The following is a 55,863-nucleotide window of genomic DNA, read 5'->3' on the forward strand; positions in this document are numbered from 1 at the left end:
CGTGATCCCTACGTAGGAATCGCTTGCGACGAATCGGACGTCAAGCAGGTCGATCAAGGAGGCGACAGTCGCGACCACTTAACCGCCCTCTCGCAGCTCGGATTTCCGAGTGGCGTGCGCGACGCCCGTTGCGCGTGTACAAGTCACAACACGCCTCCGAGATGTCCGCCCGCTTGCCCTGCAACCTTTTCACGGACCCCGAATCTACTGCAGAAAATTACGGTATACCGGCGCGGACGAGATAATCCAGCCCTTCCGAACTCGCGTCACCCGGAACTGATCGCCTGCAGCGGCCGATAGCGCAGTTCGCGATGGCAGCAACATGTTTGAGCGTCAAAGGTGGTACCCAGCCTGTCGCCGCCAAGCGTACGCGGGCCTCCATGCGCATCCAGAGATCGAGTGAATACTTTCACGAGGTTGGCGCGTTGCCCATAAGATATATATATATATATATATGGCTAGATGCTGGGCATGACGGGGTGACCGCGGTATCAGTAGATTCCAACTCAGGCTAGTACAGCGCGACAACGAACTCTCAGAGGCGAGCGGCCACCTTAAGCGATGACGCCTTCCATCTTGAGCTCGCCGAACGTGACATCGTCAACCCCGATCTCGCGCAGGATGGCGTCGGTGTGTTCGGCGAATTGCGGCGCCCGCTTCGACGGAACAGTCGCAACGTCGAACTGAACCGGATTCGCCACCAGCTTGCGCCGAACACCCTGCGCGTCAACGACTTCGATGATCCCACCGTTGGCGACCAGGTCCTCGTCGTTGGCGAGGTCCCAGCTGTCCTGCCACACCGTCCACGCGCCACTACATCCGTTGAGCCGTCGCTCGCATTCGTCGAGGGGATACCGGCCGATCAACTCCGCGACGATCCGACATGCGGAGTGGATATTCTCGGCGATACCGTCGATTGTCGCAAAGCGCTTGTCCGCGGCGGCTTCCGGGCTGCCCATGCACATGCAGAACTCCGACCAATAGGACAACGGGTCGAGCATTGTCAACTGAATGAACCGGCCGTCGCGCGTGCGGTAGCTCGCGACCAGCGGATTGCCTGCCATGGGCGTGTCGAGTTCCACCTTTGGCAGGTGCCCGCCGCTCATCAGCGCCATGTTGACATCGAACTGCGTCGCCCATGCCCCGACGCCCAGCAGTGACACATCGATCACCGACGGTTGTCCGGACATGCGACGCCGGTAGAGCGCGGCGGCCACGCCGCCCGCGATAGCCAGCCCGCCGATGTTGTCGCCATACGCACCGCACGGCATATAGGTCGGCCGATCGGCGAGGCACGGCGTCGCCCCGTCTGCACTTCCTCCCCTCGCCCAAAATGCGGTGGAGTCATAACCCGGCCGGTCCCTGCCAGGACCACGACCGCCGAATCCACTACCCACCACGTAGATGATGTCGGGATTGATGCTCCGAACATCATCGACATCGATACGCAACTTGGACCGGACAACAGGCAGGTGGTTGGTGAGGACGACGTCGCTGCGCCGGAGCAGCGCCTCCAAGATTGGCCGCGCCAACGGGGATGTCAGACCCAGCCCGATACTCCGCTTACCTCGATTGGGTGCCTCGATGTGGGGTGAGAACTGGCTCGATTGCTCTGACGACTCGCCGTGCGACGCCATGAAAAGCTGACGCTGGGCATCGCCCGTCAGCGGATTCTCCACCTTGATGACGTCAGCACCCCAGTCGGCGAGTATGGCACCTGCCGACGGCACGAAGGTGAACTGCGCTATTTCCAGGACTCGTACGCCCGTCAGGGGTTTATCCATATCGACACCCTCTTGATCTCGATCAACTGGTCGCAGATGTGTAGCGACGTCATGTCGTCTGCTGCGAAGTCAAAGCCCGAGGTCACGCCCGATCAGGTCCTTCATGATCTCGGTCGTCCCCCCGAGGATGGTCTGGATGCGTACGTCCGCGTAGTCGTTGGTCACCCGGTACTCCCTCATGTAGCCGTAGCCGCCGTGAAGCTGCACGCAGCCGTCGACGACCTTCTTCGCAACTTCCGTGCACCACCACTTGGCCTTTGCCGCCTCGACCGCCGATAGGTCGCCCTCGACGACGGCGGCCAAGCATCGGTCGATGTACTGCTCGGAGACTTCGAGTTCGGTATCCATCTCGGCCAGCAAGAATCTGTTGTGCTGGAAGCTGCCGATGGACTGACCGAACGCTTTGCGATCCTTCGCATATTGCAGCGTCTGACGCCAGGTCTCGCGGGCGCCGGCAATCGCGGAGATAGCAATCGACAGTCGCTCAGAGGGAAGGTTGTGCATCAGATGGTAGAACCCGCGGCCTTCTTCGCCCAAGACATTCGCCACGGGCACCCGAACGTTCTCAAAATGCAACTCGGCAGTGTCGTGTGTGTGCAGACCGAGCTTGTCGAGCTTGCGACCGCGGATGAAGCCCGGCATGTCACGCTCCACCACAAGGAGCGAGAACCCCCGGTGGCCGGCAGAGGGATCGGTTCGCGTCACGACGACGACGAGATCTGCGTTGATTCCCGAGGAGATGAAGGTCTTCGACCCGTTCAGGACCCATTCGTCGCCCTCCCGCACCGCGGTGGTGCGGATCCCGGCAAGGTCGCTACCCGCACCCGGCTCGGTCATCGCAATCGCGACGATGGTTTGTCCGCTAACGATTCCCGGCAGCCAACGGCGCTTCTGCTCATCAGTCGCCAAAGACTTGAAATACGGGCCGACAACGTCGTTTTGAAGCGTGAGAGCGGGGACGCGGGTTCCGAACTTCGACAGCTCCTCGTTGATCACCGCGTTGAAGCGGAAGTCGTCGCTGCCGCCACCGCCATACTCCTCAGGCATATTGAAGCCGATCAGACCGTATTTGCCGGCGGCGATGAACGCTGATCGGTCAACGATGCGCCGCATCTCCCATTCGTCGGCGTAAGGCGCGACCTCACGTTCGATGAAGTTCTTAGTCGTCGCACGGAGTTGCTCGTGCTCGGCACTGAAAATGAGACGTCTCATCCGATATCCTCTGCGCTTCGTCAGCGGTCCGTCATGCGGCTGTCGCGTATTTCGTCGGCATGCCCGCCGGCCAGATTTTTGGTTTCTAAACAGATTAGACTAGCGAGTCGAATTTGCCTACGTCCCTGTTCCCTCTTATTCGGCTTCTCGCGATCACAAACCACGCCGACGTGCGGCATGCGATGCTCGTGCCTCTCCGCCAACGTCTCGACGGGTGCGTCGACCGATGATGACGTGCCGAGTTGGAAGGTGGGGCCAGCGTCGCAACTGCGCGGCCGGGCCCGCTCTGCGGGCCAGGATCGTGGCGGCGTGCGCCGACGGTGGCAGCAACGTCGAGGCCGCCGATCACTTGGAGTTGGATCGGAACACGTTTTCCAAGTCGCGCAACCGTTTCGCCGCCAAGCGCCTGGCCTACCAGAGCGCACTGGCCGTCGCTCGACCGATGGTGCTGTTCCTCAAACGCCCAGGTGGACAGTCGCAGGACCGAGCTCGCCTTCGCTTGGCACAATTGCATCATCGACGGATTGCATCGTAGGCATCGATCACCTCACCAATAACCAGATAATTATTTAGTTATATAGAACAACGCCATCCTGTCGCTTATATGATGGGCCCCAGAGGCGCGTACAGGGATGGAGATGGCGATGACGGACTTCGTCGAAGGAACGGCCCAAATACGGACGGACCGCGACAGGTTGGATGAGGACGACCACGACCTGCTGACGTTCGTGGAGGCCGGTGAACGGCTACGAATCGAAATTGCCTCCGTCCAATGCCAGCTTGAACAATGCCGGCGGCTCGGCACTCCGCAAGAGGTTGATTCGGCGCAGAGGCGTCTGGATGCGTTACGCGCAGCCGCTCAACGCAACTCCGCGCAACCCATCAACGACGAGAACTTCGAGAAATTCTTCGGCTACCCGGGTAAGGCGCGGCGGAATGCGTCCGCTGGCGATGAACAGGTGTCTCGGGACATCATTTACATGTGGGGCCTGTTGGTGGGGCTGTTTCCGGGTTTTACTCCGCGTGGTTGGTAGTCGCGGGTGGGATCGAGTGTGAGTTTGCGGATCAGTTGGCCGGTGTCGCGTGCCAGGACGCGGATGTCGAGGTCGTTGATGAGAACGATGACGTGGGTGCCGCGTAGGTGTTTGGACAGTCCGATGTGGTGGAGGCGGCTGCTGTAGCGCACGGTGATGGCGCCGGCGGCGTCGATGGTGTCGTGGCGGACGCGGAAGTGCGGCGGGATGTGGTAGCCGGTGGGGAAGGCTTTGGGTCGGCCGGCGAAGGCCTGGCGTGGGGTGTTGCGGCGTAGGGCTCGGTGGGGTCGGGTGGTGTTGTAGTAGTCGACGAATTCGTTGAGGTGGCTTTGTAATTCGGCGATGGTTGCTGCTGGGGGCAGGGCGGTGAGCCGCTTTTTGAGTGTTTGGTGGAAGCGTTCGACCTTGCCGCAGGTTTGTGGGTGGTAGGGCCGGGAGTTGATGTCCAATTCGCCGAGCAGGATTTGCAGTGCGGTGCGTCCGCCGCGGCGCGGTGTGGCGGTGAAGACCGCACCGTTGTCGGTGAGCAGGGCTGCGGGGGTGCCCCAGGTGGTGAAAGCGTGGGTGAAGGCGTGCACGACGTCGGGGCCGAAGCGGTGGTGCTGGAGTTGCGGCGGTCACGGCCATATTGGTGGCCGCTCGCTCAGTCTCGTCTGCGCGTCGTCGGTGAGGTGCGGCGCGAATTCCGCGCCGTACGCGCGGGTCGCCGCGTTCGACGCGGTTGGCCAGCTCGGCATGCCACGCCGCATACAGCCCACACACGTACCACCGCGTGCGCGGACGGTTCCCGAGAGCCGTTGGGGGCCCCCATATTACGCGTCTCAGCACGGCGCTCGCACCATCGCGCGTTGGCCGCTCGGCGCGACAGAAATCGTCTTCTGCGACCCCCGTTGCGGCAGTCCGGTCTTGATCGCCTTGAGCAGCCGCATGATCGCGGTGTCACACTGCCTGATCTCGGCGGATAACTTGATGCGCGTCTTCGTGTAGCGCGTTCGCGGATACTTGACGGCGCTGGCGGCCAGCTCGGCGTCGACGTCGGCCAGCACCTTGCGGGCTGCCTCACAATGCTCACCGGGCATGATGGTGTCCTATCGCTGAGGTTTCGCTGATGCGTGCGGGCAGGGGAAAGACCAGTCTTGGCCGCGCGTCCTGGCTCCGCGGGCCATCACAGCCGCTTAGCACTCCATCCCACAGCCGCCAGACAAATTGCCAAATAGGGTTAACGTTTATCCTTCGCCGTACCGGAGGTGCAGCTGGGCCTATAACACCAGCTCAGAGGATCCATGCGACGAACTTGAACCGTGGCTGGCCTACCCATTGGCAAATCGAAATTCGGCCAAATGTATATTTGGCCGTACATCGCCAGTAGGCCTTCATCGCCCCAGGAGATCGACGACGTTGCAGGAATCATTGCCATTAGAGGGAACCACCGTGGTCAGCGTTGAGCAGGCCGTCGCCGCGCCATTCGCGACCCGGCAACTGGCGGACCTGGGTGCCCGGGTGATCAAGATCGAGCGGCCCGACGGCGGCGACTTCGCTCGCCACTATGACAAGACGGTGTTGGGCCAATCCAGCTACTTCGTGTGGCTCAACCGGTCCAAGGAGTCCCTTACTATCGACCTCAAATGCGCAGCGGGCCGGGCAATCTTGGAAGCGCTGTTGTCCAAAGCCGATGTGCTGGTGCACAATCTGGGCCCAGGGGCCGCAGGGCGGATCGATCTGGATGCCGACGCGGTGGCCCAACGTCACCCGAACATAATCGTCTGCAGCATTTCGGGTTATGGCGCCGTCGGCCAGGACGCCCAGCGAAAAGCCTACGACCTGCTGGTGCAGGGCGAGTCTGGCCTGCTGTCGCTGACCGGCACGCCGTCATCACCGGCCAAAGTAGGCATTTCCATCGCCGACATCGCCGCCGGAATGTACGCCTTCAGCGGCATCCTGACGGCGTTGCTGCGCCGCGCGAAAACCGGCCAGGCCGGCCCGGTCGAGGTGTCGTTGTTTGACGCCATGGCCGAATGGATGGGTGCGCCAATGTATTACAGCCACTACAGCGGCCGTCAACCGGCCCGCTTTGGCGCCCAGCACGCCACGATCGCCCCATACGGCCCCTATGAAACCGCCGACGGCTCCATACTGCTGGCGGTTCAAAACGAACGCGAATGGGCCAGCTTCTGTCGAATCGTGTTGGCGCTGCCCCAACTAGCGCACGATGAACGCTTCGCGAGCAACTCCGCCAGGGTGGCCCACCGCGACGAGTGCAATGCCATCATCGCCGGCCGATTGTCCAAGCTGAAGACCATCGATGCCCTCGCCCTGCTGGACGAAGCAGCCGTCGCCACCGCATCGATAAACTCGATCGCGGACCTCATCGCGCACCGATCCCTGGCCCAACGGCACCGTTGGGGTGAGGCGGGCACCCCCAACGGCCCGATACACGCACTGTTGCCGCCTGCGACCTTGCCCGGTGTCCCGGTGGTGCTGGGACCCGTGCCAAGCCTAGGCCAGCACACCGATTCAGTCCTCGCCGAATTGGGTTACACCAGTGAACAAATCGTCGACCTGCGCACTTCGCGCACCGTATAAACCCTCGCAAAGAAAGAACCACCATGGCGTCTTTAACCGAAGAAGAGGAACTGCTCATCAAGACCGTGCGGCGCTTCGTCGACCGCGACGTCAAGCCGGTCGTCACCGAACTCGAGCACGCGAACACCTATCCGGAAAAACTTATTGAACAGATGAAGCGGATCGGCATCTATGGTCTCTCCATACCCGAACAATACGGTGGCGCCGAGGTCTCGATGCCCTGCTACGTGCACGTCACCGAAGAACTCGCCCGAGGCTGGATGAGCCTGGCCGGTGCGATGGGCGGGCACACCGTCGTGGCTAAGCTGCTGTTGGATTTCGGCACCGAGGAGCAGAAACAAACGTATTTGCCGCACATGGCAACTGGCGAATTGCGCGCCACCATGGCCCTCACCGAACCCGGCGGTGGGTCCGACCTGCAAGCCATGACGACGACCGCATCACTGCTCGGCGACAACTATGTCATCAATGGAGCCAAGACATGGATCAGCAACGCTCGCCGTGCCGGCCTCATCGCCCTGCTGTGCAAAACAGATCCCCAAGCAAAGCCCCCTCACACGGGCATGTCAATTCTCCTTGTGCAGCACGGGCCCGGCCTCGAAGTCTCCCGCGACCTACCAAAGCTCGGCTACAAAGGCGTCGAGAGCTGTGAGTTGCGCTTCACCGACTACCGGGCCAGCACAGACGCCGTTCTCGGCGGCGCCACCGGCAAAGGGTTCAGTCAAATGATGAAAGGCCTGGAGACGGGCCGCATCCAGGTCGCCGCACGAGCGCTGGGAGTCGGACGCGCGGCTCTTGAGGACGCGCTGGCATACGCCCAAGTGCGCGAGAGCTTCGATAAACCCATCTGGAAACACCAGGCCGTGGGTAACATGCTGGCTGACATGGCCACCAAACTTGCCGCCGCGCGCCAACTCACCTTGCTGGCTGCTGAACGCTTCAACAGCAACCAGCGCTGCGACATGGAAGCGGGAATGGCAAAACTGTTCGCCTCCGAAGCCGCCATGCAGATCGCCTTGGACGCCGTGCGCATCCACGGCGGCTATGGGTATTCCACGGAGTATCCAGTCGAACGCTATTTCCGCGACGCCCCGCTGATGATCGTAGGAGAGGGCACCAACGAGATCCAGCGCAACGTCATTGCCACACAACTCATCGAGCGCGGCGTCGATGCCATCTGATGGATCGACCGCAATCCCGGCAAGCGGCTAATACCCACGAGACGATGACACTCAGCCGATCAGACAGCGGACCGGCGTACCGGCAAGTCGCGCGTGACCTGCGCGCCCAGATCACCTCCGGCCGCTACTCAAACGGCGAGCAATTACCTACAGAATCCGAGCTCTCGCAGTCTTACGGATTGAGCAGGCAAACAATTCGACATGCCTTTTCCGAATTGGTTGCCGAGGGCCTGGTCTACCGAGTCCCTGGCAGAGGCACGTTCGCCGCAGAGGGAAGGGCCGGCCGCTACCTGCGCCAACTGGGTTCAATTGAAGACCTGATGTGTCTGTCCCTAGACACCACCATGCGGGTCGTCAGCCCACTGCAGCGCCGCATCGACATCGAAGCCGCGGGCCGACTGCGCCTCGAATCCGACGCCCAGTACACGATCGTGTTTATACGACTGCACGACGACGTCCCCTTCGTCGTGACAACTGTTCACCTCACTCCCCAGTGCGCCAAACTTCTAGCAGATGTCCCCGAACTGAAAGCCGGCGCTGTCAGCACCGCCACCGTGATCGGATTGCTCGATCCCCGCCTCGACCGGCCTATTGCCCAAGCGGCGCAGTCCATTACCGTGGCGCTGGCTCCTGACCAGGTCGCAGCCGAACTGCGCTGCCCCCTCAGCCATCCCGTCTTGCGGGTGGACCGGCTTTACTCCAACGACCTCGGTGAACCCGTCGAATTATCGATTAGCTATTTTTTGCCCGAGCACTACACCTACCGCGTGACACTACGGCGAGATTCTGTATCGCTGGCAGGTTCGCACACACCCCGCCAACTCCACCACGACGGCACCTAACGACTGGCCTGTTGTAGTAGCGGTAGGTCCGCCGGGAATCCGGCGGCAAGCTCCGCACCTGAGATGTCCGCATGGGCCGGCCTACCACTTCGCGCCGCCCTCTGCCCAATCTCAGGGCCGTCACGATTTCAAACATGCCGCACCCCGCCAGCGTTGCCGATCGGACTCAGACCTCCAGCCGACACAGTGGTCCTTTGAGCGCCGATCCGCACCTGCGGCAAGCAGGCCACAAGCACTGGCCCTAAACAGATAAATATATACACTGTACGGGTTGACTTGAATCTCCGTGGAGGTGACCCTTGGATCCCAGTCCGGACGACGAGGTCAGCTATGAGGTTGAATTCGGGGTCTCCTGGACCAGTTGCCCACTGAGTCCTCAAATCATAGAGTCTCCGAATTATGGCCAGACAAACCGCGATCGGCGGCAGCACGCCGAACACGGTGATGCGCTGAAAGCGATGCGACCGTCGCGGCGAAACATCACGATCGTGCCCTAGCCAGAATCTGGCAGTTGCGCAACTCGGCCGCACACTACCAACCGCCACCCGCGTAGTCGCCCCTGTCATCGGCGAGCGTACTTGCGCAAATGCCTTCGCGTCACGACACTGCCCACGCGCCCCATCACCTGACCTGACCTGACAGAGGCCAACACGTTGGACACGATCCCGATTCGACGCAGCGCCCGATGGCCCAAAAAGGGCCCGCCGCTACCAAATCAGTAAAGAGTGTACTATAAGTGTCACGCCAGTAGCGCTCGCTATTCACACCGCGTACTCGCTCCGCAGCGCAAGAGTCACATCTCACAGAGGAGGACGTGGCCAAAATGAGCCACTTCGACTACATCATCGTCGGTGCCGGTTCGGCGGGATGCGTCCTGGCGAATCGGCTGTCTGCAGATCCCGCTAACCGAGTGCTGCTTGTCGAGGCCGGCCCGCGCGACCGCAGCCCATTGGTGCGGATTCCGAAGGGTTTTGGCAAGCTCGTGGGTCATCCGACGCTTGCCTGGCACTATCCCGTCCGGCCGATCGGCCCGTCCCATCTAGTCGAGCAATGGACGCGCGGCCGCATGCTTGGCGGATCGAGTGCTATCAACGGCATGGTGTACAACCGGGGAGCCGCAGCCGACTATGACACGCTGGTGAATCTCGGCAACCCTGGCTGGGGATGGAACGACATTCTGCCCATCTATCTACAGATGGAAAACCACGGGCTCGGTGCAGCCCCCGCCAGGGGTGTCGGCGGCCCACTCGATGTGTCCATCGACGAACACCTCCCCGCCATCTGTGCCGAATTCATCAGCTCGGCCGCGGGATTGGGGATGACGGTCACCGACGATCTCAACGCCGACGACTCGTGCCGGGTCGGGCCGGCGACTCGGACCATCAAGAACGGACGCCGGATCAGTTCTGCGTGGGCGTTTCTGCGCCCCGCCCGCAAACGCCCCAATCTGACGATCTCGGTGAATACACAAGTCACCGGAGTGGTGTTCGAGGGCGATAAGGCGACTGGCGTCACTGCCGTCAACAAAAGCATGCCGGTCACATTCACTGCCGATCGCGAGGTCATCCTGTGCCTTGGCAGCCTGGCGACGCCAAGGCTGCTGCAGCTGTCCGGGATCGGTGATTCCGCCGAACTGCGACGCCTCAAGATCGACACCATTGTCGACAGCCCCAACGTCGGGCGCCGGATGCGAGAACACCGTTGTTGCGCGGTTCAATACCGGCTCAAGCGCGACGTCGGATACAACCGGAAGTTGGCAACACCGCTGGCACAAGCGCTCAGTGGCATCGAGTATCTCGCCACCCACAAGGGGCCGATGTCTACCTCGGCATACGACGTGCTGGGCTTCTTCAAGACGTCCCCCGATAAAGACCGTCCGGACGCTCAACTGCTCATGGCACCTTTCTCCGCCAAACCGCTCGAGCCCGGACAAGACGTCGGTGTGGAGCGCCAACCGGGCCTACAAGCGATCGGGTTCATCTCTCGGCCCGACAGCGAAGGCTCAGTGACGATCACATCCCGCGATCCCAATGCGCCGATGGACATCGACCCCAACTTCTATGCGACTCGACACGATCGGGACACGATCACGGGCCTGTTCCGCACACTGCGTACCATCTTCGAGCAGTCGCCCATCGCCGACGAGATCGTTGAGGAAACGCGGCCCGGACCTGAAGTGATTTCCGATCAGGAGATCATCGACGCCTCGCTCGATCAGGGCTATTGCGGCTACCACGCCGTAGGCACCTGCGCCATGGGCCCCGCCGACGATGATGTCGTCGACGCGACACTGCGGGTGCGTGGAGTCGACGGTCTGCGCGTCATGGACTGCTCCGTCATGCCGACAATGGTGTCGGGCAATCTGAACGGGCCGGTGATGGCGATGGCCTGGCGGGCTGCAGACCTCATCCTCGCCGACCGCTGAAGCGGCCGGTATCGGAGGAGGCGCTCGCCAAACCCGTCAGCAGCCGCCATCAATCTCCGCCGGAACACTTCGCTCGGCGCGGCGGCTCGCTGCTTGATCCCATTCGGGATACTGATCGTCTCCCAAGTCGGCAGCGACCCGATGCCGCTGGACAGGGCAACGCGCGCCCACTCGGGCGCACACAGACCCGGCTACGTGGCGCGGGCCCCGCACCACCAACGCCGCAAGCTGGCCGACGAGTCGGCAACCGCTAGCCGGGCAAACTAGCCGCCCGGGTTGCGCCGCAAGATCGGTGCCCCGGCCCGTCGAGAGGCACTGCTGGGCCGTTGTTCACAGCCTCCGGCCACCCACGGTGTGCGAGACCAGGCGCCGGCGGCTGAATCGCCTCTTGTTCGGCATCGGCACGAGATCGTCGTCGCAAACCACGCCCCCAAACATCGCACACGCGGCGAGGGTCGACCCCAGGGGCGGTGCACGAGCGCATCGCAATGCGTTATATGGTTTAGATGATATGGGCCACCATGAGTTTTGGAACGCGCCCAGCGACATCGCGCATGGCTTCACCGACACAAGGAGTTCGCATTGACCCAGCCAGTTTTCAGCGGCGCATCGGCCATCGTGACCGGTGGTGCGGGCGGGCTGGGGGAGGCCACCGTTCGACGGCTTCACGCCGACGGTCTCAAGGTTGTCATCGCCGACCTAGCCGACGACAAAGGCCGCAAGCTCGCCGACGAGCTTGGTGAGGGGGCAGTCTTCGTCAACACCGACGTCGCCAACGACGACAGCGTCGCTGGCGCCATCGCTAGGGCCAGCGAACTCGACACGCTCAGGTACGCCGTCATCGCCCACGGCGGCTTCGGTGGTCGCCCCGAGCGGATTGTGGGCCGCGACGGGACACCAGCGGATTTCGAAGCATTTCGCAAGACAATCGACCTCTACCTCGGCGGCACATACAACGTCACTCGGCTGGTCGGATCCGCGATCTCTCAAGCCGAGCCGAACAGCAATGGCGAACGCGGCGCGATCGTCATGACCGCCTCCATCGCCGGCTACGAGGGCCAGATCGGTCAGAGCGCCTACGCCGCCGCCAAGGCCGGCGTCATCGGTCTTACCCTCGCGTTCGCGCGCGACCTCAGCTCCGCGGGCATCCGCGTGAACACCGTAGCGCCAGGCACCATTCTCACACCGATGATGGCGTCGGTCGGCGACGAGGCACTCGCCCGGTTCGCAGCCACCGTGCCATTCCCCAAGCGCCTCGGGCAACCCAACGAGTACGCGCACGCCGCGTCATTTCTGCTGGCAAACACCTACGTCAACGGCGAAGTGCTTCGTCTTGACGGTGCGCAGCGTTTCCAACCCAAATAGGCGGCCCGCCTGTCAGATCACCATGGCGAGGACCCTCATCGTCCTCAACTCGCGGCCACCACTGGCCGGTTGAAACGCAACCCTTGGACTGCAACCCGCACCCCATCGACAATGCACAGCGATCAGGCCTGGGTGGCCGCCCACCGCGGCGCACTGCGAGTGACGCTGCAACCGAGAGCCGGTGCGGCCGAGTCGATTGCGTGCAGTTGCCGTCGTCTGACTTGACTGCCTCCCCGTCGAGGCTGCGTCGACCGACCGTGACCCTGCGACCCGCAGGTCAGGCAGAAACGCCCAGCGCAGACTCGAATCCTGCGGGGACGATGATGTGTTCGCGGTTGACCTCCTGGACCCTGCTGCAGCTCAGCCCCATCAGCGTCGAATCGATGCCCATGCGTAGCAGATCCAGCACGTTCTCCACTCCGGCCTGGCCGTTGGCCGCCAGGCCCCACAGGTAGGCGCGCCCGATCATCACCGCGCGCGCACCCAAGGCGAGTGCTTTGACCACATCACTACCTCGGCGCACGCCGCCGTCGAGAAGGACTTCGACCTCGTGGCCTACCGCGTCTGCGACAGGACCCAGAGCGCGGATCGTCGCCGGCGTTCCGTCGAGGTTGTTCCCACCGTGGTTGGACACCGAGATGGCAGAGGCGCCGATGTCGACAGCCCGCCTGGCGTCGTCGATACGGGTGATTCCCTTGACCATGAACGGTCCATCCCACTGCTCGCGTAGCCATCGAAGGTCATCCCACGTGGGCGGCGGGGTGTTCATCCACTGACCGTAGGCTTCGAAGAAGGTTGGCGCGGGGGCGTTTTTGCCATTGATGTTCGGGACAGTCAGATCCGGGATGGTGACCTTTCCCCCGCGCACCCAGCGCAACGCGTATCGCGGCCGCACCGCAATCTCGGGTGCGAGCTTCATCAGTGCCCTCAGATTGACCCGCTCGGGTATTTCGGGGCTGCCCCAGTCGCGGCCGACGTTGAAAACCCAGTCGGTGGTGACGATCAATCCTGTTGCGCCGGCTTGCTTGGCGCGCACGGCCCTGGCCAGAATCTCATCGCGCGATCCCACCCAATAGAGTTGGAAGAGCGTCTTGTCGTTGGCCGCAACCACCTCCTCGATCGGCTTGGACGCGAAGCTTGAGAGCCCCATGGCGATCCCGCGCGCAGCGGCGGCGCGGGCCACCGCGACCTCGCCGTCGGGATCGACAGCCTGAACTCCGGTGGGGGAGATCAACACCGGCATGGAAAGGTGTTGATCCAATACCGTCGTGGTTAGATCGCGTTGGGCCTGAACACCGATCACGTGTGGTGCGAATCCGAGTTCGGCGAAGGCTTTTTCGTTGTCATTGACAGTAACGCCAGCCTGGGTTCCGGCGATCAAGGCGGAGTATACCGAGCGCGGCAGTCTGCGTTTCGCGCGGCGCTGAGCTTCGCCGACGGTTTCGAACCATGGATTTGCCATGACTAGAGGTCCTTCTTTGCGGTGGGGTTTGAGATCAGATCTTGGTGGCGCCGTTGTCGACGGTGATCTGCCCGCCGGTCATCGTCCGTGACTCGTCGCTGGCCAGAAATACCACGACATTGGCGATGTCGTCGGGCTCGGAGATTGCCGGATCGAACCAGTACTGTGCCATCGCGGCGGCGTAGGAAGGGTTGTCGGAGAAGATTTTCTGCATTTCGGTCCCGTGTTGACCCATGGCCGTGTTCACTGCCCACGGGTGCACGGTGTTGACCCGAATCCGGTATGGGGCGAGTTCGATGGCGGCAGACTTGGCCAGGCCAACAACCCCGTGTTTGGCGGCGCTGTAGTGGGCCTGCCCCGGTAGGGACTTGATTCCGGCGACCGAGCTGGTGGCGATGATCGATCCACCGTTACCGGCTTCTATCATCGCCGGCGCGGCTGCGCGCAACGTGTTGTAGACCCCGGTCAGATTGATATCGATCATGTCTTGCCACCTTTGTGGGCTCATCTCCCAAAACCGGCCCCAACTAACGATCCCTGCGTTGGCCACGACAATGTCCAATCGCCCGAGTTCTGCAACACCCTCGCGCACAAGGCTTTCCAACGCGGCAAGGTCCCGTACGTCGGCAACCGAATGAACAACCCGCTGACCGGTCTTCTCCACCAGCCGAGCGGTTTCGGCGAGGTCTTCGACAGTGGCTGGCGGGTAGTCGGTCTCGGTGGCCCGGGCGCACACGTCGGTGATGATCACATCGGCGCCCTCCTGGGCGAGCTTGACCGCCTCGGCTCGACCCTGCCCGCGCGCCGCGCCTGTAACGAGAGCGACCTTGCCGACTACCCGGTTCATGGGTGCCTCCTCCTGTTGTCATCTGATGCCTGACGCCTCGACGCCAGGGTTCTTGCATCCGGCCGCGTTGCAGGTCCGCATCCACCAACCGCAGCGACTTCACATTACGCCACCTTGGCAGAAAGTGTCATGATGGCGTAATGTGTGTATCATCACTGCATGATGGAGTTGGGTGACTTACGGCATCGCCGACGACAGGCCACCGAATTAGAGATCTCGACAGTCGCTTTGGCGTTGTTCGCCGCCAACGGCTTCGACAACACCACCGTCGAAGCCGTCGCCGCCGCCGCGGGCGTGTCCGTGCGCACCTTCCATCGGTACTTCCGCACCAAAGCTGACGCGATCGCGCCCATCCTGGACACCATGTGGAGGACCTGCATTCAAGCGTTCGCAGACACCGATCCAGACGCCCCGCTGGTCGAGAACCTCATCGCCGCCTTCGCGCAAGCGGCAGAGGGCGAGTACTCCGAGCGGTATCGCGAGTTTCTCGTCACACTGCCCAACTCACCCGAACTCGAGCCGACCTGGCTGCGTATCCACGCCGACTCTCAACGCGCGTTGCGGCCATTGCTGGCCGCGCGCCTGGGACTTCAGCCAGACTCGCCCACCGCTGATTTCCTGTCATCAGTGGTGATCAGCGCATTCCGGGTTGCGCTGCAGGCGCATCACGACGACTCGAAGATCTCCGAATATATCCTCGCTCGCCAATTCCTATCGGCCTTGCACCCCTACCTGTAAGAGGATCTGGCCGACGGTGACCAGCACGCCAACAGTGCAGCTGTGCGATCTAAGCTGCGGTGGTGAAGTGCGCACGCCCAAGCAGTCGACGCGCGGGCGGGGCAGGCCACCGCCCCTCTCAACCTGAAGTAACAGAAACGCCCCTCTTTCCATGTTCCCCACAGCGTGCCGGGCATGCCGATGGTGTGGATGCTTTGACGCTGCGCGAGATCGGCGACGACCTCAGGCGCTAGCGGATCAGCCGGGCCAGCGCCGCGCGGGGCGGACATCGCCCCATCAGAGGCCGCTACGCACCGCCACACCGTCGCGCGCAACACCGCCGGATCGGGGCCGAACACTCGCTTCGACAATCGATTTCGGGTCATCAAACCGCCATCACCAACACTGCCGATCTGGACACGACGGCATGATGAGACGGATCGTCCGTGTGCCAACATCATTGACGCCGCGACATCACCCGATGACGAAGCCAGCGTCGACGGGCATGGCAGCACCGGTGATGAAACGCCCCGACTCATCGCACAGATACACCATGGCCTCGCTGATGCCCATGGTTCCACAATGCCGACGGGGAGCAGATTCCGCATCGTGTCACCGAACTGGGGATGGCGTGGCCGCGTACTCGGCCTACTGTTCGTTGACGACCATGGGTGTATTGACAGCGCGTTTGCGTAATACCGCATGACGCCGACGGTGCCATGCCATGCTTGGCGGCGGCGTAGCCAGCACCACCATGGCTTATCGTGCTGAACCTGACACCCGCCACCTTCAGCCCGGCGGCCGAGCTCGTGATCACAACGGCTCCGCCATCACCTGACCCAGCATGGTAGGCAGCGCCGCTTCGATGGTCTGGTACACACCGGTGAGCATGACGTCGATGGCATCACGAAATGCCGAGAGTTGTTGTGCCGGTTCGCCGATACTGGGCATGATCCCGGCATTGGCCAAGACGAAGTCCAGCCGTCCCAATTCATCAACTCCCCGATCGACCAGTGCCGTCAAATGATCCCAATCGCGAACGTCGGCCTGTCCGGCCACGATCCGGCGCCCGGTCTTCTCGACCAGCCGGTAGTCTCGTCCAGATCCTCAGGGGTGGCCATCGGATAGACGACACTGGGCAGTTGCGCGCACACGTCAAGTGCGATGATGTCCGCGCCTTCTTCGGCGAAACGCACTGCGTGCGAACGCCCTTGCCCACGTGCCGCCCCCGTGATGAAGGCCACCTTTACCCTCGAAACGCTTGGTCATGTCCTCGCATCCCTTTTGTTGGGCCTGTAGATGGGTGGGGCCGACCGCCCGCATGCTTGTGCGCCGATGGACCCGGTCGGCCTGACAGACGCTGCGCTCTCTCACCCGTCACAAGCCTCAGAACCAGAACGAGTTGGCCGCGCGGTTGTTGTTCGAAGCGCCCGAGGGTAGACCTACCGGCATGGCAACTCCTGTCAGCGCCCGCCCGCAACAGGTTTACAGAGAACTCAATTTAGGATGAGATTAATGCCATCGCTCACCCCATTCATAGGGATAACCTGTGCGCTTGCGATCGCCACTGGGTTGATGGTGGCGACCCGCCGCGCCCGGCTCACGCCGCGCTTGCGATCGCCACTGGGTTGACGGGGCCCCCGACCACCCGCCACGATGGCTCCATGCGGTATGTCGTTACCGGCGGTACCGGGTTTATTGGTCGCCGCGTCGTGGATCGTCTGCTGGAGACCAGGGCCGACGCGCAGGTGTGGGTGCTGGTGCGCCGGCAGTCGCTGGGCCGCTTCGAGCGGCTGGCGGCCGAATGGGGCGAGCGGGCCAAACCGCTGGTCGCCGGGCTACCGGAGCTGGACCTGACCGACCAGACCCTCGCCGAGCTGGGCCCGGTCGACCACGTCGTGCACTGCGCCGCCGTCTACGACATCACCGCCGGCGAGGCCGAGCAGAAGGCCGTCAACGTCGAAGGGACCCTCGCCGTCATCGAGCTGGCGCGGCGCCTGGGCGCGACGCTGCATCACGTGTCCTCGATCGCGGTGGCGGGCGACTTCCCCGGCGAGTACACCGAGGACGACTTCGACGTCGGCCAGCAGCTGCCGACCCCGTACCACCGGACCAAGTTCGAGGCCGAACAGCTGGTGCGCTCGACGCCCGGGCTGCGTTACCGGATCTACCGCCCGGCGGTGGTGGTGGGCGACTCGCGCACCGGCGAGATGGACAAGGTCGACGGGCCGTACTACTTCTTCGGCGTCTTGTCGGCGCTGGCCGGCCTGCCGAAGCTGACGCCCATCCTGCTGCCCGACACCGGCCGCACCAACATCGTGCCGGTCGATTACGTCGCCGACGCGCTCGTCGCGCTCATGCACACCGAGGGGCGCGACGGTCAGGCGTTCCACCTCACCGCGCCCAAAACCGTTGGCCTGCGCGGGATTTACCGCGGCGTCGCCAAGGCGGCCGGCCTGCCCCCGGCCCGCGGGTCGCTGCCCGGCTCGGTGGCCGCCCCGCTGCTGAAGGCGCGCGGGCGCGCCCGGGTGCTGCGCAACATGGCGGCCACCCAGCTGGGGATCCCGGCCGAGGTCTTCGACCTCGTCGACCTCAAGCCCACCTTCGTCAGCGACAAAACCCGGGAAGCCCTGGCGGGCACCGGGATCGAGGTTCCGGAGTTCGCCGGCTACGCGCCACAGCTGTGGCGGTACTGGGCCGAGCACCTCGACCCCGACCGCGCCCGCCGTAACGATCCGCTGCGCGGCCGGCACGTGATCATCACCGGCGCATCCAGCGGGATCGGCCGGGCGGCGGCGATCGCGGTCGCGGAGCGCGGCGCGACGGTCTTCGCGCTGGCCCGCAGCGCCGACGCGCTGGATCAACTGGTCGCCGAGATCCGCGCGGGCGGCGGCGACGCGCACGCGTTCACCTGCGACGTCACCGATTCCACCTCGGTCGAGCACACCATCAAGGACATCCTGGGCCGCTTCGACCACGTCGACTACCTGGTGAACAACGCCGGGCGGTCCATCCGCCGCTCGGTGGTCAACTCGACCGATCGGTTGCACGACTACGAACGGGTGATGGCGGTCAACTACTTCGGCGCGGTGCGGATGGTGCTGGCGCTGCTGCCGCACTGGCGCGAACGCCGTTTCGGCCACGTGGTCAACGTCTCCAGCGCCGGCGTGCAGGCCCGCAACCCGAAGTACAGCTCGTACCTGCCCACCAAGGCGGCGCTGGACGCGTTCGCCGACGTGGTCGGGTCCGAGACGCTGTCCGACCACGTCACGTTCACCAACATCCATATGCCGCTGGTTCGTACGCCGATGATCGCGCCGTCGCACCGGCTCAACCCGGTGCCCGCGATCAGCCCGGAGCACGCGGCCGCGATGGTGGTCCGCGGCCTGGTCGAGAAGCCCGCGCGCATCGACACCCCGCTGGGCACGCTCGCCGAAGTCGGCCACTACTTCGCGCCGCGGACGTCGCGGCGCATCCTGCACCAGCTCTACCTGGGATACCCCGACTCGGCCGCCGCACGCGGCCTGCCCACCGAACCGCCCGCGGCCACCCCGGCGCGGCGCAAGCCGAGGCGGCCGGTCCGCGCGGTCACCGGCGGCATCCGGACACCGCGGGGAGTCAAGCGGCTGGTGCGGTTGGTGCCCGGCGTGCATTGGTAGGCAGGACCGCGTTTGAGTCCCGCCCCCGGGCGCGGGGACAATGGTCGGCATGCACCTCGAGGTCCACGTCGTCCCCGTATCGGACGTTGACCGCGCGAGACAGTTCTACGACAGCCTGGGGTGGCGCTTTGACGGCGACACCACGCCAGGACATGGCGTCCGCGTCGTCCAGTTCACGCCGCCGGGCTCGTCCTGCTCGGTCACGTTCGGCGACGGAATCACCCCGTCGGCGCCCGGCTCGGCCCAGGCGGTGCTGACCGTCTCCGACATCGAAGCGGCCCACGACGACCTCCTCCGCCGCGGCGTCGGCGCGAGCGACATGTGGCACGGCGTGCCGTTCCCGGCCGAAGCACGGCTGCCCGGGCCCGATCCCGAGCACACCAGTTACCAGTCGTACTTCTCCTTCGCCGATCCCGACGGCAACACGTGGCTGGTCCAAGAGGTCACGACGCGGCTGCCCGGCCGAGACTGACACGGCAGCACAACGTTTCGGGCCCACCCGATTGCGGTATTCCGGCGCGATGACCCGGATTCTTTCCCAGACGCGGGCGGACGCCGACCCGGTGGCCGCGGCGACCCGGCTGGTCGCCACGACGGGCGCGGCGGTGATGAGCGCGTTCGACGTGACGCGGAGCCTGGGCGTCGGACGCGAGGAGTGGACCCGGTTCGCCCGGCACTGGCAGGACCTGGTCCCCGACCCGTACGCGGCGGAGCTGGGGGTCCAACGGCAACGCCGATACGGCCAGTACTCCGTTCAGGACGGGCTGCTGCGCCCGATGCCCAGGACCACGTTCGCGCAGCCGGAGGACTCCAATCCCCTCTACATCGGCAGGGACCGCGACTTTGAGCCGCTGACCGACGCGTTCGCCCGGGATCGGTTGCTGCACAAGCTGATCGGGTTGTTGGCCCGGGTGGCGGCGGTGCTTGACGACGTGGCCGACTGGAACGTCAAGGTGCATCCGTTCCGGATCCGGTCGTCGACCGACGAGGGCGCCCAGCCCACGCCCGAGGGCATGCACCGCGACGGCGTCACCCTGGTCAGCTCGCTGCTGGTCGGGCGGCGCAACGCCATCGGCGGCGAGAGCACGGTGTGCGACCTGGACGGGCGTCAGTTGCTGGTGACGACGCTGGCCGAGCCGGGCACGCTGATGCTGGGCGACGACCGCCGCACCCTGCACGGAGTCTCCCCGATCCGGCCGATCGACGGCTCGGGCCCCGCGCAGCGCGACGTCCTGGTCATCACGTTCGCCTCGGCGTGGCAGTAAGGGTCGGGTGCACTGGTAGTCACTTCTGCAGCGTGAACTGATTGACGTCGATGTATCCGACCCGAAATGCGTCGGCGCAACCGGTCAGGTACTTCATGTACCGCTCGTAGACTTCCTCGGACTGCACCGCGATCGCCTCGTCCTTGTGGGCTTGCAGCGCGGCGGCCCAGAGGTCGAGGGTCTTCGCGTAGTGCGGCTGCAGCGACTGCACGCGGGTCACCGTGAAGCCGTTCGCGGTCGCGCGCTCCTGGACCATCTGGATCGACGGTAGCCGCCCACCCGGAAAGATCTCGGTCACAATGAATTTGATGAATCGGGCGAACGTGAACGAGATGGGCATGCCGCGTTCCGCCATCTCCGTCGGGTGCAGCCCGGTGATGGTGTGCAGCAGCATGACCCCGTCGACAGGCAGCAGGTCGTGCGCCAGGGTGAAGAACGCGTCGTAGCGCTCGTGCCCGAAGTGCTCGAAGGCGCCGATGCTGACGATCCGGTCGACGGGCTCGTCGAACTGCTCCCAGCCCTGCAGCAGGACACGGGCCGAACGCGGGCTCTCGGACTGGGCGATCAGTCGCTCGACGTGCTCGGCCTGGTTGCGGCTCAGGGTGAGGCCGATGACGTTCACGTCGTACTTTTCCAGCGCGCGCATCATGGTGGCGCCCCAACCGCAGCCGACGTCGAGCAACGTCATGCCCGGCTGCAGCCCAAGTTTGCCCAGGGCGAGATCGATCTTGGCGATCTGCGCTTCTTCCAGCGTCATGTCGTCGCGCTCGAAGTAGGCGCAGCTGTAGGTCTGCGTCGGGTCGAGGAATAGCCGGAAGAAGTCGTCCGACAAGTCGTAGTGCGCCTGCACATCGTCGAAGTGCGGCGTTAGATCATTCCCCTCGGGGGGCTCCGACGTCGTTGGCATCGTGTCAGCCTAGTCGCCGAAATGAGTATGTTGGACCCAATGAACGCTCCCGTCTTCGTCGACGTCGACACCGGCGTCGATGATGCGCTGGCGCTGATGTATCTGTTCGCCAGCCCGGACGCGGATGTGGTCGGCATCGCCTCCACCGGGGGAAACGTTGCGGTGCAACAGGTTTGCGAGAACAACCTGGGCCTGCTGCAGCTGTGCGGCGTCACCGGCGTCCCGGTCTCCAAGGGCTCCGGCGAGACCCTGACCGGTCCGATGCGCCTGCCGTCGAAGGTGCACGGCCCCAGGGGTTTGGGCTACGCCGACCTGCCGCCCACCGATGGGCGGCTCACGAGTCACGACTCGGCAACCGCCTGGGTGCGCGCCGCCCATGCCTTCCCCGGCGAGCTCGTCGGCGTGGCGACCGGCCCGCTGACCAATCTGGCGCTGGCGCTGCGCGCCGAGCCGGCGCTGCCGACGCTGCTGCGCCGGCTGGTCGTCATGGGCGGTTCCTACGATCACCGGGGCAACACCACCGCGGTGGCCGAATGGAACATCAGCGTGGACCCCGAGGCCGCGGCCGAGGTGCTGGCCGCCTGGGACCCCGAAGTCGTTGGGCAAGAGCGCCTTCCGGTGCTGTGCGGCCTGGATCTGACCCGCAAGGTGGCGATGACGCCGGACCACCTGGCCAGGCTGGCGGCCACCGCCGGATCGAGCGCGACGCCGATGAGCGCGGACGACCAGCCCGGCACCCGCTCGACGGCGTCCAACCGGTTGATCCGGGTGATCGAGGACGCGATGCGGTTCTACCTGGAGGCCTACCACGAGATCGGCCACGGATACCAGGCGCATCTGCACGATCCGCTGGCCGCCGCCGTGGCGCTGGACCCGGGGCTCGTCGCCACCCGTCCTGCGACGGTGGACATCGAGCTGACGGGGACCCTGACCCGCGCCATGACGGTCACCGACTGGTCGGGCCGGCGGGAGCCCAACGCGCTGATCGGCGTCGACGTGGACGCGGCGGCCTTCTTCGACCGGTTCATCGACCGGGTTGGGTCCTTCGCGCGCGGGCTATCCACATCGCATGAAGGTTCGGTTCATTGAAGTCCTGCGCGCGGGCTGGGGCGCCGTGCTGCTGGCCGCCCCGTCCGAGGTGCTGGATCACATCCACGGGGTGGAAGTCGACCGCAAGGCGCTCGTCGTCACCCGCATCTTGGGCGCCCGCCATCTCGGCCAGGCGTTGCTCTCAGGCGTCAACCCCGGCCCGGAGGTGCTGGCGGCGGGCGTCTGGGTCGACGCGGTGCACTCGGCCACCGCGCTCGGCTTGGCCGCGGTCGACCGACGCCGGGCGCGCGGCGGGGTGACCGACGCGGCCGTTGCGGCGTCGTGGGCCGGCCTGGGCTGGCGCCACCTGCGCACCGGCAAGGCCAGGTCCGACGGCGTCCGCAGGCGCGACCGGTTGGCCCGCACAGTCGTGGGCGCGCTGCCCGGCGGCGCCGGGCTGATGGCCCGGGCGGAGGCGGTGCGCGCGGCGCGACCCTAGGCGACCGATCGTTTAGCCCTCGAGGCGTCGGGTACTGCACGGTCATGGCCTTCGCCGACTACCAAACCGAGCTGTACGACCAATCGCTGCACGGCAATCAGCCGCAGTACCCGATCCGATTCGATGAGCTGGAGGAAAAGGCGGCGGCGGCGATGCCCCCGAAAGTGCTCGAATATGTCGCGGGCGGCGCCGGCGACGAGCACACCCAGCGCGCGAACTGCGAGGCCTTCAAGCGGTGGGGCCTGTATCCGCGCATGGGGATCGCCCCCGAGCAGCGCGACATGTCCATCGAGTTGTTCGGGATGAGGTATCCGTCTCCGATTTTCATGGCGCCCATCGGCGTCATCGGGGTGTGCGACCCGGACGGCCACGGGGACATCGCCTGCGCACGGGCCTCGGTCCGCACGGGCGTCCCGTTCTTCGTGGGGACCCTGACGGCCGACCCGATGGAGGATCTCGCCGAGGAGCTGGGCGATACCCCGGCGTTCTTCCAGCTGTACACGCCGCCCGACCGGAAGATGGCGACCAGCCTGGTGCACCGCGCGGAGGCGGCCGGCTTCAAGGGCATCGCCGTCACGCTGGATACCTGGGTCACCGGCTGGCGGCCCCGCGACCTGAGTGGAGGAAACTACCCGCAGGTGCCCAGCGGGTGCCTGGCCAACTACACCAGCGATCCGGTCTTTCGCGCCGGCTTGAGCCGGGGCGAGGACGCCACCGAGGCCGCGGTGCGCAAGCTGCCGATCTTCGGCGGGCCGTTCCGATGGGAGGACCTGGAGTGGCTGCGGTCGGAGACCGACCTGCCGCTGATGGTCAAGGGCATCTGTCACCCCGACGACGTTCGGCGCGCGAAAGACATTGGCGTGGATGGTATTTACTGCTCCAACCATGGGGGCCGGCAGGCCAACGGCGGCCTGCCCACCCTCGATTGCCTGCCCGGGGTGCTCGAGGCGGCCGAGGGCATGCCGGTGCTGTTCGACTCGGGGGTGCGCACCGGCGCCGACGTCATCAAGGCCCTGGCGATGGGGGCGACCGCGGTGGGCATCGGACGGCCCTACGCCTACGGCCTGGCCCTCGGCGGGGTCGACGGCATCGTGCACGTGCTGCGCTCGCTGCTGGCCGAGGCGGACCTGATCATGGCCGTCGACGGGTATCCCTCGATCATGGACCTGACGCCGGACGCGTTGCGGCCCACCGGATAAGCGCCGCTACTCGTAGCTGCCCTCGAGGTACCAGCGTCGCTGGCGGTAGCACAGCAGGAACGCCCGCTCGCCCTCCAGCAGGACCTGCGCGCGGGCGGTGCGACCACCCCCTTGACCGCCCCCAGGCCGGTCATCCCACCACCGTTCGTCGACCGGCCACGGCCCGGCCCACCAGTCCAGCCGCTCGTCCCGACCGCGCACCGTCAGCCGCACCGGGTCGGCGGAGAACAGCCCCCGGTTCGTCACCTGCACCGGATTCCCTTGGGCATCAAGCATTTCCACCGGATCGTCGAGCAACACCGCCGGTGATGGCTCGGGCAGCCGGCCGGGCCACGGCAGCCCCGGGTCGGCCCGTGGGAGGAGTTCGTCGCCCAGCGGGGTCAACGTGATGCGTTCGGCCGGCCCGCGCCCGCCGGACAGCACCGGCACCCGCACCGCCTCCGGGCCGAGCAGGCCCTGCACCCGCACCAGGGCCCGGCGGGCCCGCAACCGGTCCTCTTCACCCAAACCACCCCACAGCGGCAACTGCAGCGCCTCGGCCGACACCACCTCCACCGCCCGCAGCCGCAACCGCGTCACGGCCGCCGTCGGGCGCGGGTTGCGTGCGGTCCGGCTGCTCAACCAGCCGTCCAATTGCCAGCGCACCCGGTCGGCGGTGGCGTCCTCGGTCAACGGCTCGGCGCACCGCCACACCCGGTCCAGTTCTTCGCCGTTGGCGGTGACGGCGTGGATGGCCAGCCGGGTGCAGCCCACCCCGGCGGCCATCAGCGTCCGATGCAGCGCGCCGGCCAGCGAGCGCCCGGCGAAGGCCGCGGCGTCGACCCGGTCGATCGGCGGGTCGCAGTCCAGCACTGCCTCCAGCTCCTCGGGCGGCTCCCGCCCGGACGGTCCCCGCTCGGGTTCGCCGCGGGCCATCCGGTGCGCGGTCACCCCGTCGGCGCCGAACCTGGACGCCACGTCGGCGGCCGGCAACGCGGCGAATTGACCGACGGTGCGAATCCCCAACCGCCACAACAGGTCCGTCAGCTCTTCGCGCCCGGGACCGCACAGGCTGGGCTCGGTGGCGAGTTGGCGGATCGACAGCACCGACAGAAACTTCGCGTCACCGCCCGGCGGGATCACCCGGCCCGCCCGCGCGGCGAAGACCGCGGTGGACAACCGGTCGGCGATCCCGACCTGGCACTCGGCGCCGGACGCGGCCACCGCGTCGATCAGCCGCTCGGCGGCGCCGGCCTCGGAGCCGAAATAACGGGCCGCCCCGCGCACCGGCAGCACCAGGAGCCCGGGCCGCAGCACCTCGGCGCGCGGCACCAGGTCGTCTACCGCCGCGATGACCGCTTCGAAGAAGCGGGCGTCACGGTCCGCGTCGGCGGCGCTGACGTGCAGCTGCGGGCACCGGGCCGCGGCCTCCCGGCGCCGCAGGGCCCGCCGCACCCCCGCCGCGCGGGCGGCCGCCGAGCAGGCGATCACCCGGTTGGCCAGCGTGACCGCCACCGGAGCCGTCGCGGGCAGACCCGCGGCGGCCGCCGCCGCGACCGCGGGCCAGTCCATGCACCAGATGGCCAACACCCGGGATGCCACTTTGAATTCACCCGGCTCGCGCCCGGGCGGTCACCCGCCGTCCCGCACACACCCCGCTGACCTGCAGCCGCACCCGGCCGATCCGGCCGAATCCCGGGCGGCTTCCCGGGATGAACTCGTAGCCGCAGACCCGGGCCTCCAGTCGCGTGGGCGCCCCCTGCCAGTCACCGTCGGTGACCAGCACAGTGCATCCCTTGGCGCGGGCCCGCGCCACCACCGCCCGCGCCCGGGTAGGCGGCACCCGGCGCCCGCCCAGGCCGAGGACCACCAGATCCATGCCGTCGACGAGCACCGCGGCCACCTCCACCGGATCGTTGCCGGGATCCGGTATCACGGCGAGGCGACTGAGGTCCGCACCCATCTCCGCGGCGGCCAGCAGCCCGAGGTCAGGCTGGCCGACGATTGCCGCGTTGCCGCCCGCCGCCGTCACCGCGGCCACCATGCCCAGCAGCAGCGACCGGGCACCCGAGAGCACCGCCACCGTCCCCCTGGGCAACGGCGCGGGAAGCGACTCCGCCAGCCACCCCGGCAGCGTCAGCTGGGCTTCCGACTCCGGCAGCAGGTCGTCGGCGCGGGCGGCGGGGCCGGATGCGGGCCCAGGCGCCTTTCCGGCGATCACGGCCATCCGCCGGCGCAGCGATTCCAGCTGCTCAGCACGTGTTTCCTGCCGGTGATCGGGCGCGAAAGCCGCAGTCATGTCAGCCTCCTAGCACCGCTCCCGCAACGACTATTTTCGAAAGTATGTTCGACTGAGGGAGAGTAAACACCCGCCCTCCGACAACCGTCAAGAAACGGAAGGGACGCTTTATGCGATCGGTACGGATGGGGTGAATGGGGCGCAAAATGCGGCGAGATTGCCGCTGTGGCCGCGGTCGGGGCTACCCCACAACCGTGGCGGCAATCTCGCCGGCGGGCGCCGAACCTACTCCCACTCGATGGTGCCGGGTGGTTTGCTGGTGATGTCCAGCACCACGCGGTTGACCTCGGCCACCTCGTTGGTGATGCGGGTCGAGATCCGCTCCAGAACCTCGTAGGGCACCCGGGTCCAGTCGGCGGTCATCGCGTCCTCGCTGGACACCGGCCGCAGCACGATCGGGTGTCCGTAGGTGCGGTTGTCGCCCTGCACACCGACCGAGCGGACGTCGGCCAGCAGCACCACCGGGCACTGCCAGATCAGCTTGTCCAAGCCGGCGGCGGTGAGTTCCTCGCGCGCGATCGAGTCGGCGCGACGCAGGGTCTCCAGCCGCGCCGAGGTGACCTCGCCGACGATCCTGATGCCCAGGCCGGGGCCCGGGAAGGGCTGGCGCGCAACGATTTCCTCCGGCAGGCCGAGCTCACGCCCGACCGCGCGCACCTCGTCCTTGAACAGCAGCCGCAGCGGCTCGACGAGCTTGAACTTCAGGTCGTCGGGCAGGCCGCCGACGTTGTGGTGGCTCTTGATGTTGGCGGTCCCGCTGCCCCCGCCGGATTCCACCACGTCCGGGTAAAGCGTGCCCTGCACCAGGAACTCGGCCTCAGACCCGGTGTCACTCAGGATGTCTCGCACCGCGCCCTCGAACGCGCGGATGAACTGGCGGCCGATGATCTTGCGCTTGCCCTCGGGATTGGTCACCCCCGACAGCGCCCGCAGGAAGGTGTCCGCGGCGTCGATGGTGACCAGGTTGGCGCCGGTGGCCGCCACGAAGTCGCGCTGCACCTGATCACGCTCGCCGGCGCGCAGCAGCCCGTGGTCGACGAAGACACAGGTCAGCCTGTCGCCGATGGCGCGCTGCACCAGCGCGGCGGCCACCGCCGAGTCCACGCCGCCGGACAGCCCGCAGATGGCGTGGCCGTCACCGATCTGTTCGCGCACCTGCTCGACGAGCGCGCTGGCGATGTTGGCCGGTGTCCACTCCCCGCCGAGCCCGGCGAAGTCGTGCAGGAAGCGGCTGAGCACCTGCTGCCCGTGCGGGGTGTGCATGACCTCGGGGTGATACTGCACCCCGGCCAGGCGACGGGCCCGGTTCTCGAAGGCGGCCACCGTCGCACCCGAGGTGCTGGCGACCACGTCGAACCCGTCCGGCGCGACCGTGACCGCGTCACCATGGCTCATCCACACCGGCTGGACGCTCGGCAGCCCCGAATGTAGTTCGCCGCCAACCACTTTCAGCTCGGTGCGGCCGTACTCGCTGGTTCCGGTGTGGGCGACGGTCCCGCCCAGGGCCTGCGCCATGGCCTGGAACCCGTAGCAGATGCCGAACACGGGCACACCGAGGTCGAACACCGCCGGATCGAGCTGCGGGGCGCCCGGTTCGTACACGCTGGACGGTCCCCCGGACAGCACCAGCGCCGCCGGCTCGCGGGCCTTGATCTCGTCGATCGAGGCGGTGTGCGGGATGACCTCGGAGAACACCCGCGCCTCCCGGACGCGCCGGGCGATCAGCTGCGCATATTGGGCGCCGAAGTCGACCACCAACACGGGCCGGGGCGAGGGTGTTTCCACGGCAGCCAGCTTAGTGGCCGGCGCTGCCCCATGAGCGCGGGTCCTCGTCCAGCGCAAACGCCGTCCGCACCGCGTCGACGACGTCGGGGTCGCCGGTGAAGTCGATGCGCCGTAGCGCGGCCTTCCTCCTGGCCTCGTTATCCCCGAGGCGCGCGGTCAGAAGGTCCGCGGCGCGTGCGGTGATCGTCACCGAAGGCTCGCCTTTGGGGGCTGCGAAATAACCGCCCCGAAGGGCGAATTCGAATACCCGTCCGTCGATGTCGGCGTGGCAGGTCAACTCCAGGTCGGCGGCACCGGCCGGGTCGAATGGCAACAGGATGCCGGCGAGAAACCCGTTCAGCGGTGAAACGGGGCCACTGCCGACCGGCTCCAGCCGGTCCAGACCGAGCCAGGCGACACTCCGCAGCACCGGCAGGCACTTCTGCCACCCCAGGTCGCTGAGGCTGTAGACGGTGCGCCCGATCGGTGCCGGCAGTTCGGCGCGGTCCACGAGTCCCGCGTCCTGCAATTCCTTCAGCCGCTCGGCCAGCAGATTGGTTGCGATGCCGGGCAACTCGGCACGAAGGTCACCGTAGCGGCGGGGCCCCCCGACCAGCTCACGCAGGATGAGCAGCGTCCAGCGCTCGCCCAGGACATCGAGACCGAGCGCGATCGGGCAATTCTGGTTGTACGTCCTGCGGGGTGCCACGATGCCAAGCTACCACGCCAGACATGTTTTTCAACCATATACTTGATTTGTTTGTCTAGTAGCTTTAGCGTCTTGTCCATGCGCACCGAGCCCCTCTTCGTGAACCGCCCGATCCCCGCACTCGCAGTCATCTGCCTCGGGGTCTTCGTCATCAGCGTCGACGCCACCATCGTCAACGTCGCCCTGCCCACCCTGTCGCGAGACCTGGACGCCGACACCGCGCAGCTGCAATGGATCGTCGACGCGTACACCCTGGTCATGTCCGGCCTGCTGCTGTCGGTCGGCAGCCTGTCCGACCGATTCGGCAGGCGCGGCTGGCTGAACTGCGGCCTCGCCGTCTTCGCGATCACTTCCGCCGTTGCGGCGCATACCCATTCGGCTGAGCAGCTGATCGCGGCCCGCGCGGCCATGGGGGTTGGCGCGGCGGTGATCTTCCCGACCACGCTGGGCCTGATCACCAACATCTTCACCGACCCGGCCGCACGCGCCAAGGCGATCGGCCTGTGGGCGGCCATGGTCGGCGTCGGGGTGGCCGTCGGACCCATCACCGGCGGCTGGCTGCTCGAGCACTTCTGGTGGGGCGCGATTTTCATGGTGAACATCCCGATCGCCGCGCTGGCCATCGCCGGCGGCGTCCTGTTCGTGCCTACCTCCCGTGACCCGGCGGCGCCGCGCGTCGACCTGCCGGGCCTGCTGCTGTCCGCGGCCGGCATCACGGCGCTGGTCTACACCGTCATCGAGGCGCCCAGCTGGGGATGGACCAACGCGCGAAGCGCGGGCGGCTTCGCCCTGGCCACAACCATTCTCGTCGCCTTCGCGCTCTGGGAGCGGCGCAGCCCCCATCCGATGCTGGACGTCTCGGTGTTCACCAACCGCCGGTTCTCCGGAGGCAGCCTGGCCGTGACGGCCGGCTTCCTCACCTTGTTCGGCTTCATCTTCGTCATCACCCAGTACTTCCAATTCATCAAGGACTACACCGCTTTTCAAAGCGGGGTGCGGCTGCTGCCGGTTGCCGCCTCGATCGCGTTGGCCAGCATCGCGGGCCCCCGGCTCGTCGCACGAGTCGGCACCACCGCCGTCGTCGCCTCCGGACTCACCGTGTTCGCCGCCGGGCTGGCCTGGGCATCGACGGCCGACTCGGCCACCCCCTACGGCCAGATCGCCGCGCAGATGCTGCTCCTCGGTGGCGGCCTCGGCATGACCTTCTCACCGGCCACCGAGGCGATCATGGGGTCGCTGCCCATCGACAAGGCCGGCGTCGGCTCCGCGGTCAACGACACCACACGGGAGCTCGGGGGCACGCTCGGCGTCGCCGTCTCCGGCAGCATCTTCGCGTCGGTGTACGCGGGCCACCTCGGCACCCCCGCCCTGGCGGGGCTGCCCGCCGACGCGATGCGCCACTCGATGGCGTTGGCGCACAGGGTGATCCAGCAGTTACCGGTACAACAGGCCGCCTACGTCCGCGGCGCCGTCGACCGCGCCTTCTTGGACGGCTTGCAGGTCAGCTCACTGGTGTGCGCCGGGATTGCGCTCGGCGCCGCGATCGTCGTCGGCTGGTTGTTGCCGGCCCGTCAAATGGAACCCGCCCGTCAACTGGAAAGGGAAATCGCATGAGTACCCGAGTATTGGTCACCGCAGCCACCGGCAGGATCGGCGGCGCGGTCGCCGCGCAACTTCTTGAACACGGCGTCACGACACGGGCCATCGTGCATCGTGAGGACGCGCGCAGCGCCCGATTGCGAGAACTGGGCGCCGAGGTCGTCGTCGCGAATATGTTCGACTTTCAACAGGTTACGGCCGCCCTGGACGGAGTGGACCGGCTGTTCTTCAATCCTCCTTACCATCCCCATGCGCTCGACAGCGCGGTCGCCTTCGCCGTCGGCGCCCGGCGCACCGGTGTAGAAGCGGTGGTGGCGCTCGGGCAGTGGCTGGCCAGCCCGGAGCACCCGTCACTGATGACCCGGCACGCCTGGCTCACGGACAAACTGTTCGGCCTGCTGCCGGACACCGCCCATGTCGCGGTCGATCCCGGCTACTTCGCCGACAACTATCTCCAGGTACTGCCGCTGGCCGCGGCGCTGGGAATCCTGCCGGTCCCAACCGGTAAGGGCCGCAACGCGCCTCCCTCCAACGAAGACATCGCCCGGGTCGCGGTGGGTGCGCTGCTCGAGCCGCATCGCCACGACGGGCGCGCGTACCGCCCGACCGGACCGACGCTGCTGTCGGCGGCCGAGATCGCGGAGGCCGTCGGTGAGGCGTTGGGTCGGCGCGTGCGGCACATCGACATTCCGCCGTGGATGTTCATGCGCGCCGTGCGCGTCAACGCCAAGCGGCTCCGCGCCGACCGGTACTTCGAGTCCAGCCTGCGCTACTACCTGCCCGAGCACGCCCTGGGAACCTGGGAGGCGGGCGGGCCGACCACCCACGTCCGAGACGTGGCGGGCGTCGAGCCCGAGGATTTCCTCACCATCGCGCGCCGATACGTCTCCGGCCCGGAAACCCGGCGCACGGCGGGGAATCTCCTGCGCCAGGTCTGGGACTTCACGTTGACCGGGCTGGTGCCGATGCACCGACTGGACCGCTTCGACCGCCTGCAACAGCATCCGGTGCCCGCGCATCCGCGGCTATCCGGGCGGTCCGCCCTGTGGCAGACCGAGCACATGCAGGGAGTCAGCGCATGAACGACACCATCGAAAACCAGTACTCGACCGGCTTGTCCCGACCCAACATCGAACGGGCGTTGAGGTCCGCGGGCAAAGACCTCGACCGCCTGGCGCCCGCCGACCTGATTCTGGTGGAGGACTTCCACACCATGGGCCGCTTCGCCACCAGCCGGCTGGTGGATCTGGCGGGCATCACCCGGGAAAGCCGGGTGCTCGACGCGGGCAGCGGGATCGGTGGCACCGCCCGCTACGTCGCCGACCGGTGCGGTTGCACGGTGACGGCCGTGGACCTCACCGACGAGTACTGCGAGACAAGCCGTTGGCTCAACCGCCTGGTCGGACTCGGCGACCGGATATCCGTCCGGCAGGCGGACGTCACCGAACTGCCCTTTGCTGCCGGCACTTTTGACGTCGCCATCAGCCAGCACGTCCAGATGAACGTCGCGGACAAGGCCCGCCTGTACTCCGAAGCCCGCCGGGTACTGATAACCGGAGGCCGGATTGCGCTGTGGGACTTGACGATTGGGAATCGCGGCGAGCTGGAGTATCCGCTGCCGTGGGCCGATCAACCCGAGCGCAGCCACCTGGTCACCCCCGACGGGTTACGCGCGGTCATCGAGTCCGCCGGGTTCGCCGTCGAGCACTGGGACGACCTCACCGACCAGGCGGCCGAGTTCATGCAGGCGTTGCTGACCCAGCCCTCCAACCCGCTGGGTTTGCACGCCTTCGTCACCGACTTCGACCGCAAAGTCGAGAACCTGACCGCCGCGCTGGCGGACCGGCGCCTGCGAGCCATCCAGGGGGTCGCCACGGCCGCGCCCGGGTGACCGCTTGGCGACAGACATGTCGGCATGGTGGAGTGGGTATCGCTTGACTAGTCCCCTAAGACCAGGAAGCGAGTCCCCATGCTGGGTCTGCCCGAGAAGGTGCACGCCTGCCTGTTCGACCTCGACGGTGTGCTCACCGACACCGCCAGCGTGCACACCAAGGCCTGGAAGGCCATGTTCGACGACTACCTGTCGGAGCGGGCCAAGCGCACCGGGGAAGAATTCGTCCCCTTCGACGCGGCCGCCGACTACCGCAAATACGTGGACGGCAAGAAGCGCGAGGACGGGGTCCGGTCGTTCCTGCAGAGCCGCGGGATCGAGCTGCCCGACGGCAGCCCCGACGACCCGGGAGACGCCGAGACGATCTACGGCCTGGGCAACCGCAAGAACGAGATGTTCCAACAGGTCCTGCGCAAGGACGGCGTCGAGGTTTTCGAGGGGTCGCGACGATACCTGGAAGCGGCCTCGGCGGCCGGCCTGGGCATCGCGGTGGTGTCCTCGAGCGCCAACACGCGCGACGTCCTCGAGATCACCGGTCTGGACCGGTTCATCCAGAAGCGGGTGGACGGCGTCACGCTGCGCGACGAGCACATCGCCGGCAAGCCGGCCCCCGACTCCTACCTGCGCGGGGCCGAGTTGCTGGGCGTCGGCGCCGACGCCGCGGCCGTGTTCGAGGACGCGATCTCCGGCGTGCAGGCCGGTCACGCCGGAAACTTCGGCTACGTGGTGGGCGTCGATCGAGTGGGCCAGGCCGACGATCTGCGCCGCAACGGCGCCGACGTGGTGGTCACCGACCTCGCCGAGCTGCTGCAGTCATGATCGACGACGACGCCTTTCCCGTCGATCCCTGGCACGTCAGCGAGACCAGGCTCGACCTGAACCTGCTGGCCCAGTCCGAATCCCTGTTCACCCTGTCCAACGGGCACATCGGGCTGCGCGGCAACCTCGACGAGGGCGAGCCTTACGGCCTGCCCGGCACCTACCTGAACTCCTTCTACGAGATCCGGCCGCTGCCCTACGCCGAGGCCGGCTACGGCTACCCGGAAGCCGGGCAGACCATCGTCGACGTCACCAACGGCAAGATCATCCGCCTGCTGGTCGAGGACGAGCCGTTCGACGTCCGCTACGGCGAATTGATCTCGCACGAGCGAACTCTCGACCTGCGCGCCGGGACGATGACCCGCCGCGCGCATTGGCGCTCCCCCGCGGGCAAGGAGATCAGGCTGGTGTCCACCCGGCTGGTGTCGCTGGCCCAGCGCGGCGTGGCCGCCATCGAATACGTCGTGGAGGCGGTCGGCGAGTTCGTGCGCGTGACGGTGCAGTCCGAACTGGTCACCAACGAGGACCAGCCGCAGACCTCGGGCGACCCTCGGGTGTCGGCCATCCTGGAGAGCCCGCTGGTGGCCGTCGACCACGAAAACACCGAAACCGGGGCGCTTCTCATGCACCGCACCCGCAGCAGCGCCCTGATGATGTCGGCCGCGATGGACCACGAGATCGACGTGCCCGGCCGCGTCGAATTCAGCACCGATGCCCGCGACGACCTGGCGCGGACCACGGTGATCTGCGGGCTGCGCGCCGGGCAGAAGCTGCGCATCGTCAAGTACCTGGCGTACGGCTGGTCCAGCATGCGATCGCGCCCCGCGCTGCGCGACCAGGCCGCCGCCGCGATCCACAGCGCCCGTTACAGCGGATGGCAGGGCCTGCTGGACGCGCAGCGGAAATACCTCGACGACTTCTGGGACAGCGCCGACGTCGAGGTCGAGGGCGACCCGGAATCGCAGCAAGCGGTGCGGTTCGGGCTTTTTCACCTGTTGCAGGCCAGCGCGCGCGCCGAGCGCCGCGCGATCCCGGCCAAGGGCCTCACCGGGACCGGATACGACGGTCACGCCTTCTGGGACACCGAAGGCTACGTGCTGCCGGTGCTCACCTACACCGCGCCGCACGCGGTGGCCGACGCCCTGCGGTGGCGGGCGTCCACCCTGGACCTGGCCAGGGAGCGGGCGGCCGAGCTCGGCCTCCAGGGCGCCAGCTTCCCGTGGCGGACCATCCGCGGGCAGGAGTGCTCGGCCTACTGGCCCGCCGGCACCGCGGCCTGGCACATCAACGCCGACATCGCCATGGCGTTCGAGCGCTACCGCATCGTCACCGGCGACGAAGAGCTCGAAAAGCATTGCGGCCTGGGGGTACTCGTCGAGACCGCCCGGCTCTGGGTCTCCCTCGGCCACCACGACCGGCACGGGGTGTGGCACCTCGACGGCGTCACCGGCCCCGACGAGTACACCGCGATCGTGCGCGACAACGTCTTCACCAACCTGATGGCCGCGCACAACCTGCGCACCGCCGCCGAGGCCTGCAACCGCCACCCCGAGGCGGCGGAGGCGATGGGCGTCACCACCGAGGAGACGGCGTCGTGGCGCGACGCGGCCGACGCGGCCAACATTCCCTACGACGCCGGCCTGGGGGTCCATCAGCAGTGCGAGGGGTTCACCACCCTCGCCGAGTGGGACTTCAAGGAGAACCACGCCTACCCGTTGCTGCTGCACGACCCGTACGTGCGGCTCTACCCCGCGCAGGTGATCAAGCAGGCCGACCTGGTGCTGGCGATGCAGTGGCAGAGCCACGTGTTCACCCCCGAGCAGAAGGCGCGCAACGTCGACTATTACGAGCGGCGCATGGTGCGCGACTCCTCGCTGTCCGCGTGCACCCAGGCGGTGATGTGTGCCGAGGTCGGGCACTTGGAACTGGCGCACGACTACGCCTACGAGGCCGGGCTGATCGACCTGCGCGATCTGCACCACAACACCCGCGACGGCCTGCACATGGCCTCGCTCGCCGGTGCCTGGACGGCGCTGGTGGGCGGCTTCGGCGGCCTGCGCGACGACGAGGGCATCCTGTCGCTGGATCCCGCGTTGCCCGACGGCATCTCGCGGCTGCGGTTTCGCCTTCGGTGGCGTGATTTCCGGGTGACCGTCGACGTGAACCACTCCGATGTCACCTATACGGTGCGCGACGGCCCGGGCGGCCAGCTCACCATCCGGCACGCGGGCGAAGAGGTCACCCTGACCACCGATGCGCCGAAAACCATTGCGCTGCAACCCCGCAAGCCACTGTTGCCGCCCCCGCAGCAGCCGCCGGGCCGCGAGCCGCTCCACCGCCGGGCGCTCACCCGGAACAAGTGAGCGTCAGCCCGGATTGAGGATCCGCCCCACCTCGGCGCCGGCCGCCTGGCGTATCTCGGCGTCCGTCAGCGCCTCGATCCCCGTCGCCGACCGCAGGATCGGTGCGAAGAGCCGCCAACCGAATTGCAGCGCAAGGGCGTTGGCTACGGCCAGCCGCCCTTCTGTCTCGTTGTCGTGAAGCGGCAGCACCCACTCGAGTATCGCCGCGATGTTGGGGAAGCGCTTCTGCAGCTGCCCCGCCGGATACCCGTCCAGCACGGTGCGGGCCATCACACGCATCTGCCGGTCGAGGGCCCGGTCCAGTTCGTCGGCGGGCGCCCCGGCGTTAAGCAGCGCAGTCAGGTTGGCGCCCAGGTGATCGAGCACGGCACCGACGAGGTTCTCCTTGGTGCCGAAGTGCCGAAACACCAGCCCGTGGTTGACGTTGGACCGAGCGGCGATGTCCCGGATCGACGTCGCGGCGGGGCCGCGCTCGGCGAACAGGTCGGTGGCGGCCTCCAGGATGGCCGCGGCCACCTCGGCCCGTCCGGTGGGCATGTTCGAGCGGCCACTTGCGGGCGCTGTAGTCATGTGTCTACACTACTCGATGTAGTCAGTTGACTACACACCTTTACGCAAGGACTGATGAAAATGATTGGTCAGATAACCGTCACCAAGCTGGGCAGCCGTATCGGCGCTCGGGTCGACGGGGTGCGCCTCGGGGGCGACCTCGACGACGAGGTGGTCGAAAAGATCCGCCAGGCGCTGTTGGCCCACAAGGTGATCTTCTTCCGCCACCAGCACCACCTCGACGACGAGGCGCAGCTGGCGTTCGCCGGCCTGCTGGGCACCCCCGTCGGCCACCCGGCCGCCGAGCTGCTCGCCGCCAAGAACGCGCCGGTCATCACCCCGATCAACTCCGAGTACGGCAAGGCCAACCGCTGGCACACCGACGTCACGTTCGTGGCCAACTATCCGGCGGCCTCGATCCTGCGCGCCGTCACCCTGCCCCGCTACGGCGGGTCCACACTGTGGACCAACACCGCGGCGGCATACGACGACCTGCCCGAGCCGCTGACGTGGCTCGTCGACGACCTGTGGGCCCTACACACCAACCGCTATGACTACATCACCCCGCCGGCATTGACCGACGCGCAGCGCTCGTTCCGGCAGGCCTTCGAAAAGCCGGATTTCCGGACTGAGCATCCCGTGGTGCGCGTGCACCCGGAGACCGGCGAGCGCACGCTGCTGCTGGGAGATTTCGTGCGCGGGTTCGTCGGCCTTGACAGCTACGAATCGGCCGTGCTCTTCGAAATGCTGCAACGGCGAATCACCATGCCGGAGAACACCATTCGTTGGAACTGGGCACCGGGCGACGTCGCCATCTGGGACAACCGGGCCACCCAGCACCGGGCGGTCGACGACTACGACGACCAGCCCCGGCTGATGCACCGGGTCACGTTGATGGGCGACGTGCCCTTCAACATCCACCGGGAACGCAGCCGGGTGGTCAGTGGCGCCCCGCTCGAGGCGATCGCAAGCTAGGCGTAGCCGAGCGCTGCGGGTCGCCGACCGACCGAGCAGCGAGGCGATCGCAAGCTAGGCGTAGCCGAGCGCTGCGGGTCGCCGACCGACCGAGCAGCGAGGCGATCGCAAGCTAACCGGTCGAGCTCACCGGGGTGATGGGCAACCAGCGCAGCGCACCCGGTGCGTCGACGGGCACCACCGGGTGCTCGGGCGCGATCGGGTCCAGCCGGCCGTACGGCTGCCCCTGCGGCGGGCGCTGATCGGTCTCGCCCTTGTTCGGCCACAGCGACGCGGCCCGTTCGGCCTGTGCGGTGATCGACAGCGACGGGTTGACGCCCAGGTTCGCCGAGATGGCGGCGCCGTCCACGACGAACATCGTGGGGTAGCCATAGACCCGGTGGTACGGGTCGATCACCCCTTGCTCGGGGCCGTCGCCGATCGCCGCGCCGCCGAGGAAGTGCGCGGTCAGCGGGATGTTGAACAGCTCGCCCCAGGTGCCGCCGGCCACGCCGTCGATCTTCTCGGCGATGCGCCGGGTGACCTTGTTGCCGACCGGGTTCCACGCCGGGTTGGGGTCACCGTGGCCCTGCTTGCTGGTGTACCACCGGATGCCCAGCTTCCCGCGTTTGGTGTAGGTGGTGATCGAGTTGTCCAGGTGCTGCATGACCAGGGCGATCAGCGTGCGCTCGCTCCACTGGTGAACGCTGAGCATCCGCATCATCCGCCGCGGGTCCTCGCGGGCCTGGTCCAGCAGCTGCTTCCAGCGCGGCACGTCGGTCCCCTCCGGGCCGGTGCCGTCGGTCATCAGGGTCTGCAACAGGCCCATCGCGTTGGAGCCCTTGCCGTAGCGGCAGGGTTCGACGTGCGTGTCGGCGGTGGGGTGGATCGACGACGTGATGGCCACCCCGTGGGTCAGGTCCAGGTTCGGGTCGACCTCGAGTTTCCCGGCGCCGACGATGGACTCGGAGTTGGTGCGCGTCAGCACACCCAGCTTCTCGGACAGACGCGGCAACTTGCCCTTGTCGCGCATCTTGAACAGCAGGTGCTGCGTCCCCCAGGTGCCCGCCGCCAGGATCAGGTGCGTCGCAGTGTAGGTGCGCCGGTCCCTGCGCAGCCAGCTGCCGGTGCGCACGGTGCGGACCTCCCACGTCCCGTCGGGCCGCTGCTGGAAGCCCTTGACGGTGGTCATCGGGATCACTTGCGCCCCGGCCGATTCGGCGAGGCCGAGGTAGTTCTTCAGCAGCGTGTTCTTGGCGCCGTAGCGGCAGCCCGTCATGCAGCAACCGCACTCCAGGCAGCCGGTGCGCTCCGGTCCCGCGCCGCCGAAGTACGGGTCCGGCACGGTCTTGCCCGGGGTCTTGGAGCCGTCGGGACCGAAGAACACCCCGACCGGGGTGGATACGAAGGTGTCCCCGCAACCCATCTCGTCGGCGACCTCCCTCAGGATGCGGTCCGCGTCGGTGAAGGTGGGGTTCGTGACCACCCCGAGCATCCGTTTCGCCTGCTCGTAGTGGGGCATCAACTCGTCGCGCCAGTCGGTGATGTGCGACCACTGCCGGTCTTTGAAGAACGGCTCCGGCGGAACGTAGAGGGTGTTGGCGTAGTTCAGGGAGCCGCCGCCCACGCCGGCGCCGGCCAGGATCATCACATTGCGCAGCGGGTGGATCCGCTGGATGCCGTAGCAACCGAGCCTCGGGGCCCACAGGAACTTGCGCAGGTCCCAGGACGTCTCGGCGAAGTCCTCGTCGGCGAACCGCCGCCCGGCCTCCAATACGCCTACGCGGTAGCCCTTTTCGGTCAGCCGCAGCGCGCTGACGCTGCCCCCGAACCCCGAACCGATGATCAGAACGTCGTAATCCGGCCTCATCGCACCAGTATGGCCTTACTCACAGGTAACAAGCCAGCGGCCCTCGCCGGGCTCAGCTGCCGACGGCGAGCCCGACCTTCTGGAATTCCTTGAGGTCGCAATAGCCCGCCTTGGCCATAGACCGGCGCAGTCCGCCGACCAGGTTCAGCGAACCGAACGGGTCGTCGGAGGGCCCGTTGAGCACCCGCTCCAGGGGCGGCCGCTCGCCGAGGGCGATCTGCAGCAACGCCCCACGCGGCAGCGACGGGTGCGCCGCCGCGGCGGGCCAGAACCAGCCCTCGCCGAGCGCCTCGGCGGATTCGGCGAGTGGCGTGCCGAGCACCACCGCGTCGGCGCCGCAGGCGATCGCCTTGGCCAGCTCGCCGGAGGTGTGGATGTCGCCGTCGGCAAGCACGTGCACGTAACGGCCGCCGGTCTCGTCGAGGTACTCGCGCCGCGCGGCCGCGGCGTCGGCGATGGCGGTGGCCATCGGCACGCTGATGCCCAGCACCTCGTCGCTGGTGGTCACGCCCCGGGTGGAGCCGTAGCCGACGATCACGCCCGCGGCGCCGGTGCGCATCAGGTGCAGCGCGGTGCGGTGGTCGAGCACCCCGCCGGCCACCACCGGGACGTCGAGCTCGGAGATGAACGTCTTCAGGTTCAGCGGTTCCCCGTCGCTGGCCACCCGCTCGGCGGACACGATGGTGCCCTGGATGACCAGCAGGTCGATGCCGGCCTGTAGCAGCACCGGGGTCAGCGCCTGGGCGTTCTGCGGGCTGACCCGCACCGCCGTGGTCACCCCGGCCTCCCGGATGCGCGCGACCGCGGATCCCAGCAGGTCGGGGTTCAGCGGGGCGGCGTGCAACTCCTGCAGCAGCCGGATCGACGCCGACGGCTCGGGCTCCTTGCTGGCGGCCTCGACCAGCTGGGCGATCTTGCCCTGCACGTCGGCGTGCCGGCCGATCAGCCCCTCGCCGTTGAGGACGCCCAGCCCGCCGAGGCGGCCGAGCTCGATGGCGAACTCCGGGGACACCAGCGCGTCGGTCGGATGGGCCACCACCGGGATCTCGAACCGGTAGGCGTCCAGCTGCCAGGCGGTCGACACGTCCTGCGACGACCGGGTGCGCCGCGACGGCACGATGCTGACTTCGCTCAGCTCATAGGTGCGACGGGCGTTGCGGCCCATCCCGATCTCGACCATCCCGGCCTCAGCGCGCAAAGTAGTTCGGCGCTTCGACGGTCATCGCGACGTCGTGCGGATGGCTTTCGCGCAGTCCGGCCGAGGTGATCCGGACGAACTGCGCCTGTTGCAGCGCCTCAATGGTCGGCGAGCCCGTGTAGCCCATCGCGGCCCGCAGACCGCCGGTGAGCTGGTGGATCACCGAGGACAGCGGGCCGCGGAACGGCACCCGGCCCTCGATTCCCTCCGGCACCAGCTTGTCCTCGCTCAATGCGTCGTCGGCGAAGTAGCGGTCCTTGGAGTACGACTTCGCGCCACCCCGGCCCTGCATGGCGCCCAGCGAACCCATGCCGCGGTAGCTCTTGAACTGCTTGCCGTTGACGAAGATCAGCTCGCCGGGGGCCTCGGCGGTGCCCGCCAGCAGCGAGCCCAGCATGGCCGTCGAGGCACCGGCGGCCAGCGCCTTGGCGATGTCGCCGGAATACTGCAGCCCGCCGTCGGCGATCACCGGCACGCCATGCGGATGACAGGCCGCCACTGCTTCCAAAATTGCCGTGATCTGTGGCGCGCCGACCCCGGCCACCACCCGGGTGGTGCAGATCGAGCCCGGCCCCACGCCGACCTTGACCGCGTCGGCACCGGCGTCGATCAGCGCCAGGGCCGCGGAGCGGGTGGCGACGTTCCCGCCGATCACCTCGACCTTCTCGCCCACCTCGGCCTTGAGCTTGCCGACCATGTCGAGCACCAACCGGTTGTGCGCGTGCGCGGTGTCGACGATCAGCACGTCGGCCCCGGCGTCGACCAGCATCATCGCCCGGACCCAGGCGTCGCCGCCGACGCCGACGGCGGCACCCACCAGCAGACGGCCGTCGCTGTCCTTGGTGGCCAGCGGGTGCTGTTCGGTCTTGACGAAGTCCTTGACGGTGATCAGCCCGGTGAGCCGGCCGTGGCCGTCGACGACGGGCAGCTTCTCGATCTTGTGGCGCCGCAACAGCCCCAGGGCGGCGTCGGCGCTCACCCCCTCCTGGGCGGTGATCAGCGGCGCCTTGGTCATCACCTCGGCGACCTTTCGGGTCTGGTCGACCTCGAACCGCATGTCGCGGTTGGTGATGATGCCGACCAGCGCCCCGGTGTCGTCGACCACCGGCAGGCCCGAGATCCGGAAGCGGGCGCACAGCGCGTCGACCTGGGCCAGGGTGTTGTCCGGGCGGCAGGTGACGGGGTCGGTGACCATGCCGGCCTCCGAGCGCTTCACCATCTCGACCTGGCCGGCCTGTTCGGCCACGGGCAGGTTGCGGTGCAGCACGCCCATGCCGCCCGCCCGGGCCATCGCGATGGCCATCCGCGACTCGGTGACCGTGTCCATCGCCGAGCTGACCAGCGGCACCTTGAGCCTGATCTTCTTGGTGAGCTGGCTGGACGTGTCGGCGGTGGCGGGGACCACATCCGAAGCGGCGGGCAGGAGTAAGACGTCGTCGAAGGTGAGGCCCAGCATCGCGACCTTGTGCGGGTTGTCACCCCCGGTGGGCACCGGGTCGTCGATCAGCCCCCCGATGCGTGGATCGCGCACGTAGGGGCTGCCGACGAGGTCGGAGCTGTCTTCCAGGTGGGACATGCCACGGGTCATCGGTGGGGCCCTCCATACGATGCGGCGCGAGAACCCCATCCTATCGGCTCGGCCGTCCCCTCCAACCGCTTGCCGGGGCGCGCCGCGGGGGGCAACCGGCCCAAACCGGCACGGAAACGACGGGCGGCTTGCCTGCTGGCGTTATCCCGGCCCGGCTGCGTAGGCTAGTGTGCGTGCGCGATCACCTCCCACCGGGTTTGCCGCCCGACCCCTTCGCCGACGACCCCTGCGATCCGTCGGCTGCGCTGGAAGCCGTAGAGCCGGGGCAACCCCTGGACGCCCAGGAGCGGATGGCGGTCGAGGCCGACCTGGCCGACCTGGCGGTTTACGAGGCCCTGTTGGCGCACAAGGGCATTCGCGGACTCGTGGTGTGCTGTGACGAATGCCAGCAGGACCACTATCACGACTGGGACATGCTCCGGGCGAACCTGTTGCAGCTGCTGATCGACGGCACCGTCCGCCCACACGAGCCGGCCTACGACCCCGAACCGGACGCCTACGTCACGTGGGACTACTGCCGGGGATACGCCGACGCCTCGCTCAACGAGGCCACCTCGGACGCTGACGGCTACCGCCGCTGACGGTTAGCCCGTCGTCAGGGATTGTTCGGCGCCACCGCCGAGGGTGCGGACGTCTGGCCGTGATGCCGGTGCTTGCTCCACGACTGACTCGGTGACGGCGTCGCTGACGGACTCGGGGAGCTCTCGGAGGGCGTGGCCGCCGCCGTGGGGACCGGGGTGGTCGGCGTCGACCAGGCCGACGGGGTGTTCGCCGGGGGCGGGAGCGTCGCGTTCGGGTTGCGCGTGGCCACCCGGAGATTCAGCAGGTTCAGCTGGTTGGTCAGCTCCTGTTTGCTGGCCGGGTCGTCGATCGACTGGACCAGGCTGCTCACCTCGGTCAGCTGATTCCGGGCCTGGTCCCATTGGCCTTGGTCGATCGATTCCTGCACCTTGGCGAGGTCGGCCCTGGCCGACAGCAAGGCCTGATGCTTCTCGTTGACCCGCGGCTGGTCGAAGAACATCGCGTGCAGCCCGTACAGCGTGGTCCCGGGGCGGGCCTCGACCACCATCGCGCCGAAGCCGCTCAGCACCAACAGCGCCGCCGCCACGGATCCGATGGTCGCCAGGGCGCGGCGACCGCGCCGGCGCTCGGCCAACCCGGTGCGCAGGGCGCCGACCGCCTCTTCGGCCGACACCAGCGCGCTGGCCGGCGGCCACCGCAGGTTGTCGCGCCAGTCCTCCAGCAGGGTGGCCATCGCGTCCATGTCGGGGTCACCGACGTGCACGGGCCGCCGCTCGGCGAGCGCGTCGAGAAGCAGGTCGGTGCGGGCGAATTCGTCCAGGGATTCAGGCACAGTCACCTGCCGCGATCATCTCGGACTTCAACCGGGACAGCGCGCGGTGCTGGGCCACCCGGACCGCTCCGGTGGTGCTGCCGACGGCGGAGGCGGTCTCCTCGGCGGACAGGCCGACGACGACGCGCAGGATCAGGATCTCCCGCTGCTTGGCGGGCAGGATTTCCAGCAGTTCACTCATCCGACTGACCGAATCGGCCTCGATGGCCCGCTGTTCCGGGCCCGCGTCGGATGACCAGCGCTCGGGGATCACCTCGGTCGGGTAGGACAGATCGCGGCCGGCGGCGCGATGGGCGTCCGCGACCTTGTGCGCCGCAATGCCGTACAGGAAAGCGAGGAAGGGACGTCCCCGATCCCGGTAACGCGGCAGCGCCGTGATAGTCGCCAAGCACACCTCCTGTGCCACGTCATCCGCTGACAGGCCACCCCGCTCGACTGTCCCGACCCGCGCGCGGCAATATCGCACGACAATCGGACGGATGGTCTCCAGCACCTCCCGCAGTGCGTTGCTGTCCCCCGCCACGGCCTTGGCCACCACGGCGTCGAGACGATCCCCTTGAATTGTCATCGACGGCGGTATCTCCAACGTTACGAGCGGGGCACATCGCGGGCTAACCGGGCTAACTAACTAAATGACAATAACGGCCGGGAGCCCATTTCAAGCGGAACGCCACGTCGCACCGGCGCGCCGCACTTGGCCTGCGCAGACATCGCGAATTTCGTGTAGCTGCTGTGTCGAATACGTGACGCTGCCGAGATCAATCAGCAAGCACGCCAACGCCCACCGCAGCGGGACCAGCCCAAGCAGCCCCGCGGCGTCCAGGGCCGCATCCGCCACCGCGCGGGCGCCCTCGACGGCCCCGGCGCTGCACAAGGCGGCAGCCAGCACCACCTCGCTCTTGACCGCATGCCGCGCCGACGGGATGGCCATGGCGCCCGCGAGCCGCACCGCTTCGGTGGCCTCGCGGACCGCGCGGGTTCCGTCGCCGCGGGCCATCGCCAGTTCGGCGGCCACCCACGCGCGGCGCACCGGCTGCCGGTCGGGCACCGGTCCGGCGCCGAGCTCCGTGTCCGCGCGGGCCAGCAGTACCGCCGCGGCCGCGAACCGGCCGACGCCCAACGCGTCGGCCGCCAACCCGATCAGGGCGTCGGCCCGCGCGTCGGCCGCCGCGTCGGCGCTGCCGGCCAACGCCAGGGCGCGACCGTCCCAGCCGCGCGCCACGGTGTGCCAGCCGAGCTGGCGCAGAAACGATCCCTGTGTGCTGTGGGCCAGGGAGATCAGCCGTCCGGCGGGGGCGCTGCGCCGCAGCACCGCCAGATCGCGGTAGGCGCTCCCGTAGCGGCCCTGCCCGCCCGCGGCCACGGCGCGCAACCACAAGTCCTCCGGCGTGACCGCGGACGGCAGCGGCCACGTTCCGGGCTGGTCACCGAAGGCGGCGGCGGCCAGCGTCCGGCCAATCACAAAAGTGTGACGAGTTTCAATCACGGCGATGGGAGTAAACAGTTTGTGCTGTTCGCGTTACCGAACTGTTAATCACGATAGGCCCTGTACTAATCGCGGTTGGCCCTCCCTCGGCCTGTGAGCTGGGAAATCTCGTTCCGGTCAAGTGCCTGGTAGCACGGTGCGTGTTTCGCCATTGGGTGGCAGATGAACGCGACGTTAATTCTTTTATAACCATTACATATTTTGCCGGGCTAAGTGGCTATTGACGCAAATTCGCCGTCCGCCCTAACGTCTACGCATGACGGGTAGTCATCGGTGACGCCGCTTCATTTCAGTTGCACAATCGCTTCGCGATCCTGACCTTACTGGGCGTGCCGTGCAGAGAGGGAAACACCAATGCCACAGCCGGAGCAGCTACCTGGACCCAACGCCGACATCTGGAACTGGCAACTGCAGGGCTTGTGCCGTGGCGTTGACTCGTCGATGTTCTTCCACCCGGACGGTGAGCGCGGCCGCGCCCGCATGCAGCGTGAGCAGCGCGCCAAGGAGATGTGCCGGCGGTGCCCGGTGATCGAGGCCTGCCGTTCTCACGCGCTCGAAGTCGGTGAGCCCTATGGGGTTTGGGGTGGCTTGTCCGAATCCGAGCGCGACATGCTACTGAAGGGCGACATCGGCCGCACGCGCGGCATCCGCCGCTCGGCCTAGCGGTTTCATCAACCCGCCCGCCGGGGCGGCACTCCTTCTGCACGGCGCGGTTGAACGATTCGCCGTCGCGGTCCGTGTATTAGTCGTGGGCTGGGCCACGACCGGCTGAGTCCAATTGTCGGGCGTTCCGTCGGTCGGGGACCCCGCGTCGGTTCGCTCACGCGCACAGGAGGGTGCCGTGAAGCAACGATTACAAGCAGCAGTAACCGCGCTGGGGCAACAGAAATGGCTCGACCGGCCGAGCTATCGGCTCGAGCATGGCCTCACATTCCTATTCGCGGCCACCGGCCGATATCGAGACCGGGTGAGCAATGCGCTGCACGGCACCTGGCTCGGCCATCCACTGCACCCAGCGCTCACGTCGGTGCCGACGGGAGCGGTCACGACGACCGTAGCCATGGATGCGGCCTGCGCGCTGCCGGGGCGCGCCGCTCAACTGCGTGACGCGTCCATGTTCGCGTTGGGCGTCGGACTCGTCGGAAGCCTCGGCGCGGCCGCGACCGGCCTGACCGACTGGCAACACACCCACGAGCAGGCGCGACGGGTCGGCCTTGTGCACGGCTTGCTGAACGGGGTCGCGACGAGCCTGTACGCGCTGTCGTGGTGGGATCGCCGGCACGGGCGCCACGCGCGCGGGATGGCGACCAGCGCGCTGGGTTACGGCCTCACCCTGAGCGGCGGCTACCTGGGCGGCGTCCTGGTGTTCGGGTCGGGCACCGGGGTCGACCGCTCCGGTGATCGGCTGCGTCGGGAGCACTGGACGCCGGTGCTGCCGGCCACGGCCCTCGACGGCCAGCCGCAGCGGGTCGAGGTGGACGGCGTCGGCGTGGTTCTGTACCGCACCGACGACCGGGTGCTGGCCGTCGGCGCGCGCTGCCCTCACCTGGGTGCGCCGATGGACGACGGCTGGATCGATCGCGACCGGATCGTCTGCCCGTGGCATGGCTCCCGCTTCCACTGCGAATCGGGAGAAGTGCTGCGCGGACCCGCGACGGCGGCGCTGCCGCATTACCCGATACGCATCCGCGAAGGATTCGTCGAGGTGCGCGGAGTGACGAAATGAACGCTTACGAAGTGCTTTTCGAACACCACAAAGTCTTGCGCGGGTTCTGCAAGGAGATCACCGCGCTCCCCCCGGATAGCGGCGAACGCCAGGATGCCCTCGACGAATTGTTGATCGAACTCGACATCCACATGCGGATCGAGGACGACCTGTTCTATCCGGCGGTGTCGGAGGCAAGCGCACTGGTCGCGATCGCCCACGCCGAGCACCGCCAGGTCTGGGATCAGCTGGCAGTGCTCCTTCGGACGCCGCCGACCGCGCCGCAATACGAGGACGAATGGCACTCGTTCGTCACCGTTCTGGACGCCCACGCCAGCGAAGAGGAGCGCGACTTGTGCCCGGCCCCAATAGATTTGAGCGCTGACATGCTCGAAACACTCGGTGAGCGGATGCTCGAGCGCATGGACCGACTACGTCGTTCCACCATCAACACGCTCCGCGTCCGCGGCCGAACGGCCATGCTGAGTTTGCTGTAATCGTTTCGACCGCGACTAATCGGGGTACGACGGGCCCATGAAGAACAAGGGCGTATCCTTCACGACCGCGGTGCTTGCCGTGACCATTGCACCGTTGGCCGCATGCGCAAATCAGCAGGGTGGCCAGGCCACCAGTTCGACGTCCTCGAGCGCGCCGCCCGGCACGGAGCGGATGACCACGCAGTTGAAGAGCGCCGACGGAAACCAGGTCGGCACCGCCACCATCGATTTCGCGAACGGCTACGCGACGGTCACCGTGGAGACCGGAGCCAATCAGGTTCTTAGCCCGGGCTTTCACGGGCTGCAAATCCATTCGGTGGGCAAATGCGACGGTGACTTCGAGTCCGCGGGAAGCGTCTACCAGGCGCCGGACCACACGGGTTTTCCGGCCAGCGGCGACCTGACCGCATTGCAGGTGCGCAACGACGGCTCGGCCAAGCTCGTCACCACCACCAACCTGTTGACCGCCTCGGACCTGCGCAACAGCTCGGGGACCGCGCTCGTCGTGCACCAGACCGCGGACAACCTGAGCACGAGCTCCACCGGTGAATCCGGCAAGCGGGTGGCCTGCGGCGTATTGGCAGCGGCGTCCGCGACGACGACGTCGTCCACGTCGACAACGACCAGCATCACGACGATCACGACGACGACCGAAGTGCCGCCGCCGTCCACGAGCACGAGCACCGTCACCGTGACCAGCAGCCCCGGCTACACGTCGACACTGCCAACCACGACCGCGACGACGCCGCCGAGCCTTCCGCCCGGCACCCGCTGACGGCAGGCGGCGCGGATCACGCTAACGGCAGACATGCGCTGCACCGCGCCCCTAGGGTGCTGACATGCAGACGGTGCTGTTCACGCTCGGGCTGGTCCTCTTCCTGATCGGCCTGCTCACCGGATTCGCCGTCGCGGCGCTGAAGAATCCGCGCATGGCGCTGTCGAGCCACCTCGAGGCCGTCCTCAACGGCATGTTCCTCGTGCTGATCGGCCTGCTCTGGCCCCACCTCCACCTGAGTTACGCCTGGGGCGTTACGGCCGTCGTGTTGATCGTGTACGCCGCCTACGCGAACTGGCTCGCGACCCTGCTCGCGGCGGCGTGGGGCGCCGGCCGCAGGCTCGCGCCGATCGCGGCGGCCGACCACGAGGCCGCGGCGGCGAAGGAGCGGGTCGTCAGCTTCCTGTTGCTGTCACTGGCCGTGGCGATCATAGCGGGCGTGGTCATCGTCATCGTCGGGATCTGACGGCCCGGGATTTTGGCGCCGGCCGACGAACGCTCGTGCTTAGGTCGGGTGGTGGAAAACCTCGTTCAGTTGTTTCGCGACACGGTCGCGGCCCGGATCGCGGTGGCCGCCCTGCTCGGAGTCGCCGCGGCGCTCGCGGTGGGCAACGCGTTGGGGTGGCGATTCGCGCTGGCCGGCTGGATCGTCACCGCGGGTGTCTACGTGGTGTGGACGCGGCTGCTGCTGGGCGGTATGGACGCCGATCAGACCTGCAGATACGTGACGAGGGAGGACCCCACTCGGTGGGTGGCCGACGCGGTCATCGTGTCCGCGAGCGTCGCGAGCCTGGGCGGGGTCGGTTACGTGGTGGCCGCTGCATCGCATTCGGGCCCCGAGAAGGTAGCGGCCGCCGTCGTCGGCGTCTTGACCGTTGCGGCGTCCTGGTTCGCCGTACACACCTTGTTCACCGTGCACTACGCGCGCCTCTATTACTCCGACGGGCCCGGGGGAATCAACTTCCACGACCCGGAGCCACCCCGCTTTCGCGACTTTGCCTATGTCGCCTTCACCGTCGGCATGACCTTTCAGGTGTCGGACACCGAGATCGGACTGACATCGATCAGGGCGACGGTGTTGCGCCACGCGTTGCTGTCCTACCTCTTCGGCGCGGTCGTCTTGGCGGTCACCGTCAACTTGATCGCGGGGCTGGGCGCCAAGGCTTGATCATGCCGAGAAGGATGACGCGTAACCGGCACCTCACCGCGCGTCGACGACCGGCTTCAGCGCCTCGCCCACCGCAGTGACGACACCGGGTGTGTAGCGGTGCGTCGGCAGGTTGACGATCACGCCGTCGATGCCCACGTCAATGATCCGGCGCTTGATCTCGTCGGCGATCCGGTCGATGGTGCCGGTGACCGCCCGCCCACCGCGGGCCTCCCCGATGTCGCTGGGCGCGCCGTACCCGTCGACGACGACGGTCAGCAACGCGCTGGTCTCCAACGTGGACGGATCACGGTCGATTTCGGCGCAGCGCTGCCGCAGCACCTCCAGCTTGGCGGGCAGCTGGTCGATGTCGGCGATGATGTTGAGGTGGTCGGCGTAGCGGGCGGCCAGCCGGAACGTCTTCTTCTCCCCGCTGCCACCGAGCATGACCGGGATGTGGTCGCGGTAACGGGGCTCGTTGATCGCGCTTTCCGTGCGATACCACTTGCCGGTGAAGGTGGGGCGCTCGCCGTGCAGCATCGGCACGATGATGTCGAGCGCCTCCTGCAGCTTCTCGAATCGCTCGGTGAACGTGCCGAACTCGAAGCCCAGCTGCTGGTGCTCCAACTCGAACCAGCCCGCCCCGATGCCGAGGATCGCCCGGCCTGCGCTCACGACGTCGAGGGTGGTGATCGCCTTCGCGAGCAGGGTCGGGTTGCGGTAGGTGTTGCCGGTCACCAATGTCGACAGCTGCACCCGCTCCACCGAGGCGGCCAGGGCACCGAGCGCGGTGTAGGCCTCCAGCATGGGCTCGTCGGGCTCGCCGAGGCCCGGTAGCTGGTAGAAGTGGTCCATCAACAGGACGGTGTCGAAGCCGGCGCTTTCGGCCTCGCGGGCCTGGGCTTGGACGGCGGGAAACAGTTCGGCGACTGGTGTGCCGTAGGAGAAGTTGGGAATTTGTAGTCCGAGGCGAATGGTCACGCACGACTGCAACACGGCCGCGCGTCGTTTCCATTCCGACCGTCGGGGCTAAATCAGTTACCTGTGCGCGAATTCGGCGAGCTCGGCACTGACCGGCGCGGGATTCGCTAGGGGCACATGAAGCTGATCGGCGGGCAATGCCGGATGGTGATCGCTTCGATCGGCGGGTTGTCGCCGTCCCAGATCGAGGTCGGCCGGCCCTGCATGGTGACGTTGCCCATCCCGTATTGGGTCGGATACCAGGTGTGGCAGACACTCCAATCCCAGTCGATGTACTGGTTCACCACGTAGGGCATCTGCTTCGGGTCGCCCGGGCACCAGCGGTGCGGTTCCATCGTGTCCGCGTGAGCGACGCCCACACCCCACCCGGTTAGCGCGGTACTCCCCGCCAGCACTGCGGAGGCGGTGAGTCGCTTCGTCACGTGGGCAAGCGGCATGATGGCTGTCCTCTCTGGTGTCTTGGTGGAAACCAGTGCACAAGCCCCGCCTGGCTACCGATCCCAACAAACCGAATCCGGGGAATCAACAGCCTTGAGTACGCTCGGGCCCGATCCGGCCGTCTGCATCCGGCAGGTGGTACGAGTGCACGCTTATGACTTGGCGCCAAAACAGCCTGCGACTGCGGCCCATCGTCTCGCTACGGGCCTGGAATCCTTGCCGATGCGTCTGAGCTAGATGAACGCGGGCATCGATTCCCAGCCTCGGACAGCCGACGCTGATGATAAGTGTGCGTTCTGGGTGTCGATGTCCCATTCGGGGAAGCGCTTGAGGATTTCCTCGAGCGCGATTCGTGCCTCCAGCCTGGCGAGTGCCGCTCCTAGGCAGAAGTAGTACAGCGGCGACTCCTCGCGCAGCCGCCGGAACATTGGGTAGGGATCGGCGAGAAGTTCCACATCGTAGGGGTCGTACCGAATGTCGTTGACCTCAGTTACGGTCATGGTCCGTCCTCCTGGTGCAGTGGAACCGGCCGCGATTCCTCGATGTATCACAGCAGACCCAGCGCCGACTGACAAGACAAATCAGAGTAAAATGTCGCGTCATTGTTGACTGTTGCGGATTCGCGCGGTGTGGTGAAGAGGAACTCCTGCGCGGCAGGCGCGCACTCGCTCTTGAGATTTCGTATGAACTGGCATGTTCGAAGCGACAAGATATCGTTGACCTCGGCCCCAGTTCGCAATACCTTTAACTTCAGGTTGTCACGTCATGCCGAACTGGAGCACGATGATGGGCCTTGCCCTTGCGTAGCCATGGATGGTCGGGCCACACGCCGGCCTCCGATGAGGAAGCCGTCAACAGGATTCTGGACGCGGTTGACTCCTTGGTTGCCGAAGGCGGATCGGCCATCCGCGTCAGCGACCTGGCCCGCGTTCTGGGAGTGAGCCGCCAGACCATCTACCGTTACTTTCCTGGGGCTGAAGCGCTTCTGGTCGGCAGTCAGATGCGTTCGGCTGACGGCTTTCTCGATCGTTTAGCCGATCACCTGCGTGGGTGGACAAATCCGGCGGCTGCCGTCGTCGAGGGCGTAGCATTCGCGGCCGAGGAGTTCGCCGACGACCCGCTGATGGCGCGGTTCCTAGAGACACGGTTACCGGGTGGCACGTCAGCCTCGTTCACCGCCGGTGCGGCATTTGCTCTCGGACGAGAAATGTTCCGGCGATATGACGTCGACTGGGCCGCCCATGGCTTCGACGACGCTGCGATGGACGACCTCATCGAACTCGCTGTACGCACACTTCAGTCGGTTCTGCTCGATCCTCCCGAGCGGCCACTCAACCCAGTGGCACTCCGCAGTCTCGTGGGCAGATGGCTTGGACCGGCCGTCCTCTACCACCAGCTGACCCGCGACATCGATGCACTAACCGCTCTCACGCATGCCAGGCAACTGACTTCCAGCGCTCGCGGATCAGCCAAATTGGCGTGACCAGAGCGCATTCAGCCACCCGGAGCTACCAACCCCAACCCGCAACGCTGTCACCTGTACCCACTGATGAACGGCTCTCGTTTGAGGCCGCGGCCTAGCCATAGGCAAAGCGAAGGCCCCCGTTCCGAAGCGGATACGGGGGCCTCGCTGTTCCTACTGACTAGTGGTGGTGATGTCCGTGACCGTGGCCGTGGTCGTCGTGCTCGTCGGCCGGCTTGTCAACGACCGCGGTCTCGGTGGTCAGCACCATGCGCGCCACCGACGCGGCGTTGAGCACCGCGGACCGGGTCACCTTGACGGGGTCAATCACGCCGTCGGCGATCAAGTCGCCGTAGGTGAGCTTGTCGGCGTTGAGCCCGTGCCCGGCCGGCAACTCGCTGACCTTGCTCACCGCGACCGCACCGTCCAGGCCGGCGTTGGTGGCGATCCAGTACAGCGGTGCCGCGAGCGCCTCGGCGAACACCGCGACGCCCGCCGCCTGGTCGCCGGTCAGCGACTCGCGCAGCTCCTTCAGCGCGTTGCGCGCGCCGATGAGCGCCGACCCGCCACCCGCGACGATGCCCTCCTCGACGGCGGCCTTGGCGGCCGCGACGGCATCCTCGACGCTCTCCTTGCGTTCCTTGAGCGCCGTCTCCGTGGCCGCACCCACTTTGATCACGGCCACGCCGCCGGCCAGCTTGGCCAGCCGCTCCTGCAGTTTCTCGCGGTCCCAGTCGGAATCGCTCTTCTCGATCTCGGCGCGCAGCTGCTTGATCCGGTCGGCGACCGCATCCTTGGAGCCGCCCCCGTCGACGATGATGGTGTCGTCCTTGCTCACCACCACGCGGCGGGCCGAGCCCAGCACGTCGGTGCCGACCTCGCGCAGCAGCAGGCCGGCGTCGGGGTTGACCACCTGGCCTCCGGTGACCACGGCCAGGTCCTCGAGGAACGCCTTGCGGCGGTCGCCGAAGAACGGCGCCTTCACGGCAACCGCCTTGAGCGTCTTGCGAATCGAGTTGACCACCAGCGTCGCCAGCGCCTCGCCCTCGATGTCCTCGGCGATGATCAGCAACGGCTTACCCGACTCGGCCACCTTCTCCAGCATGGGCAGCAGGTCGGGCAACGAGCTGATCTTCTCCTGGTGCAACAGGATCAGCGGGTCGTCCAGCACGGCTTCCTGCGAGTCGAAGTCGGTGACGAAATACGCCGACAGGAAACCCTTGTCGAAACCGACGCCCTCGGTGAACTCGAGCTCGGTGCTCAGCGTCGAAGACTCTTCCACGCTGACCACGCCGTCGGCGCCGACCTTGGTCATCGCCTCACCGACCAGCTCGCCGAGGTGCTGGTCGCGCGACGAGACGGTCGCCACCTGAGCGATGCCGTCCTTGCCGGACACCGGGGTGGCCGCCGCCAGCAGCGCCTCGGACGCGGCGTCGGCCGCCTTGGAGATGCCCACGCCGAGCTCGATCGGGTTGGCGCCCGCCGCAACCAGCCGCAGGCCGGCCTTGACCAGCGCCTGCGCCAGCACGGTCGCGGTCGTGGTGCCGTCACCCGCCACGTCGTTGGTCTTGGTCGCCACCGACTTCACCAGCTGGGCACCCAAGTTCTCGAATGGGTCTTCCAGGTCGATCTCACGCGCGACGGTCACGCCGTCGTTGGTGACGGCCGGGCCGCCGAATGCCTTGGCCAGCACCACATGCCGGCCGCGTGGCCCCAGTGTCACCCGGACCGCGTCGGCGAGCGCGTTGACGCCGGCCTCGATGGCGCGGCGCGCGGTCTCGTCGTACTCAATGATCTTGCTCATCAGGCTCCTTTAAGAAGGGCGATAACGCGTGCCGCCCCGGAAATCACCCGCGAACATGCGCGGGGATCGCCGGGGCGGGCCACGGTGCTTACTTCGATACGACGGCCAGCACGTCGCGCGCCGACAGGATCAGGTACTCCTCGCCGTTGTACTTGATCTCGGTGCCGCCGTACTTGCTGTAGATGACGGTGTCACCTTCCGAGACGTCGAGCGGGATCCGCTTCTCGCCGTCCTCGTCCCAGCGGCCGGGACCGACGGCGACGACGGTGCCTTCCTGCGGCTTCTCCTTGGCGGTGTCAGGAATGACCAGACCGGACGCGGTCGTGGTCTCGGCCTCGTTGGCCTGCACGAGAATCTTGTCCTCGAGTGGCTTGATGTTCACCTTCGCCACGATTGGAGCCCTCCACTAGTTAGATCGGGTCCGGGGCGGTTGCCCCGGAATTATCAAGGGATTCGGCAGTCGTCCGAGCCCGAGCGCCGTCGTCGCGGGTGCCGGCACAGGGTTTGGCCGATTGCCACCTAGCACTCTATACACGAGAGTGCTAGCACTCAAGGGCACCCCGCTGCGTAGCGGGTATTCGCTAAGGGCGATCAGCTCACCTGGGCTTTTACCACCGGCAGGCCCGGGTCGCTGGCCGCATCCAGCGGCGAGGGCGGCGCCCCGGCGGCCACCAGGTGCGCGGCGAAGGAGGCGATCATCGCCCCGTTGTCGGTGCAGAGCCGCGGCCTCGGAATCCGCAGCGTCAGGCCGGCCGCCGCGCAGCGCTGCTCGGCCAACTCCCGCAGCCGTGAATTTGCGGCCACTCCCCCGGCGATCAGCAGCGTCGAGACGCCGAGCCGGGTCGCCGCCCGCACCGCCTTCATGGTCAGCACGTCGGCGACAGCCTCCTGGAAACCCGCGGCGACATCGGCGTTCACCGCGTCGGGGTGACTCTCCAGATAGCGCGCGACGGCCGTTTTGAGCCCGGAGAAGCTGAAAGCGTACGGGTCGTCGGCGGGGCCGGTCATGCCGCGCGGGAAGGCGGGGATCTCTGCAGCCTCCCGGCCGCAGCTGCGGGCCAGCTCGTCGAGCACCCTGCCGCCGGGGTAGCCCAGGCCCAGCAGCCGGGCCACCTTGTCATAGGCCTCGCCCGCGGCGTCGTCGACCGTGCTGCCCAGCTCGACGATCGGTTCGCCGAGGGAACGCACGTGCAGGAGGTGCGTGTGGCCGCCGGACACCAGTAGCGCCACGCACTCGGGCAGCGGCCCGTGTTCGTAGACGTCGGCGGCCAGGTGGCCGCCCAGGTGGTTCACGGCGTAGAACGGCACCCCCCACGCGGCCGCATACGCCTTGGCCGCGGCGACTCCGACCAGCAGCGCGCCGGCCAGGCCGGGCCCGATCGTGGCGGCGACGATGTCGGGCTTGCCCAGGCCGGCCGCCGCCAGGGCGCGGCGCATGGTGGGGCCGAGGGCCTCCAGATGCGCCCGCGACGCGATCTCGGGGACCACGCCGCCGAAGCGGACGTGTTCGTCGACGCTGGACGCCACCTCGTCGGCCAGTAGCGTCACGGTGCCGTCATCGTCGAGCCGCGCGATGCCGACTCCCGTTTCGTCGCAGGAGCTTTCGATGGCCAGGATGATCATTGGGCGCCCCGGCGCATGGTGTAGGCGTCGGCGCCGCTGGCACGGTAGTAGCGCCGGCGCAGGCCGATCCGCTCGAACCCGACGCTTTGGTACAGCGCGATGGCCGCCCCGTTGTCGGTGCGGACCTCCAGGAAGACGACGCCTCCCTCGGCGAAGACCAGCAGCTCCTCGAGCAGGCGGCGGCCGATGCCCCGCCCCTGATACGCGCCGTCCACGCCGATGGTGTGCACCTCGTACTCGAACGGTGGGGTGCGGCCCAGCCGCGAGATTCCGGCATACCCGACGAGGACGCCGCCGACCCGCGCGGCCACGTAATGGTTGTGCGGGCTGGCCAGTTCCCGGTTGAAGGCCGCGGCCGGCCACGGGTCGTCGCCGTCGAACAGCTGCCTTTCCAGCTCCGCGCAGCGCGCCGCGTCGGCGGGGGTCAGCGCACCGAGCGTCACGGGCTCGCTCGTGGCCGTCATCCGCGCGCCGCCATGGGTTTGGCGTCCGGGCGGCGCAGATACAGCGCCACCAACGGCAATGGGCGTTGCGACCAGTCGGGCACGGCGGCGACGAGCCCGGCCGGGGTGGGGTAGACCGGCCCGCGGTGCGGCAGGCCGAACGGCTCGGCATGCTCCTTGGAGCCGGCCACCGCCTGCGCGCCGCCGGGATCGACGTCGACCGGAGCGTTGACCCCCGGTCCGTCCATGCGGAACCCGTCGCGGTAGCGCGCCCAGTAGACCTCGCGCCTGCGGGCGTCGGTGACCACCAGCACCTCGCCGGTGGTACGCACCCCGATGGCATCCAGGCTGCACACGCCGCGCACCGGGATGCCCAGCGCATGGCCGTAGGCGGCGGCGGTGGCCATCCCGACCCGCAGGCCGGTGAAGGGGCCGGGGCCGCAGCCCACCACGACGGCGTCCAGGTCACCCATGGTCAGCCCGGCGTCGGCGAGGGCGGCCACCACGTTCGGGGTGAGCCGTTCGGCGTGCGCCCGGGCGTCGACGGTGACCCGCT

General features: G+C 67.2%; 52 protein-coding genes and 2 pseudogenes. 27 read left to right on the forward strand and 27 right to left on the reverse strand.

Annotation, left to right across the window (positions count from 1 at the left end; genetic code table 11):
* Positions 1-554: 554 nt before the first annotated feature.
* Positions 555-1,784 carry a CaiB/BaiF CoA-transferase family protein gene (locus A9X04_RS27920; RefSeq protein ID WP_067928010.1) on the reverse strand — a complete coding sequence of 410 codons (1,230 nt, stop codon included), beginning with the start codon at positions 1,782-1,784 and terminating at the stop codon, positions 555-557.
* A gap of 69 nt (positions 1,785-1,853) precedes the next feature.
* Positions 1,854-2,996, reverse strand: a complete 1,143-nt coding sequence (locus tag A9X04_RS27925) for an acyl-CoA dehydrogenase family protein (RefSeq protein WP_067928013.1) — start codon at positions 2,994-2,996, stop codon at positions 1,854-1,856.
* Positions 2,997-3,640: 644 nt separating this feature from the next.
* Here A9X04_RS27925 and A9X04_RS27935 point away from each other — a divergent pair.
* Positions 3,641-4,030 (forward strand): acyl-CoA synthetase, encoded by a 390-nt coding sequence (locus A9X04_RS27935; RefSeq protein WP_231984392.1) that lies wholly within the window; start codon positions 3,641-3,643, stop codon positions 4,028-4,030.
* Here the strand turns inward: A9X04_RS27935 and A9X04_RS27940 are convergent.
* Positions 3,973-4,608 carry an integrase core domain-containing protein gene (locus tag A9X04_RS27940; RefSeq protein ID WP_369829030.1) on the reverse strand — a complete coding sequence of 212 codons (636 nt, stop codon included), beginning with the start codon at positions 4,606-4,608 and terminating at the stop codon, positions 3,973-3,975. The genes A9X04_RS27935 and A9X04_RS27940 overlap by 58 nt on opposite strands.
* A 243-nt stretch (positions 4,609-4,851) precedes the next feature.
* Complete coding sequence (locus A9X04_RS27945) at positions 4,852-5,109, reverse strand: hypothetical protein (protein WP_067928021.1); 258 nt, start codon at positions 5,107-5,109, stop codon at positions 4,852-4,854.
* Between the two features lie 331 nt (positions 5,110-5,440).
* Here A9X04_RS27945 and A9X04_RS27950 point away from each other — a divergent pair, with 331 nt between their 5' ends.
* The 5 genes from A9X04_RS27950 (at position 5,441) to A9X04_RS27970 (ending at position 12,426) form a co-directional block, all read left to right on the forward strand.
* Positions 5,441-6,613, forward strand: coding sequence for a CaiB/BaiF CoA-transferase family protein (locus A9X04_RS27950; RefSeq protein WP_197509465.1), 1,173 nt, complete (start codon positions 5,441-5,443; stop codon positions 6,611-6,613).
* A 23-nt stretch (positions 6,614-6,636) separates the two neighbouring features.
* Entirely contained in the window at positions 6,637-7,794 is a 1,158-nt protein-coding gene (locus tag A9X04_RS27955; protein ID WP_067928027.1) for an acyl-CoA dehydrogenase family protein, read from the forward strand.
* A gap of 44 nt (positions 7,795-7,838) precedes the next feature.
* Positions 7,839-8,636, forward strand: coding sequence for a GntR family transcriptional regulator (locus A9X04_RS27960; RefSeq protein ID WP_067928134.1), 798 nt, complete (start codon positions 7,839-7,841; stop codon positions 8,634-8,636).
* An 823-nt stretch (positions 8,637-9,459) separates the two neighbouring features.
* The gene (locus tag A9X04_RS27965) at positions 9,460-11,061 is read left to right on the forward strand and encodes a GMC family oxidoreductase (RefSeq protein WP_067928136.1); all 1,602 of its coding nucleotides are present in this window, start codon (positions 9,460-9,462) and stop codon (positions 11,059-11,061) included.
* A gap of 582 nt (positions 11,062-11,643) precedes the next feature.
* Positions 11,644-12,426: an SDR family oxidoreductase gene (locus tag A9X04_RS27970; protein WP_067928030.1), complete on the forward strand. Its 783-nt coding sequence runs from the start codon at positions 11,644-11,646 to the stop codon at positions 12,424-12,426.
* Between the two features lie 277 nt (positions 12,427-12,703).
* On the opposite strand, the gene mftD is transcribed toward A9X04_RS27970, so the two are convergent.
* On the reverse strand, positions 12,704-13,888 hold the full coding sequence (mftD, locus tag A9X04_RS27975; protein WP_067928032.1) for a pre-mycofactocin synthase MftD: 1,185 nt from the start codon (positions 13,886-13,888) through the stop codon (positions 12,704-12,706).
* Positions 13,889-13,922: 34 nt separating this feature from the next.
* Positions 13,923-14,735 (reverse strand): mycofactocin-coupled SDR family oxidoreductase, encoded by an 813-nt coding sequence (locus A9X04_RS27980; RefSeq protein WP_067928035.1) that lies wholly within the window; start codon positions 14,733-14,735, stop codon positions 13,923-13,925.
* Between the two features lie 159 nt (positions 14,736-14,894).
* Here A9X04_RS27980 and A9X04_RS27985 point away from each other — a divergent pair, with 159 nt between their 5' ends.
* Positions 14,895-15,473, forward strand: coding sequence for a TetR family transcriptional regulator (locus tag A9X04_RS27985; RefSeq protein ID WP_082962961.1), 579 nt, complete (start codon positions 14,895-14,897; stop codon positions 15,471-15,473).
* 453 nt (positions 15,474-15,926) lie between these two features.
* Here the strand turns inward: A9X04_RS27985 and A9X04_RS27990 are convergent.
* Positions 15,927-16,721: pseudogene (locus tag A9X04_RS27990) on the reverse strand (mycofactocin-coupled SDR family oxidoreductase).
* Positions 16,722-17,116: 395 nt separating this feature from the next.
* Between A9X04_RS27990 and A9X04_RS27995 the strand changes: the two are divergent.
* The 3 genes from A9X04_RS27995 to A9X04_RS28005 are packed head-to-tail and all read left to right on the forward strand — an operon-like array spanning position 17,117 to position 20,376.
* A complete protein-coding gene (locus tag A9X04_RS27995) occupies positions 17,117-19,111 on the forward strand; it encodes an SDR family oxidoreductase (RefSeq protein WP_067928040.1) in 1,995 nt (664 codons plus the stop codon).
* A gap of 49 nt (positions 19,112-19,160) precedes the next feature.
* A complete protein-coding gene (locus A9X04_RS28000) occupies positions 19,161-19,583 on the forward strand; it encodes a VOC family protein (RefSeq protein ID WP_197509461.1) in 423 nt (140 codons plus the stop codon).
* Between the two features lie 49 nt (positions 19,584-19,632).
* Positions 19,633-20,376, forward strand: a complete 744-nt coding sequence (locus tag A9X04_RS28005; RefSeq protein WP_067928047.1) for a 2OG-Fe dioxygenase family protein — start codon at positions 19,633-19,635, stop codon at positions 20,374-20,376.
* Positions 20,377-20,395: 19 nt separating this feature from the next.
* Here the strand turns inward: A9X04_RS28005 and cmaA1 are convergent, their stop codons facing one another.
* Entirely contained in the window at positions 20,396-21,283 is an 888-nt protein-coding gene (gene cmaA1, locus A9X04_RS28010; protein ID WP_067928050.1) for a cyclopropane mycolic acid synthase CmaA1, read from the reverse strand.
* A gap of 39 nt (positions 21,284-21,322) precedes the next feature.
* On the opposite strand from cmaA1, the gene A9X04_RS28015 reads away from it, so the two are divergent.
* Genes A9X04_RS28015 through A9X04_RS28025 form a run of 3 tightly spaced genes read left to right on the forward strand, consistent with a single transcriptional unit; the run spans position 21,323 to position 24,010 of the window.
* Positions 21,323-22,372: a nucleoside hydrolase gene (locus A9X04_RS28015; RefSeq protein WP_067928053.1), complete on the forward strand. Its 1,050-nt coding sequence runs from the start codon at positions 21,323-21,325 to the stop codon at positions 22,370-22,372.
* Positions 22,353-22,811, forward strand: coding sequence for a hypothetical protein (locus tag A9X04_RS28020; protein ID WP_067928055.1), 459 nt, complete (start codon positions 22,353-22,355; stop codon positions 22,809-22,811). Before A9X04_RS28015 ends, A9X04_RS28020 begins: the two co-directional genes overlap by 20 nt.
* Before the next feature lie 44 nt (positions 22,812-22,855).
* Positions 22,856-24,010, forward strand: coding sequence for an alpha-hydroxy-acid oxidizing protein (locus tag A9X04_RS28025; RefSeq protein ID WP_067928058.1), 1,155 nt, complete (start codon positions 22,856-22,858; stop codon positions 24,008-24,010).
* Positions 24,011-24,016: 6 nt separating this feature from the next.
* Here A9X04_RS28025 and A9X04_RS28030 read toward each other — a convergent pair whose 3' ends face one another.
* From A9X04_RS28030 to A9X04_RS28045, 4 genes are all read right to left on the reverse strand, one after another.
* The gene (locus tag A9X04_RS28030; RefSeq protein WP_067928061.1) at positions 24,017-25,561 is read right to left on the reverse strand and encodes a DNA polymerase Y family protein; all 1,545 of its coding nucleotides are present in this window, start codon (positions 25,559-25,561) and stop codon (positions 24,017-24,019) included.
* A 37-nt stretch (positions 25,562-25,598) separates the two neighbouring features.
* A complete protein-coding gene (locus A9X04_RS28035) occupies positions 25,599-26,288 on the reverse strand; it encodes a hypothetical protein (protein ID WP_067928063.1) in 690 nt (229 codons plus the stop codon).
* Between the two features lie 225 nt (positions 26,289-26,513).
* A complete protein-coding gene (gene guaA, locus A9X04_RS28040) occupies positions 26,514-28,073 on the reverse strand; it encodes a glutamine-hydrolyzing GMP synthase (RefSeq protein WP_231985838.1) in 1,560 nt (519 codons plus the stop codon).
* 10 nt (positions 28,074-28,083) lie between these two features.
* Entirely contained in the window at positions 28,084-28,761 is a 678-nt protein-coding gene (locus tag A9X04_RS28045) for a helix-turn-helix domain-containing protein (RefSeq protein ID WP_067928070.1), read from the reverse strand.
* A 78-nt stretch (positions 28,762-28,839) separates the two neighbouring features.
* Between A9X04_RS28045 and A9X04_RS28050 the strand changes: the two genes are divergently transcribed.
* From A9X04_RS28050 to A9X04_RS28070, 5 genes are all read left to right on the forward strand, one after another.
* Complete coding sequence (locus tag A9X04_RS28050; protein ID WP_067928073.1) at positions 28,840-30,375, forward strand: MFS transporter; 1,536 nt, start codon at positions 28,840-28,842, stop codon at positions 30,373-30,375.
* Positions 30,372-31,442: an NmrA family NAD(P)-binding protein gene (locus A9X04_RS28055; RefSeq protein WP_067928076.1), complete on the forward strand. Its 1,071-nt coding sequence runs from the start codon at positions 30,372-30,374 to the stop codon at positions 31,440-31,442. The genes A9X04_RS28050 and A9X04_RS28055 overlap by 4 nt, the downstream gene beginning before the upstream one ends.
* Entirely contained in the window at positions 31,439-32,251 is an 813-nt protein-coding gene (locus A9X04_RS28060; protein ID WP_067928079.1) for a class I SAM-dependent methyltransferase, read from the forward strand. The genes A9X04_RS28055 and A9X04_RS28060 overlap by 4 nt, the downstream gene beginning before the upstream one ends.
* Before the next feature lie 78 nt (positions 32,252-32,329).
* Positions 32,330-33,070 carry a beta-phosphoglucomutase family hydrolase gene (locus tag A9X04_RS28065; RefSeq protein WP_067928083.1) on the forward strand — a complete coding sequence of 247 codons (741 nt, stop codon included), beginning with the start codon at positions 32,330-32,332 and terminating at the stop codon, positions 33,068-33,070.
* Complete coding sequence (locus tag A9X04_RS28070) at positions 33,067-35,433, forward strand: glycoside hydrolase family 65 protein (RefSeq protein WP_067928086.1); 2,367 nt, start codon at positions 33,067-33,069, stop codon at positions 35,431-35,433. The genes A9X04_RS28065 and A9X04_RS28070 overlap by 4 nt, the downstream gene beginning before the upstream one ends.
* A gap of 3 nt (positions 35,434-35,436) precedes the next feature.
* Here A9X04_RS28070 and A9X04_RS28075 read toward each other — a convergent pair whose 3' ends face one another.
* Positions 35,437-36,003: a TetR/AcrR family transcriptional regulator gene (locus tag A9X04_RS28075; protein ID WP_067928089.1), complete on the reverse strand. Its 567-nt coding sequence runs from the start codon at positions 36,001-36,003 to the stop codon at positions 35,437-35,439.
* Positions 36,004-36,063: 60 nt separating this feature from the next.
* On the opposite strand from A9X04_RS28075, the gene A9X04_RS28080 reads away from it, so the two are divergent.
* The gene (locus A9X04_RS28080) at positions 36,064-36,957 is read left to right on the forward strand and encodes a TauD/TfdA family dioxygenase (RefSeq protein WP_067928139.1); all 894 of its coding nucleotides are present in this window, start codon (positions 36,064-36,066) and stop codon (positions 36,955-36,957) included.
* Positions 36,958-37,069: 112 nt separating this feature from the next.
* Here A9X04_RS28080 and A9X04_RS28085 read toward each other — a convergent pair whose 3' ends face one another.
* The 3 genes from A9X04_RS28085 to guaB are packed head-to-tail and all read right to left on the reverse strand — an operon-like array spanning position 37,070 to position 41,592.
* A complete protein-coding gene (locus A9X04_RS28085) occupies positions 37,070-38,806 on the reverse strand; it encodes a GMC oxidoreductase (RefSeq protein ID WP_067928091.1) in 1,737 nt (578 codons plus the stop codon).
* A 52-nt stretch (positions 38,807-38,858) separates the two neighbouring features.
* Positions 38,859-39,986 carry a GuaB3 family IMP dehydrogenase-related protein gene (locus A9X04_RS28090; RefSeq protein WP_067928094.1) on the reverse strand — a complete coding sequence of 376 codons (1,128 nt, stop codon included), beginning with the start codon at positions 39,984-39,986 and terminating at the stop codon, positions 38,859-38,861.
* Positions 39,987-39,993: 7 nt separating this feature from the next.
* The gene (guaB, locus tag A9X04_RS28095) at positions 39,994-41,592 is read right to left on the reverse strand and encodes an IMP dehydrogenase (RefSeq protein WP_067928096.1); all 1,599 of its coding nucleotides are present in this window, start codon (positions 41,590-41,592) and stop codon (positions 39,994-39,996) included.
* Positions 41,593-41,765: 173 nt separating this feature from the next.
* On the opposite strand from guaB, the gene A9X04_RS28100 reads away from it, so the two are divergent.
* The gene (locus tag A9X04_RS28100) at positions 41,766-42,173 is read left to right on the forward strand and encodes a DUF5319 domain-containing protein (RefSeq protein ID WP_046186907.1); all 408 of its coding nucleotides are present in this window, start codon (positions 41,766-41,768) and stop codon (positions 42,171-42,173) included.
* 14 nt (positions 42,174-42,187) lie between these two features.
* On the opposite strand, the gene A9X04_RS28105 is transcribed toward A9X04_RS28100, so the two are convergent.
* The 3 genes from A9X04_RS28105 to A9X04_RS28115 form a co-directional block, all read right to left on the reverse strand.
* Positions 42,188-42,952 (reverse strand): anti-sigma-D factor RsdA, encoded by a 765-nt coding sequence (locus A9X04_RS28105; protein ID WP_197509463.1) that lies wholly within the window; start codon positions 42,950-42,952, stop codon positions 42,188-42,190.
* Positions 42,939-43,514: a sigma-70 family RNA polymerase sigma factor gene (locus tag A9X04_RS28110; RefSeq protein ID WP_066945594.1), complete on the reverse strand. Its 576-nt coding sequence runs from the start codon at positions 43,512-43,514 to the stop codon at positions 42,939-42,941. Before A9X04_RS28110 ends, A9X04_RS28105 begins: the two co-directional genes overlap by 14 nt.
* Positions 43,515-43,604: 90 nt before the next feature.
* Positions 43,605-44,432 (reverse strand): hypothetical protein, encoded by an 828-nt coding sequence (locus tag A9X04_RS28115; RefSeq protein WP_067928101.1) that lies wholly within the window; start codon positions 44,430-44,432, stop codon positions 43,605-43,607.
* A gap of 354 nt (positions 44,433-44,786) precedes the next feature.
* Here A9X04_RS28115 and whiB3 point away from each other — a divergent pair, with 354 nt between their 5' ends.
* The 6 genes from whiB3 to A9X04_RS28145 all read left to right on the forward strand — a co-directional run bounded on the left by whiB3 (position 44,787) and on the right by A9X04_RS28145 (position 48,577).
* Positions 44,787-45,095, forward strand: a complete 309-nt coding sequence (gene whiB3, locus A9X04_RS28120) for a redox-responsive transcriptional regulator WhiB3 (protein WP_067928104.1) — start codon at positions 44,787-44,789, stop codon at positions 45,093-45,095.
* Positions 45,096-45,306: 211 nt separating this feature from the next.
* The gene (locus A9X04_RS28125; RefSeq protein ID WP_067928141.1) at positions 45,307-46,158 is read left to right on the forward strand and encodes a Rieske 2Fe-2S domain-containing protein; all 852 of its coding nucleotides are present in this window, start codon (positions 45,307-45,309) and stop codon (positions 46,156-46,158) included.
* Positions 46,155-46,634: a hemerythrin domain-containing protein gene (locus tag A9X04_RS28130; protein ID WP_067928107.1), complete on the forward strand. Its 480-nt coding sequence runs from the start codon at positions 46,155-46,157 to the stop codon at positions 46,632-46,634. The genes A9X04_RS28125 and A9X04_RS28130 overlap by 4 nt, the downstream gene beginning before the upstream one ends.
* 37 nt (positions 46,635-46,671) lie before the next feature.
* Positions 46,672-47,409, forward strand: coding sequence for a superoxide dismutase family protein (locus tag A9X04_RS28135; RefSeq protein WP_067928109.1), 738 nt, complete (start codon positions 46,672-46,674; stop codon positions 47,407-47,409).
* 64 nt (positions 47,410-47,473) lie between these two features.
* Positions 47,474-47,875 carry a hydrogenase gene (locus A9X04_RS28140; RefSeq protein WP_067928112.1) on the forward strand — a complete coding sequence of 134 codons (402 nt, stop codon included), beginning with the start codon at positions 47,474-47,476 and terminating at the stop codon, positions 47,873-47,875.
* A gap of 51 nt (positions 47,876-47,926) precedes the next feature.
* A complete protein-coding gene (locus tag A9X04_RS28145) occupies positions 47,927-48,577 on the forward strand; it encodes a DUF1345 domain-containing protein (RefSeq protein ID WP_067928144.1) in 651 nt (216 codons plus the stop codon).
* A gap of 33 nt (positions 48,578-48,610) precedes the next feature.
* Here the strand turns inward: A9X04_RS28145 and A9X04_RS28150 are convergent, their stop codons facing one another.
* The 3 genes and pseudogenes from A9X04_RS28150 to A9X04_RS30695 all read right to left on the reverse strand — a co-directional run.
* The gene (locus tag A9X04_RS28150; protein WP_067928114.1) at positions 48,611-49,537 is read right to left on the reverse strand and encodes an LLM class F420-dependent oxidoreductase; all 927 of its coding nucleotides are present in this window, start codon (positions 49,535-49,537) and stop codon (positions 48,611-48,613) included.
* A 107-nt stretch (positions 49,538-49,644) separates the two neighbouring features.
* Positions 49,645-49,974: a hypothetical protein gene (locus A9X04_RS28155; RefSeq protein WP_156764569.1), complete on the reverse strand. Its 330-nt coding sequence runs from the start codon at positions 49,972-49,974 to the stop codon at positions 49,645-49,647.
* A gap of 234 nt (positions 49,975-50,208) precedes the next feature.
* A pseudogene (locus A9X04_RS30695) lies at positions 50,209-50,367 on the reverse strand (cytochrome P450); the annotation flags it as partial.
* A 407-nt stretch (positions 50,368-50,774) separates the two neighbouring features.
* Between A9X04_RS30695 and A9X04_RS28165 the strand changes: the two are divergent.
* Positions 50,775-51,458, forward strand: a complete 684-nt coding sequence (locus tag A9X04_RS28165) for a TetR/AcrR family transcriptional regulator (RefSeq protein ID WP_067928147.1) — start codon at positions 50,775-50,777, stop codon at positions 51,456-51,458.
* Positions 51,459-51,618: 160 nt separating this feature from the next.
* On the opposite strand, the gene groL is transcribed toward A9X04_RS28165, so the two are convergent.
* The 5 genes from groL to tsaB form a co-directional block, all read right to left on the reverse strand.
* On the reverse strand, positions 51,619-53,241 hold the full coding sequence (gene groL, locus A9X04_RS28170) for a chaperonin GroEL (RefSeq protein WP_067928123.1): 1,623 nt from the start codon (positions 53,239-53,241) through the stop codon (positions 51,619-51,621).
* A gap of 88 nt (positions 53,242-53,329) precedes the next feature.
* Positions 53,330-53,632: a co-chaperone GroES gene (gene groES, locus A9X04_RS28175; RefSeq protein ID WP_007167930.1), complete on the reverse strand. Its 303-nt coding sequence runs from the start codon at positions 53,630-53,632 to the stop codon at positions 53,330-53,332.
* Positions 53,633-53,832: 200 nt separating this feature from the next.
* Entirely contained in the window at positions 53,833-54,864 is a 1,032-nt protein-coding gene (gene tsaD, locus A9X04_RS28180) for a tRNA (adenosine(37)-N6)-threonylcarbamoyltransferase complex transferase subunit TsaD (RefSeq protein WP_067928125.1), read from the reverse strand.
* Positions 54,861-55,328, reverse strand: coding sequence for a ribosomal protein S18-alanine N-acetyltransferase (rimI, locus tag A9X04_RS28185; RefSeq protein WP_067928128.1), 468 nt, complete (start codon positions 55,326-55,328; stop codon positions 54,861-54,863). Before rimI ends, tsaD begins: the two co-directional genes overlap by 4 nt.
* Positions 55,325-55,863: tRNA (adenosine(37)-N6)-threonylcarbamoyltransferase complex dimerization subunit type 1 TsaB (gene tsaB, locus A9X04_RS28190; RefSeq protein ID WP_067928131.1), on the reverse strand; the 539-nt coding region annotated here is incomplete at its 5' end. The genes tsaB and rimI, both read right to left, overlap by 4 nt.

This window comes from Mycobacterium sp. E3247 (genome assembly GCF_001667785.1).
Lineage (GTDB): Bacteria > Actinomycetota > Actinomycetes > Mycobacteriales > Mycobacteriaceae > Mycobacterium.

Coding starts and splice junctions, on each gene's coding strand:
- A9X04_RS27920 (WP_067928010.1), bottom strand. CDS start 1,784: ATGGATAAACCCCTGACGGGCGTACGAGTCCTGGAAATAGCGCAGTTC.
- A9X04_RS27925 (WP_067928013.1), bottom strand. CDS start 2,996: ATGAGACGTCTCATTTTCAGTGCCGAGCACGAGCAACTCCGTGCGACG.
- A9X04_RS27935 (WP_231984392.1), top strand. CDS start 3,641: ATGACGGACTTCGTCGAAGGAACGGCCCAAATACGGACGGACCGCGAC.
- A9X04_RS27945 (WP_067928021.1), bottom strand. CDS start 5,109: ATGCCCGGTGAGCATTGTGAGGCAGCCCGCAAGGTGCTGGCCGACGTC.
- A9X04_RS27955 (WP_067928027.1), top strand. CDS start 6,637: ATGGCGTCTTTAACCGAAGAAGAGGAACTGCTCATCAAGACCGTGCGG.
- A9X04_RS27960 (WP_067928134.1), top strand. CDS start 7,839: ATGACACTCAGCCGATCAGACAGCGGACCGGCGTACCGGCAAGTCGCG.
- A9X04_RS27965 (WP_067928136.1), top strand. CDS start 9,460: ATGAGCCACTTCGACTACATCATCGTCGGTGCCGGTTCGGCGGGATGC.
- mftD (WP_067928032.1), bottom strand. CDS start 13,888: ATGGCAAATCCATGGTTCGAAACCGTCGGCGAAGCTCAGCGCCGCGCG.
- A9X04_RS27980 (WP_067928035.1), bottom strand. CDS start 14,735: ATGAACCGGGTAGTCGGCAAGGTCGCTCTCGTTACAGGCGCGGCGCGC.
- A9X04_RS27985 (WP_082962961.1), top strand. CDS start 14,895: ATGATGGAGTTGGGTGACTTACGGCATCGCCGACGACAGGCCACCGAA.
- A9X04_RS27995 (WP_067928040.1), top strand. CDS start 17,117: ATGCGGTATGTCGTTACCGGCGGTACCGGGTTTATTGGTCGCCGCGTC.
- A9X04_RS28000 (WP_197509461.1), top strand. CDS start 19,161: ATGCACCTCGAGGTCCACGTCGTCCCCGTATCGGACGTTGACCGCGCG.
- A9X04_RS28005 (WP_067928047.1), top strand. CDS start 19,633: ATGACCCGGATTCTTTCCCAGACGCGGGCGGACGCCGACCCGGTGGCC.
- cmaA1 (WP_067928050.1), bottom strand. CDS start 21,283: ATGCCAACGACGTCGGAGCCCCCCGAGGGGAATGATCTAACGCCGCAC.
- A9X04_RS28015 (WP_067928053.1), top strand. CDS start 21,323: ATGAACGCTCCCGTCTTCGTCGACGTCGACACCGGCGTCGATGATGCG.
- A9X04_RS28020 (WP_067928055.1), top strand. CDS start 22,353: ATGAAGGTTCGGTTCATTGAAGTCCTGCGCGCGGGCTGGGGCGCCGTG.
- A9X04_RS28025 (WP_067928058.1), top strand. CDS start 22,856: ATGGCCTTCGCCGACTACCAAACCGAGCTGTACGACCAATCGCTGCAC.
- A9X04_RS28030 (WP_067928061.1), bottom strand. CDS start 25,561: ATGGACTGGCCCGCGGTCGCGGCGGCGGCCGCCGCGGGTCTGCCCGCG.
- A9X04_RS28035 (WP_067928063.1), bottom strand. CDS start 26,288: ATGACTGCGGCTTTCGCGCCCGATCACCGGCAGGAAACACGTGCTGAG.
- A9X04_RS28050 (WP_067928073.1), top strand. CDS start 28,840: ATGCGCACCGAGCCCCTCTTCGTGAACCGCCCGATCCCCGCACTCGCA.
- A9X04_RS28055 (WP_067928076.1), top strand. CDS start 30,372: ATGAGTACCCGAGTATTGGTCACCGCAGCCACCGGCAGGATCGGCGGC.
- A9X04_RS28060 (WP_067928079.1), top strand. CDS start 31,439: ATGAACGACACCATCGAAAACCAGTACTCGACCGGCTTGTCCCGACCC.
- A9X04_RS28065 (WP_067928083.1), top strand. CDS start 32,330: ATGCTGGGTCTGCCCGAGAAGGTGCACGCCTGCCTGTTCGACCTCGAC.
- A9X04_RS28070 (WP_067928086.1), top strand. CDS start 33,067: ATGATCGACGACGACGCCTTTCCCGTCGATCCCTGGCACGTCAGCGAG.
- A9X04_RS28075 (WP_067928089.1), bottom strand. CDS start 36,003: ATGACTACAGCGCCCGCAAGTGGCCGCTCGAACATGCCCACCGGACGG.
- A9X04_RS28080 (WP_067928139.1), top strand. CDS start 36,064: ATGATTGGTCAGATAACCGTCACCAAGCTGGGCAGCCGTATCGGCGCT.
- A9X04_RS28085 (WP_067928091.1), bottom strand. CDS start 38,806: ATGAGGCCGGATTACGACGTTCTGATCATCGGTTCGGGGTTCGGGGGC.
- A9X04_RS28090 (WP_067928094.1), bottom strand. CDS start 39,986: ATGGTCGAGATCGGGATGGGCCGCAACGCCCGTCGCACCTATGAGCTG.
- guaB (WP_067928096.1), bottom strand. CDS start 41,592: ATGACCCGTGGCATGTCCCACCTGGAAGACAGCTCCGACCTCGTCGGC.
- A9X04_RS28110 (WP_066945594.1), bottom strand. CDS start 43,514: ATGACAATTCAAGGGGATCGTCTCGACGCCGTGGTGGCCAAGGCCGTG.
- whiB3 (WP_067928104.1), top strand. CDS start 44,787: ATGCCACAGCCGGAGCAGCTACCTGGACCCAACGCCGACATCTGGAAC.
- A9X04_RS28130 (WP_067928107.1), top strand. CDS start 46,155: ATGAACGCTTACGAAGTGCTTTTCGAACACCACAAAGTCTTGCGCGGG.
- A9X04_RS28135 (WP_067928109.1), top strand. CDS start 46,672: ATGAAGAACAAGGGCGTATCCTTCACGACCGCGGTGCTTGCCGTGACC.
- A9X04_RS28140 (WP_067928112.1), top strand. CDS start 47,474: ATGCAGACGGTGCTGTTCACGCTCGGGCTGGTCCTCTTCCTGATCGGC.
- A9X04_RS28155 (WP_156764569.1), bottom strand. CDS start 49,974: ATGCCGCTTGCCCACGTGACGAAGCGACTCACCGCCTCCGCAGTGCTG.
- groL (WP_067928123.1), bottom strand. CDS start 53,241: ATGAGCAAGATCATTGAGTACGACGAGACCGCGCGCCGCGCCATCGAG.
- tsaD (WP_067928125.1), bottom strand. CDS start 54,864: ATGATCATCCTGGCCATCGAAAGCTCCTGCGACGAAACGGGAGTCGGC.
- rimI (WP_067928128.1), bottom strand. CDS start 55,328: ATGACGGCCACGAGCGAGCCCGTGACGCTCGGTGCGCTGACCCCCGCC.